This is a genomic window from Enterobacter sp. CPE_E1241 (assembly GCF_045618265.1).
GTDB classification, from domain to species: Bacteria; Pseudomonadota; Gammaproteobacteria; order Enterobacterales; family Enterobacteriaceae; genus Enterobacter; species Enterobacter adelaidei.
Map to the genome: position 1 here is coordinate 1 of NZ_JBIWYV010000001.1, position 55,562 is coordinate 55,562.

The 55,562-nt window shown below is 56.1% G+C and carries 55 protein-coding genes, 3 pseudogenes and 1 other annotated feature (1 of these 59 running past the window's edge); of the genes and pseudogenes, 38 read left to right on the plus strand and 20 right to left on the minus strand.

Annotation, left to right across the window (positions count from 1 at the left end; translation table 11 throughout):
- The 4 genes from dnaA to gyrB all read left to right on the plus strand — a co-directional run.
- The coding region (gene dnaA / locus ACJ9Y9_RS00005) for a chromosomal replication initiator protein DnaA (protein ID WP_230122613.1) at positions 1-1,395 on the plus strand (1,395 nt) is incomplete at its 5' end.
- Between the two features lie 4 nt (positions 1,396-1,399).
- The gene (gene dnaN, locus ACJ9Y9_RS00010) at positions 1,400-2,500 is read left to right on the plus strand and encodes a DNA polymerase III subunit beta (protein ID WP_008500170.1); all 1,101 of its coding nucleotides are present in this window, start codon (positions 1,400-1,402) and stop codon (positions 2,498-2,500) included.
- Positions 2,500-3,573, plus strand: coding sequence for a DNA replication/repair protein RecF (gene recF / locus ACJ9Y9_RS00015; RefSeq protein ID WP_013094779.1), 1,074 nt, complete (start codon positions 2,500-2,502; stop codon positions 3,571-3,573). Before dnaN ends, recF begins: the two co-directional genes overlap by 1 nt.
- A 28-nt stretch (positions 3,574-3,601) precedes the next feature.
- Positions 3,602-6,013 carry a DNA topoisomerase (ATP-hydrolyzing) subunit B gene (gene gyrB, locus ACJ9Y9_RS00020; protein WP_028017779.1) on the plus strand — a complete coding sequence of 804 codons (2,412 nt, stop codon included), beginning with the start codon at positions 3,602-3,604 and terminating at the stop codon, positions 6,011-6,013.
- A gap of 32 nt (positions 6,014-6,045) precedes the next feature.
- On the opposite strand, the gene ACJ9Y9_RS00025 is transcribed toward gyrB, so the two are convergent.
- Positions 6,046-6,981 carry a LysR family transcriptional regulator gene (locus ACJ9Y9_RS00025; RefSeq protein WP_028017780.1) on the minus strand — a complete coding sequence of 312 codons (936 nt, stop codon included), beginning with the start codon at positions 6,979-6,981 and terminating at the stop codon, positions 6,046-6,048.
- A 110-nt stretch (positions 6,982-7,091) separates the two neighbouring features.
- Between ACJ9Y9_RS00025 and ACJ9Y9_RS00030 the strand changes: the two genes are divergently transcribed.
- The 8 genes and pseudogenes from ACJ9Y9_RS00030 to ACJ9Y9_RS00065 form a co-directional block, all read left to right on the plus strand.
- On the plus strand, positions 7,092-8,117 hold the full coding sequence (locus ACJ9Y9_RS00030) for an NAD(P)-dependent alcohol dehydrogenase (protein WP_028017781.1): 1,026 nt from the start codon (positions 7,092-7,094) through the stop codon (positions 8,115-8,117).
- A 115-nt stretch (positions 8,118-8,232) separates the two neighbouring features.
- The gene (gene yidA, locus ACJ9Y9_RS00035; protein ID WP_028017782.1) at positions 8,233-9,045 is read left to right on the plus strand and encodes a sugar-phosphatase; all 813 of its coding nucleotides are present in this window, start codon (positions 8,233-8,235) and stop codon (positions 9,043-9,045) included.
- 225 nt (positions 9,046-9,270) lie between these two features.
- Positions 9,271-9,960, plus strand: coding sequence for a D-galactonate utilization transcriptional regulator DgoR (gene dgoR, locus ACJ9Y9_RS00040; RefSeq protein WP_003861109.1), 690 nt, complete (start codon positions 9,271-9,273; stop codon positions 9,958-9,960).
- Positions 9,957-10,835 carry a 2-dehydro-3-deoxygalactonokinase gene (locus ACJ9Y9_RS00045; protein WP_028017783.1) on the plus strand — a complete coding sequence of 293 codons (879 nt, stop codon included), beginning with the start codon at positions 9,957-9,959 and terminating at the stop codon, positions 10,833-10,835. The genes dgoR and ACJ9Y9_RS00045 overlap by 4 nt, the downstream gene beginning before the upstream one ends.
- Entirely contained in the window at positions 10,819-11,436 is a 618-nt protein-coding gene (locus ACJ9Y9_RS00050) for a 2-dehydro-3-deoxy-6-phosphogalactonate aldolase (protein ID WP_028017784.1), read from the plus strand. The genes ACJ9Y9_RS00045 and ACJ9Y9_RS00050 overlap by 17 nt, the downstream gene beginning before the upstream one ends.
- Complete coding sequence (gene dgoD / locus ACJ9Y9_RS00055; RefSeq protein ID WP_028017785.1) at positions 11,433-12,581, plus strand: galactonate dehydratase; 1,149 nt, start codon at positions 11,433-11,435, stop codon at positions 12,579-12,581. The genes ACJ9Y9_RS00050 and dgoD overlap by 4 nt, the downstream gene beginning before the upstream one ends.
- A gap of 74 nt (positions 12,582-12,655) precedes the next feature.
- Positions 12,656-13,993 (plus strand): MFS transporter, encoded by a 1,338-nt coding sequence (locus ACJ9Y9_RS00060; protein WP_080282780.1) that lies wholly within the window; start codon positions 12,656-12,658, stop codon positions 13,991-13,993.
- Between the two features lie 51 nt (positions 13,994-14,044).
- A pseudogene (locus ACJ9Y9_RS00065) lies at positions 14,045-14,524 on the plus strand (DUF3748 domain-containing protein); the annotation flags it as partial.
- Between the two features lie 340 nt (positions 14,525-14,864).
- Here the strand turns inward: ACJ9Y9_RS00065 and ACJ9Y9_RS00070 are convergent.
- Both ACJ9Y9_RS00070 and ACJ9Y9_RS00075 read right to left on the minus strand, forming a co-directional pair.
- Positions 14,865-15,869: an IS110-like element IS5075 family transposase gene (locus ACJ9Y9_RS00070; RefSeq protein ID WP_000427614.1), complete on the minus strand. Its 1,005-nt coding sequence runs from the start codon at positions 15,867-15,869 to the stop codon at positions 14,865-14,867.
- Between the two features lie 78 nt (positions 15,870-15,947).
- Complete coding sequence (locus ACJ9Y9_RS00075) at positions 15,948-16,382, minus strand: mercury resistance transcriptional regulator MerR (RefSeq protein WP_010981353.1); 435 nt, start codon at positions 16,380-16,382, stop codon at positions 15,948-15,950.
- Between the two features lie 70 nt (positions 16,383-16,452).
- On the opposite strand from ACJ9Y9_RS00075, the pseudogene ACJ9Y9_RS00080 reads away from it, so the two are divergent.
- The 5 genes and pseudogenes from ACJ9Y9_RS00080 to ACJ9Y9_RS00100 all read left to right on the plus strand — a co-directional run.
- A pseudogene (locus ACJ9Y9_RS00080) lies at positions 16,453-16,665 on the plus strand (mercuric reductase); the annotation flags it as partial.
- A gap of 14 nt (positions 16,666-16,679) precedes the next feature.
- Entirely contained in the window at positions 16,680-17,318 is a 639-nt protein-coding gene (gene merB / locus ACJ9Y9_RS00085; RefSeq protein WP_000761850.1) for an organomercurial lyase MerB, read from the plus strand.
- Between the two features lie 111 nt (positions 17,319-17,429).
- Positions 17,430-17,795, plus strand: a complete 366-nt coding sequence (gene merD, locus ACJ9Y9_RS00090; protein ID WP_031942307.1) for a mercury resistance co-regulator MerD — start codon at positions 17,430-17,432, stop codon at positions 17,793-17,795.
- Positions 17,792-18,028, plus strand: coding sequence for a broad-spectrum mercury transporter MerE (merE, locus tag ACJ9Y9_RS00095; protein WP_005413392.1), 237 nt, complete (start codon positions 17,792-17,794; stop codon positions 18,026-18,028). The genes merD and merE overlap by 4 nt, the downstream gene beginning before the upstream one ends.
- 15 nt (positions 18,029-18,043) lie before the next feature.
- A complete protein-coding gene (locus ACJ9Y9_RS00100) occupies positions 18,044-18,364 on the plus strand; it encodes a DUF3330 domain-containing protein (RefSeq protein ID WP_010981356.1) in 321 nt (106 codons plus the stop codon).
- 38 nt (positions 18,365-18,402) lie between these two features.
- Here ACJ9Y9_RS00100 and ACJ9Y9_RS00105 read toward each other — a convergent pair whose 3' ends face one another.
- The 4 genes from ACJ9Y9_RS00105 to ACJ9Y9_RS00120 are packed head-to-tail and all read right to left on the minus strand — an operon-like array spanning position 18,403 to position 22,885.
- Entirely contained in the window at positions 18,403-19,017 is a 615-nt protein-coding gene (locus ACJ9Y9_RS00105; protein ID WP_010981357.1) for a recombinase family protein, read from the minus strand.
- A 60-nt stretch (positions 19,018-19,077) separates the two neighbouring features.
- Positions 19,078-20,295 (minus strand): TniQ family protein, encoded by a 1,218-nt coding sequence (locus ACJ9Y9_RS00110; protein ID WP_011405615.1) that lies wholly within the window; start codon positions 20,293-20,295, stop codon positions 19,078-19,080.
- On the minus strand, positions 20,292-21,200 hold the full coding sequence (locus ACJ9Y9_RS00115) for a TniB family NTP-binding protein (RefSeq protein ID WP_000393453.1): 909 nt from the start codon (positions 21,198-21,200) through the stop codon (positions 20,292-20,294). Before ACJ9Y9_RS00115 ends, ACJ9Y9_RS00110 begins: the two co-directional genes overlap by 4 nt.
- A gap of 2 nt (positions 21,201-21,202) precedes the next feature.
- Positions 21,203-22,885 carry a Mu transposase C-terminal domain-containing protein gene (locus ACJ9Y9_RS00120; protein WP_010791757.1) on the minus strand — a complete coding sequence of 561 codons (1,683 nt, stop codon included), beginning with the start codon at positions 22,883-22,885 and terminating at the stop codon, positions 21,203-21,205.
- Between the two features lie 142 nt (positions 22,886-23,027).
- On the opposite strand from ACJ9Y9_RS00120, the pseudogene ACJ9Y9_RS00125 reads away from it, so the two are divergent.
- Positions 23,028-23,783, plus strand: a pseudogene (locus tag ACJ9Y9_RS00125) (TolB family protein); the annotation flags it as partial.
- On the opposite strand, the gene ACJ9Y9_RS00130 reads toward ACJ9Y9_RS00125, so the two are convergent.
- Positions 23,780-24,112, minus strand: coding sequence for a YceK/YidQ family lipoprotein (locus tag ACJ9Y9_RS00130; protein WP_028017788.1), 333 nt, complete (start codon positions 24,110-24,112; stop codon positions 23,780-23,782). The pseudogene ACJ9Y9_RS00125 and the gene ACJ9Y9_RS00130 sit on opposite strands and share 4 nt — an antisense overlap.
- A 247-nt stretch (positions 24,113-24,359) precedes the next feature.
- Positions 24,360-24,432 (plus strand) — a sequence feature (ROSE (Repression Of Heat Shock gene Expression) occurs in the 5'-region of heat shock genes and acts as an RNA thermometer to modulate expression.).
- Here ACJ9Y9_RS00130 and ibpA point away from each other — a divergent pair.
- The 3 genes from ibpA to ACJ9Y9_RS00145 all read left to right on the plus strand — a co-directional run bounded on the left by ibpA (position 24,426) and on the right by ACJ9Y9_RS00145 (position 27,235).
- The gene (gene ibpA, locus ACJ9Y9_RS00135) at positions 24,426-24,836 is read left to right on the plus strand and encodes a small heat shock chaperone IbpA (protein ID WP_028017789.1); all 411 of its coding nucleotides are present in this window, start codon (positions 24,426-24,428) and stop codon (positions 24,834-24,836) included. (Overlaps the previous feature by 7 nt.)
- A gap of 136 nt (positions 24,837-24,972) precedes the next feature.
- Positions 24,973-25,401: a small heat shock chaperone IbpB gene (gene ibpB, locus ACJ9Y9_RS00140; protein ID WP_028017790.1), complete on the plus strand. Its 429-nt coding sequence runs from the start codon at positions 24,973-24,975 to the stop codon at positions 25,399-25,401.
- Positions 25,402-25,573: 172 nt separating this feature from the next.
- Positions 25,574-27,235: a putative transporter gene (locus ACJ9Y9_RS00145; protein WP_028017791.1), complete on the plus strand. Its 1,662-nt coding sequence runs from the start codon at positions 25,574-25,576 to the stop codon at positions 27,233-27,235.
- On the opposite strand, the gene ACJ9Y9_RS00150 is transcribed toward ACJ9Y9_RS00145, so the two are convergent.
- Positions 27,203-27,949 carry a GntR family transcriptional regulator gene (locus tag ACJ9Y9_RS00150; protein ID WP_028017792.1) on the minus strand — a complete coding sequence of 249 codons (747 nt, stop codon included), beginning with the start codon at positions 27,947-27,949 and terminating at the stop codon, positions 27,203-27,205. The genes ACJ9Y9_RS00145 and ACJ9Y9_RS00150 overlap by 33 nt on opposite strands.
- Positions 27,950-28,171: 222 nt before the next feature.
- Here ACJ9Y9_RS00150 and ACJ9Y9_RS00155 point away from each other — a divergent pair, with 222 nt between their 5' ends.
- The 4 genes from ACJ9Y9_RS00155 (at position 28,172) to ACJ9Y9_RS00170 (ending at position 31,890) form a co-directional block, all read left to right on the plus strand.
- The gene (locus tag ACJ9Y9_RS00155; protein ID WP_028017793.1) at positions 28,172-29,794 is read left to right on the plus strand and encodes an alpha-glucoside-specific PTS transporter subunit IIBC; all 1,623 of its coding nucleotides are present in this window, start codon (positions 28,172-28,174) and stop codon (positions 29,792-29,794) included.
- Positions 29,791-31,113 (plus strand): 6-phospho-alpha-glucosidase, encoded by a 1,323-nt coding sequence (locus ACJ9Y9_RS00160; protein WP_028017794.1) that lies wholly within the window; start codon positions 29,791-29,793, stop codon positions 31,111-31,113. The genes ACJ9Y9_RS00155 and ACJ9Y9_RS00160 overlap by 4 nt, the downstream gene beginning before the upstream one ends.
- Before the next feature lie 92 nt (positions 31,114-31,205).
- Positions 31,206-31,553, plus strand: coding sequence for a YidH family protein (locus tag ACJ9Y9_RS00165; protein ID WP_028017795.1), 348 nt, complete (start codon positions 31,206-31,208; stop codon positions 31,551-31,553).
- A complete protein-coding gene (locus ACJ9Y9_RS00170) occupies positions 31,543-31,890 on the plus strand; it encodes a DUF202 domain-containing protein (RefSeq protein ID WP_028017796.1) in 348 nt (115 codons plus the stop codon). The genes ACJ9Y9_RS00165 and ACJ9Y9_RS00170 overlap by 11 nt, the downstream gene beginning before the upstream one ends.
- On the opposite strand, the gene dsdA is transcribed toward ACJ9Y9_RS00170, so the two are convergent.
- Positions 31,874-33,163, minus strand: a complete 1,290-nt coding sequence (gene dsdA, locus ACJ9Y9_RS00175; protein ID WP_028017797.1) for a D-serine ammonia-lyase — start codon at positions 33,161-33,163, stop codon at positions 31,874-31,876. The genes ACJ9Y9_RS00170 and dsdA overlap by 17 nt on opposite strands.
- A gap of 17 nt (positions 33,164-33,180) precedes the next feature.
- Complete coding sequence (gene dsdX, locus ACJ9Y9_RS00180) at positions 33,181-34,518, minus strand: D-serine transporter DsdX (protein ID WP_028017798.1); 1,338 nt, start codon at positions 34,516-34,518, stop codon at positions 33,181-33,183.
- Between the two features lie 204 nt (positions 34,519-34,722).
- Between dsdX and dsdC the strand changes: the two genes are divergently transcribed.
- The gene (gene dsdC / locus ACJ9Y9_RS00185) at positions 34,723-35,649 is read left to right on the plus strand and encodes a DNA-binding transcriptional regulator DsdC (protein ID WP_407226042.1); all 927 of its coding nucleotides are present in this window, start codon (positions 34,723-34,725) and stop codon (positions 35,647-35,649) included.
- Positions 35,650-35,733: 84 nt separating this feature from the next.
- Positions 35,734-36,822, plus strand: coding sequence for a cellulase family glycosylhydrolase (locus ACJ9Y9_RS00190; RefSeq protein ID WP_028017800.1), 1,089 nt, complete (start codon positions 35,734-35,736; stop codon positions 36,820-36,822).
- On the opposite strand, the gene emrD is transcribed toward ACJ9Y9_RS00190, so the two are convergent.
- The 4 genes from emrD to tisB form a co-directional block, all read right to left on the minus strand.
- Complete coding sequence (gene emrD / locus ACJ9Y9_RS00195; RefSeq protein ID WP_028017801.1) at positions 36,725-37,909, minus strand: multidrug efflux MFS transporter EmrD; 1,185 nt, start codon at positions 37,907-37,909, stop codon at positions 36,725-36,727. The two genes, ACJ9Y9_RS00190 and emrD, sit on opposite strands and share 98 nt — an antisense overlap.
- Before the next feature lie 175 nt (positions 37,910-38,084).
- Positions 38,085-38,918 carry an EamA family transporter gene (locus tag ACJ9Y9_RS00200; protein WP_028017802.1) on the minus strand — a complete coding sequence of 278 codons (834 nt, stop codon included), beginning with the start codon at positions 38,916-38,918 and terminating at the stop codon, positions 38,085-38,087.
- 62 nt (positions 38,919-38,980) lie between these two features.
- Positions 38,981-39,427, minus strand: coding sequence for a GNAT family N-acetyltransferase (locus ACJ9Y9_RS00205; RefSeq protein WP_407226043.1), 447 nt, complete (start codon positions 39,425-39,427; stop codon positions 38,981-38,983).
- Positions 39,428-39,491: 64 nt separating this feature from the next.
- A complete protein-coding gene (gene tisB / locus ACJ9Y9_RS00210) occupies positions 39,492-39,581 on the minus strand; it encodes a type I toxin-antitoxin system toxin TisB (RefSeq protein ID WP_020684667.1) in 90 nt (29 codons plus the stop codon).
- 520 nt (positions 39,582-40,101) lie between these two features.
- On the opposite strand from tisB, the gene ivbL reads away from it, so the two are divergent.
- From ivbL to uhpT, 7 genes are all read left to right on the plus strand, one after another.
- Complete coding sequence (ivbL, locus tag ACJ9Y9_RS00215; protein ID WP_057979964.1) at positions 40,102-40,200, plus strand: ilvB operon leader peptide IvbL; 99 nt, start codon at positions 40,102-40,104, stop codon at positions 40,198-40,200.
- Between the two features lie 106 nt (positions 40,201-40,306).
- Entirely contained in the window at positions 40,307-41,995 is a 1,689-nt protein-coding gene (ilvB, locus tag ACJ9Y9_RS00220) for an acetolactate synthase large subunit (RefSeq protein ID WP_028017803.1), read from the plus strand.
- A 3-nt stretch (positions 41,996-41,998) separates the two neighbouring features.
- The gene (gene ilvN, locus ACJ9Y9_RS00225; RefSeq protein ID WP_010426528.1) at positions 41,999-42,286 is read left to right on the plus strand and encodes an acetolactate synthase small subunit; all 288 of its coding nucleotides are present in this window, start codon (positions 41,999-42,001) and stop codon (positions 42,284-42,286) included.
- Positions 42,287-42,363: 77 nt separating this feature from the next.
- Entirely contained in the window at positions 42,364-42,957 is a 594-nt protein-coding gene (gene uhpA, locus ACJ9Y9_RS00230; RefSeq protein WP_028017804.1) for a transcriptional regulator UhpA, read from the plus strand.
- Complete coding sequence (gene uhpB, locus ACJ9Y9_RS00235; protein ID WP_028017805.1) at positions 42,954-44,459, plus strand: signal transduction histidine-protein kinase/phosphatase UhpB; 1,506 nt, start codon at positions 42,954-42,956, stop codon at positions 44,457-44,459. The genes uhpA and uhpB overlap by 4 nt, the downstream gene beginning before the upstream one ends.
- Positions 44,452-45,762, plus strand: a complete 1,311-nt coding sequence (locus ACJ9Y9_RS00240) for an MFS transporter (RefSeq protein ID WP_028017806.1) — start codon at positions 44,452-44,454, stop codon at positions 45,760-45,762. Before uhpB ends, ACJ9Y9_RS00240 begins: the two co-directional genes overlap by 8 nt.
- Positions 45,763-45,904: 142 nt before the next feature.
- Positions 45,905-47,302: a hexose-6-phosphate:phosphate antiporter gene (gene uhpT, locus ACJ9Y9_RS00245; RefSeq protein WP_028017807.1), complete on the plus strand. Its 1,398-nt coding sequence runs from the start codon at positions 45,905-45,907 to the stop codon at positions 47,300-47,302.
- Between the two features lie 61 nt (positions 47,303-47,363).
- Here the strand turns inward: uhpT and ACJ9Y9_RS00250 are convergent, their stop codons facing one another.
- On the minus strand, positions 47,364-48,164 hold the full coding sequence (locus ACJ9Y9_RS00250) for an MBL fold metallo-hydrolase (RefSeq protein WP_028017808.1): 801 nt from the start codon (positions 48,162-48,164) through the stop codon (positions 47,364-47,366).
- 197 nt (positions 48,165-48,361) lie between these two features.
- Between ACJ9Y9_RS00250 and ACJ9Y9_RS00255 the strand changes: the two genes are divergently transcribed.
- The gene (locus tag ACJ9Y9_RS00255; RefSeq protein ID WP_028017809.1) at positions 48,362-48,814 is read left to right on the plus strand and encodes a DUF1198 domain-containing protein; all 453 of its coding nucleotides are present in this window, start codon (positions 48,362-48,364) and stop codon (positions 48,812-48,814) included.
- Here ACJ9Y9_RS00255 and ACJ9Y9_RS00260 read toward each other — a convergent pair.
- Positions 48,811-49,731 carry a LysR family transcriptional regulator gene (locus ACJ9Y9_RS00260; RefSeq protein ID WP_028017810.1) on the minus strand — a complete coding sequence of 307 codons (921 nt, stop codon included), beginning with the start codon at positions 49,729-49,731 and terminating at the stop codon, positions 48,811-48,813. The genes ACJ9Y9_RS00255 and ACJ9Y9_RS00260 overlap by 4 nt on opposite strands.
- Positions 49,732-49,978: 247 nt before the next feature.
- Between ACJ9Y9_RS00260 and ACJ9Y9_RS00265 the strand changes: the two genes are divergently transcribed.
- Entirely contained in the window at positions 49,979-51,199 is a 1,221-nt protein-coding gene (locus tag ACJ9Y9_RS00265) for an MFS transporter (protein WP_028017811.1), read from the plus strand.
- 97 nt (positions 51,200-51,296) lie between these two features.
- Here the strand turns inward: ACJ9Y9_RS00265 and ACJ9Y9_RS00270 are convergent, their stop codons facing one another.
- Positions 51,297-52,295 carry an aldo/keto reductase gene (locus ACJ9Y9_RS00270; RefSeq protein WP_028017812.1) on the minus strand — a complete coding sequence of 333 codons (999 nt, stop codon included), beginning with the start codon at positions 52,293-52,295 and terminating at the stop codon, positions 51,297-51,299.
- Positions 52,296-52,502: 207 nt separating this feature from the next.
- On the opposite strand from ACJ9Y9_RS00270, the gene nepI reads away from it, so the two are divergent.
- Positions 52,503-53,693 (plus strand): purine ribonucleoside efflux pump NepI, encoded by a 1,191-nt coding sequence (nepI, locus tag ACJ9Y9_RS00275; protein ID WP_028017813.1) that lies wholly within the window; start codon positions 52,503-52,505, stop codon positions 53,691-53,693.
- A 36-nt stretch (positions 53,694-53,729) separates the two neighbouring features.
- Here the strand turns inward: nepI and ACJ9Y9_RS00280 are convergent, their stop codons facing one another.
- Both ACJ9Y9_RS00280 and ACJ9Y9_RS00285 read right to left on the minus strand, forming a co-directional pair.
- Positions 53,730-54,635, minus strand: coding sequence for a DMT family transporter (locus ACJ9Y9_RS00280; protein ID WP_028017814.1), 906 nt, complete (start codon positions 54,633-54,635; stop codon positions 53,730-53,732).
- Between the two features lie 109 nt (positions 54,636-54,744).
- The gene (locus ACJ9Y9_RS00285) at positions 54,745-55,041 is read right to left on the minus strand and encodes a YicS family protein (RefSeq protein WP_028017815.1); all 297 of its coding nucleotides are present in this window, start codon (positions 55,039-55,041) and stop codon (positions 54,745-54,747) included.
- 140 nt (positions 55,042-55,181) lie between these two features.
- Here ACJ9Y9_RS00285 and ACJ9Y9_RS00290 point away from each other — a divergent pair, with 140 nt between their 5' ends.
- Positions 55,182-55,562: the 5' portion of a GNAT family N-acetyltransferase gene (locus ACJ9Y9_RS00290; protein ID WP_028017816.1), read on the plus strand. The gene runs 39 nt beyond the window's last position; 381 of the gene's 420 nt are visible here — the first part of the coding sequence; the start codon lies at positions 55,182-55,184; its stop codon lies off the right edge, out of view.

A 55,562-nucleotide genomic window follows, 5' to 3' on the forward strand; every position in this document is an offset into this window, starting at 1 on the left:
GTGTCACTTTCGCTTTGGCAGCAGTGTCTTGCCCGATTGCAGGATGAGTTACCAGCCACAGAATTCAGTATGTGGATCCGCCCGTTGCAGGCGGAACTGAGCGATAACACGCTGGCTTTGTATGCGCCAAACCGTTTTGTGCTCGATTGGGTAAGGGACAAGTACCTCAATAACATCAATGGACTGCTGAACGATTTCTGCGGGTCAGATGCCCCACAGCTGCGCTTTGAAGTGGGCACAAAGCCGGTCACCCAAACCGTTCGTGAAACCGTGAACGTAGCAGCGCCTGCTCAGGCTGCTCCTGCTCCGGCCCCTCGCGTCGCACCCGCTCGTCAGGGCTGGGATAATGTTCCTGCCCCTGCTGAGCCAACCTACCGCTCTAACGTTAACGTTAAACACACGTTCGATAACTTCGTTGAAGGTAAGTCGAACCAGTTAGCGCGCGCGGCGGCTCGTCAGGTTGCGGATAACCCCGGAGGTGCCTACAACCCACTGTTCCTTTATGGCGGCACGGGTTTAGGTAAAACGCACCTTCTGCATGCAGTGGGTAACGGCATTATGGCGCGCAAGCCGAATGCGAAAGTGGTGTATATGCACTCCGAGCGCTTCGTTCAGGACATGGTAAAAGCCCTGCAAAACAACGCGATCGAAGAGTTTAAACGCTATTATCGTTCCGTTGACGCCCTGCTGATCGATGACATTCAATTCTTTGCTAATAAAGAACGATCGCAGGAAGAGTTTTTCCACACCTTCAATGCGCTGCTGGAAGGCAATCAACAGATCATTTTGACCTCGGATCGTTATCCAAAAGAGATCAACGGTGTTGAAGATCGTCTGAAATCCCGCTTCGGCTGGGGCCTGACTGTGGCGATCGAGCCACCAGAGCTGGAAACCCGCGTTGCGATCCTGATGAAGAAAGCCGATGAAAACGACATTCGCTTGCCGGGTGAAGTGGCGTTCTTCATTGCCAAGCGTCTGCGCTCCAACGTGCGTGAGCTGGAAGGGGCACTGAACCGCGTTATTGCTAATGCCAACTTTACCGGCCGTGCGATCACGATCGATTTTGTGCGTGAAGCGCTGCGCGATTTGCTGGCATTGCAGGAAAAATTAGTCACCATCGACAATATTCAAAAGACGGTGGCTGAGTACTACAAGATCAAAGTGGCAGATTTACTGTCTAAACGTCGTTCCCGCTCGGTGGCGCGTCCGCGTCAGATGGCGATGGCGCTGGCAAAGGAGTTAACCAACCACAGTCTGCCGGAAATCGGGGATGCGTTTGGTGGCCGTGACCATACGACCGTGCTGCACGCTTGTCGCAAGATTGAGCAGTTACGTGAAGAAAGCCACGACATAAAAGAAGATTTTTCCAATTTAATCAGAACATTATCATCGTGACGCTATGAAATTTACTGTTGAACGTGAACATTTATTAAAACCGCTGCAACAGGTGAGTGGCCCCTTAGGTGGCCGCCCAACGCTGCCTATTCTCGGAAACCTGCTGCTTCAGGTCGCGGACGGTACGCTGTCGCTGACCGGCACAGACCTGGAAATGGAAATGATCGCGCGCGTTACGCTGACTCAGCCACACGACGCGGGTGCGACCACGGTTCCGGCACGTAAATTCTTTGATATTTGCCGTGGGTTGCCGGAAGGCGCTGAAATCGCCGTGCAGCTGGAGGGCGACCGCATGCTGGTGCGCTCTGGTCGTAGCCGTTTCTCGCTTTCCACGCTGCCTGCTGCGGACTTCCCGAACCTGGACGACTGGCAAAGTGAAGTTGAATTCACCCTGCCACAGGCGACGATGAAGCGTCTGATTGAAGCCACGCAGTTTTCTATGGCGCATCAGGACGTTCGATACTACTTAAACGGCATGCTGTTCGAAACCGAAGGTGAAGAGCTGCGTACCGTGGCGACCGACGGCCACCGTCTGGCGGTCTGTTCCATGCCAATTGGCGACTCACTGCCGAACCATTCGGTGATCGTGCCGCGTAAAGGCGTGATTGAGCTGATGCGTATGCTCGACGGTGGTGATACCCCGCTGCGCGTGCAGATCGGCAGCAACAACATTCGCGCTCATGTAGGTGATTTTGTCTTCACCTCGAAGCTGGTTGACGGTCGTTTCCCGGATTATCGCCGCGTATTGCCGAAGAACCCGGACAAAACGCTGGAAGCGGGTTGCGATAGCCTCAAGCAGGCGTTTGCCCGTGCCGCCATTCTCTCTAACGAGAAATTCCGCGGTGTGCGCCTGTATGTGAGTGAAAACCAGATCAAAATCACCGCTAACAACCCGGAGCAGGAAGAAGCAGAAGAAATTCTGGACGTCACCTACGCCGGAGCTGAGATGGAAATCGGCTTTAACGTCAGCTACGTGCTGGATGTGCTGAATGCACTGAAATGCGAGAACGTGCGCATCCTGCTGACCGATTCCGTTTCAAGCGTACAGATTGAAGATGCCGCATCGCAGTCGGCTGCCTATGTTGTCATGCCAATGAGACTGTAATGTCGCTCACCCGTCTGTTGATCCGCGACTTTCGCAATATTGAAAGCGCGGATCTTGCTTTATCCCCGGGCTTTAACTTCCTGGTTGGCGCGAATGGCAGCGGTAAAACCAGCGTGCTGGAAGCCATCTACACGCTCGGCCATGGCCGGGCGTTTCGCAGTTTGCAGATTGGTCGCGTCATTCGCCATGAGCAGGAGTCCTTTGTTCTGCACGGGCGCTTACAGGGTGAAGAGCGGGAAACCGCCATCGGCCTGACCAAAGACAAGCAGGGCGACAGCAAGGTACGTATCGACGGTACCGACGGCCACAAGGTGGCGGAGCTGGCACTGCTGATGCCAATGCAGCTGATTACACCGGAGGGGTTTACTTTACTCAACGGCGGCCCCAAATACAGAAGAGCGTTCCTTGACTGGGGATGCTTTCACAACGAAGCCGGTTTCTTTAACGCCTGGAGCAACCTGAAGCGTCTGCTTAAACAGCGTAACGCTGCACTGCGCCAGGTCACCCGTTACGCCCAGCTGCGTCCGTGGGACATGGAGTTAATCCCTCTCGCGGAACAAATCAGCCGCTGGCGTGCCGAATACAGCGCAGGCATTGCCGAAGACATGGCGGATACCTGCAAACAGTTTTTACCTGAGTTCTCTCTCACCTTCTCCTTCCAGCGCGGCTGGGAGAAAGAGACGGATTATGCCGAGGTGTTAGAGAGAAACTTCGAGCGTGATCGCATGCTGACCTACACCGCGCATGGCCCGCACAAGGCGGATTTCCGCATTCGTGCCGACGGTGCGCCGGTGGAAGACACGCTGTCGCGCGGGCAGCTTAAGCTCCTGATGTGCGCGTTACGCCTGGCACAGGGGGAATTTCTCACCCGCGAAAGCGGGCGACGCTGCCTGTACCTGATAGATGATTTTGCCTCGGAACTTGACGACGCGCGGCGTGGGCTGCTTGCCAGCCGCTTAAAAGCCACGCAGTCGCAGGTTTTCGTCAGCGCGATTAGCGCTGAACACGTTATGGACATGTCGGACGAAAATTCGAAGATGTTTACCGTGGAAAAGGGTAAAATAACGGATTAACCCAAGTTGAAATGAGCGAGAAACGTTGATGTCGAATTCTTATGACTCCTCCAGTATCAAAGTCCTGAAAGGGCTGGATGCGGTGCGTAAGCGCCCGGGTATGTATATCGGCGACACGGATGACGGCACCGGTCTGCACCACATGGTATTCGAGGTGGTAGATAACGCTATCGACGAAGCGCTCGCGGGTCACTGTAAAGACATCGTGGTCACGATCCATGCGGATAACTCCGTCTCCGTCACCGATGATGGTCGTGGCATCCCAACCGGTATCCACCCGGAGGAAGGCGTGTCCGCTGCGGAAGTTATCATGACTGTGCTGCACGCAGGCGGTAAGTTCGATGATAACTCCTATAAAGTTTCCGGCGGTCTGCACGGCGTAGGTGTCTCCGTGGTTAACGCCCTTTCGCAGAAGCTGGAGCTGGTTATTCAGCGCGAAGGCAAAATTCACCGCCAGCTGTATACCCACGGCGTGCCGCAGGCACCGCTGGCCGTCACTGGCGATACCGACAAAACCGGTACCATGGTGCGCTTCTGGCCAAGCCTGGAAACCTTCACTAACGTCACCGAATTCGAGTACGACATCCTGGCGAAACGCCTGCGTGAACTGTCGTTCCTGAACTCTGGCGTCTCTATTCGTCTGCGTGATAAACGCGACAACAAAGAAGACCACTTCCATTACGAAGGTGGTATCAAGGCGTTCGTTGAGTACCTGAACAAGAACAAAACGCCAATTCATCCAAATATCTTCTACTTCTCCACCGAAAAAGACGGTATCGGCGTAGAAGTGGCGTTGCAGTGGAACGATGGTTTCCAGGAAAACATCTACTGCTTCACCAACAACATTCCACAGCGTGACGGTGGTACTCACCTTGCAGGCTTCCGTGCGGCGATGACCCGTACCCTGAACGCCTACATGGACAAAGAAGGCTACAGCAAAAAAGCGAAAGTCAGCGCCACCGGTGACGATGCCCGTGAAGGCCTGATTGCTGTGGTTTCCGTGAAGGTGCCGGATCCGAAGTTCTCCTCACAGACCAAAGACAAACTGGTTTCTTCTGAGGTGAAATCGGCGGTTGAACAGCAGATGAACGAACTGCTGAGCGACTACCTGCAGGAAAACCCGTCTGACGCGAAAATCGTTGTCGGCAAAATTATTGATGCGGCACGTGCCCGTGAAGCGGCGCGTAAAGCCCGTGAAATGACCCGTCGTAAAGGCGCACTGGACTTAGCAGGCCTGCCAGGCAAACTGGCTGACTGTCAGGAACGTGACCCGGCGCTGTCTGAACTGTACCTTGTGGAAGGGGACTCCGCGGGCGGTTCTGCGAAGCAGGGCCGTAACCGTAAGAACCAGGCTATCCTGCCGCTGAAGGGTAAAATCCTCAACGTTGAGAAAGCCCGTTTCGACAAGATGCTCTCTTCTCAGGAAGTGGCGACGCTCATCACCGCGCTGGGCTGCGGCATTGGCCGTGATGAGTACAACCCGGACAAACTGCGCTACCACAGCATCATCATCATGACCGATGCGGACGTCGACGGCTCGCACATCCGTACGCTGCTGTTGACCTTCTTCTATCGTCAGATGCCGGAAATCGTTGAGCGTGGCCACGTCTACATTGCACAGCCACCGCTGTACAAAGTGAAGAAAGGCAAACAGGAACAGTACATCAAAGATGATGACGCGATGGATCAGTACCAAATCGCCATCGCCCTTGATGGTGCGACTCTGCACGCCAACTCCAGCGCACCAGCGCTGGCAGGTGAGCCGCTGGAACGCCTGGTGTCTGAGTTCAACGCCACGCAGAAAATGATTGGTCGTATGGAGCGTCGTTATCCGAAAGCGCTGCTGAAGGAGCTGGTTTATCAGCCAACGCTGACCGAAGCTGACCTGAGCGATGAACAAACCGTGACCCGCTGGGTGAATACCCTGGTAAGCGAGCTGAACGAGAAAGAACAGCACGGTAGCCAGTGGAAATTCGATGTTCAGCAGAACGCCGCTCAACAGTTCGAGCCGATTGTTCGCGTGCGTACCCATGGTGTCGACACCGACTATCCGCTGGAGCACGAATTTGTGACCGGCCCGGAATACCGCCGTATCTGCACGCTCGGTGAGAAGCTGCGCGGTCTGATCGAGGACGATGCGTTTATCGAACGTGGCGACCGTCGTCAGCCGGTAGCCAGCTTCGAACAGGCGCTGGACTGGCTGGTGAAAGAGTCCCGTCGCGGTCTGTCTATCCAGCGTTATAAAGGTCTGGGTGAAATGAACCCGGATCAGCTGTGGGAAACCACTATGGATCCGGAAAGCCGCCGCATGCTGCGCGTGACCGTTAAAGACGCGATTGCTGCTGACCAGCTGTTCACTACCCTGATGGGCGATGCGGTTGAACCACGTCGTGCCTTCATCGAAGAGAACGCCCTGAAAGCGGCTAATATCGATATTTAATGCAGTAATACTGCAAAACACAGGCCGCGCTTTTAGCGCGGCTTTTTTGTGGGCACAGGCATATCCAGCGACATCACTGACGGTAAACGGCTCGCCAGCGTATCTATAGCAATTCTTACCCTTAGCGGCAGATGCGGTGTCTGCTGCCAGACCGCGTGAACGTCGAAACGCACATCCGGTGCCTGCTTTAAGAGCGGGATGAGTTTTCCCTGATGAATTTCTTTGCTGACCATCCAGCAGGGTAGCCATGCAATGCCGTGTCCGGCCAATGCTGCGTCGCAGATCGCCTGCAAATCATCCATATTGAGTGATGACCGGGGAATAAATGTGCGCGGCGTTCCGTCGTTGTCCATGAGTTGCCAGGGGAGCACTCTGCCTGCGCGCAGATAGTTAATGGCCGTATGCAGGGGTAAATCATCAACGCTTTGTGGCTGGCCTTTCTTCAGCAGATAATCCGGCGCGGCGCACAGCACCATGCGGTGCTCCCCCAGTCTTCTGGCAACCAGCACGCTGCTGTCCTGAAGCACGCCGTTACGCACCGCCATATCAAACCCTTCCTCGACAAGATCCACCACGCGGTCACTGAATGACATTTCCAGTTCAAGTCCGGGGTGTTCCTGCGCCAGTTCAATCAACAGCGGGGCGACGCACTGGCGACCAAACAGCACCGGCATGGCAACACGCAGGCGGCCACTGACCTGCTGTTTCCCTGTTTCAAGCAGTGATTCTGCACCGCGAATTTCCTCCAGCGCGCGCAGACAGCGCTCATAAAAAAGCGCGCCGTTATCGGTCAGGCTCTGGCTGCGGGTGGTGCGCTGGAAGAGACGAACGCCCAGTCGCTCTTCGAGGCGAGCGATACTTTTCCCTACCGCCGAGCGCGATAAATGCAGGCGAGTTGCGGCCTGAGCAAAGCTCCCCGCCTCAACGGCGGCCACAAAAACAGGAATATCCTTCAGTGTATCGGTCATGAATTGTATCCATTGTGGCGACAATAAAGAGAAAACTTATCGCCACTGGTGATGATGAGTCAACGGTAGACTGTGAGTCCTGAAACTCATTTGATGGCTGGAGAAATACAATGACAGAGACAATGCAACGCTGGTCGATGAATGCCCTCGGGCGTGAAAACCTCAGACTCATTCAGGAACCTGTTCCACAGCCTGGTCCGGGTGAAGTGCGCGTGCGGGTGAATGCCGTTGCGCTCAACTACCGCGATAAAATGGTGATTGAAGGCAACATGCCGATTTCACGTTCCTTCCCGTTTACGCCGGCGTCTGACATGGCGGGCGTGGTGGACAGCATTGGCGAAGGTGTGACACGTTTCAAACCCGGCGCTCGCGTCATCTCAACCTTCTTCCCTGAGTGGATCGACGGCAAGCCGCAGGCGGACGCGCGCAATTTGCCCTATAGAACGTCCGGTGGATACTTCCAGGGGATGCTGGCTGAATATGTGATTGTGAATGCAGACTGGCTGGTGGCCGCCCCGGAAACACTGGATGACGCAGAGGCCAGCACCCTACCCTGCGCAGGGCTTACCGCATGGTTTGCGCTGGTGGAACGCGGCCAGTTACGCGCCGGGCAATCGGTGCTGGTACAGGGGACGGGCGGCGTAGCGATATTCGCCCTGCAAATTGCAAAAGCACACGGAGCAGAGGTTTTTGTCACGTCCGGGAGTGATGAAAAACTGGCACTGGCCAAAAAACTCGGGGCTGACAAAGGGATCAACAGGCTGAAAGGTGACTGGGCTGAAGCCATTCTGGCGCTGACTCAGGATCGCGGTATCGACCATATTATCGAAACCGTAGGGGGTGAAAACCTGAAGCATTCCCTGCGCGCCGTTGCCGTTCATGGACGTATCTCGGTTATCGGCGTTCTGGCCGGGACCGAAATTTCACTCCCAGCTGGCGAGCTGTTGCTGAAATCTCCGGTTATTCAGGGGATTGGCGTTGGGCATCGTCGGGCGCTGGAGGATTTCGTTCAGGCTGTCGATGTAACCGGATTAAAACCTGTGATTGAGCATCGCTACCGTTTTGACGAGCTTGAACAGGCGCTTGAGCACCTTGATCGCGGTGCGTTTGGCAAAATAGTCCTCACCCGCGAGTGAATTGTCGTTCCCCGGGATAAGCCTGAAAAGGGGTGATCTGGTTGCGCAATCTAGCTCTATTTTTGTGTGCTTAATCGCGTTAGCATGGGTTGCATTCATTTATTCCGGGGACCTCATGGCTATCAAACTCATTGCAATCGATATGGACGGCACACTGCTGCTGCCAGACCACACCATCTCTCCAGCCGTTAAAAACGCAATTGCCGCGGCACGCGCAAAGGGCGTGAATGTGGTACTGACCACTGGCCGTCCGTATGCCGGTGTGCACAGCTACCTGAAAGAGCTGCACATGAATCAGCCGGGCGATTACTGCATTACTTATAACGGCGCGCTGGTGCAGAAAGCTGCGGATGGCAGTACGGTTGCGCAAACCGCGCTGAGCTATGATGACTACCTGTTCCTCGAAAAGCTGTCCCGCGAAGTGGGTTCTCACTTCCACGCACTCGATCGCAATACGCTCTATACCGCCAACCGCGATATCAGCTACTACACCGTACATGAGTCCTTCGTTGCGACCATTCCGCTGGTGTTCTGTGAAGCCGAGAAAATGGACCCGGCGACGCAGTTCCTGAAAGTGATGATGATCGACGAGCCTGAGATCCTGGATAAAGCGATTGCGCGCATCCCTGCCGAGGTGAAAGAGAAATACACCGTGCTGAAAAGCGCGCCGTACTTCCTCGAAATTCTCGATAAACGCGTGAATAAAGGTACCGGTGTTAAATCACTGGCCGATGCGCTGGGCATCAAACCTGAGGAGATCATGGCCCTGGGCGATCAGGAAAACGACATCGCGATGATTGAATACGCGGGTAAGGGCGTGGCAATGGACAACGCGATCCCGTCGGTAAAAGAAGTGGCCAATTTTGTCACCAAATCCAACCTGGAAGACGGCGTGGCGTACGCCATTGAGAAATTTGTCCTGCGGTAACAGCAACCAAAATCATCAGCCTCGGTTATCAACCGGGGCTTTTTTTTGCGCTGAATTTATTGAATTGTTCTTTTTGTGATCTTGATTGTAGTACAACATATATTGATTGTACTACATTGTCATCACGATAAAGATGAAAGGCCTCACGTTTGTACTGCAAAAGTGAGGCGAAATTCGGCGGGCACGGTAAAGTAGTGATGGACATACAGAGCACAAGGACTCTCCATGACGCTTAACAAAACCGATCGCATTGTCATCACGCTGGGCACTCAAATTGTGGGGGGCAAATACGTCCCGGGTTCGCCGCTCCCTGCTGAGGCCGAACTGTGTGAGGAGTTTGAAACCTCGCGCAACATCATCCGGGAAGTGTTCCGCTCGCTGATGGCGAAGCGGCTGATTGAAATGAAACGCTATCGCGGCGCGTTTGTCGCTCCTCGCAACCAGTGGAACTACCTCGATACCGACGTATTGCAGTGGGTTCTGGAAAACGACTACGACCCACGGCTGATTGGCGCGATGAGTGAAGTCCGAAACCTGGTGGAACCGGCCATCGCCCGCTGGGCGGCGGAGCGCGCAACCTCCGGCGATTTGGCCCAGATTGAGTCGGCTTTAAACGACATGATCGCTAATAACCAGAACCGGGAGGCGTTCAACGAGGCGGACATTCGCTATCACGAGGCGGTGCTGCAGTCGGTGCATAACCCGGTGTTACAGCAGCTTAGCGTGGCGATCAGCTCGCTACAGCGAGCGGTATTTGAACGAACCTGGATGGGCGATGAGGCCAACATGCCAAAAACGCTCCAGGAACATAAAGCGTTGTTCGATGCGATAAGGCATCAGGACGGCGATGCGGCAGAGCAGGCGGCCCTCACGATGATCGCCAGCTCGACACGAAGGTTGAAGGAAATCACATGACATCTCGCTACATCGCAATTGACTGGGGATCGACCAACCTGCGCGCCTGGCTTTATCAGGGCGAGCAGTGCCTGGAGAGCAGGCAATCAGAAGCAGGCGTGACGCGCCTGAACGGTAAATCCCCCGAGGCGGTGTTAGCAGAGGTGACGCAAAACTGGCGCGATGGCGCCACGCCGGTGGTAATGGCGGGCATGGTCGGCAGCAACGTGGGCTGGAAAATCGCCCCTTACCTGCCGGTTCCTGCGCATTTCTCTGCCATTGGCGAGCAGTTAACGTCCGTTGATGACAATGTCTGGATTATTCCCGGCCTGTGCGTCTCTCGCGACGATAACCACAACGTGATGCGCGGCGAAGAGACACAGTTGCTTGGCGCGCGCACGCTTTCTCCTTCTTCTGTTTACGTCATGCCCGGTACGCACTGCAAGTGGGTGCAGGCCGATGCTGAGCAAATCCATGATTTTCGCACCGTAATGACCGGCGAACTGCACCATTTGCTGCTGACGCTTTCGCTGGTGGGGGCGGGGTTGCCAGCGCAAGAGACGTCGCCCGCAGCGTTTACCGCCGGGCTTGAGCGTGGTCTCGCATCACCTGATGTTCTGCCGAAACTCTTCGAAGTTCGCGCCTCGCACGTGCTGGGAAATCTCCCGCGCGAGCAGGTTAGCGAATTTCTCTCAGGCCTGCTGATTGGCGCAGAAGTCGCGACCATGCGCGATTTTGTCCCGACCGGACAGGCAATCACGATTGTTGCCGGAAGCGCGTTAACGTCGCGCTATCAGCAGGCATTTCACGCTATTGGGCGTGATGTGGCGGCGATCTCCGGCGATACGGCATTTCAGGCAGGAATAAGGAGCATCGCTCATGCAGTGGCAAACTGATCTTCCCCTTATCGCGATTTTGCGCGGCATTACGCCCGATGAGGCGATCGCGCACGTAGGCGCAGTGATTGACGCCGGGTTCGATGCGGTGGAAATCCCGCTCAACTCTCCGGAGTGGAAAAAAAGTATTCCGGCCGTGGTGGATGCCTTTGGTGATAAGGCACTGATTGGCGCGGGAACAGTGTTACACCCGGAGCAGGTGGATGAGCTGGCGAAAATGGGCTGCAAGCTTATCGTCACGCCCAACATTAATCCTGAAGTGATCCGCCGCGCGGTGAGCTACGGCATGACCGTCTGTCCGGGATGTGCGACAGCTACGGAAGCCTTTACTGCCCTCGATGCGGGCGCGCAGGCGCTCAAAATTTTCCCGTCATCGGCCTTTGGCCCGGACTACATCAAAGCGCTGAAAGCGGTATTACCCGCCAGCGTGCCGGTCTTTGCCGTGGGCGGCGTAACGCCAGAAAACCTGGCGCAGTGGATGAAAGCCGGTTGTGTGGGGGCGGGGCTGGGCAGCGATCTCTATCGCGCCGGGCAGTCAGTTGAACAAACCGCGCAGCAGGCGACAGCATTTGTGAAAGCGTATCGAGAGGCAGTGAAATGAAAATTACCAAACTCACCACGTACCGTTTACCCCCGCGCTGGATGTTCCTGAAAATCGAAACCGACGAAGGCGTTGTCGGCTGGGGCGAGCCGGTGATTGAAGGGCGTGCGCGCACCGTTGAAGCGGCAGTGCATGAGCTGGGCGAATACCTGATTGGCCAGGATCCGGCGCGCATTAACGACCTGTGGCAGGTGATGTATCGCGCGGGCTTCTACCGTGGCGGTCCGATCCTGATGAGCGCTATCGCCGGGATCGACCAGGCGCTGTGGGATATCAAAGGTAAAGTCCTGAATGCGCCGGTCTGGCAATTAATGGGCGGCCTGGTGCGCGACAAAATCAAAGCCTACAGCTGGGTGGGCGGCGACCGCCCTGCGGAAGTGATCGACGGCATTAAGCAGTTGCGCAATATCGGTTTTGACACCTTCAAGCTCAACGGCTGTGAAGAGATGGGCGTTATTGATAACTCGCGTGCGGTAGACCGTGCGGTAAATACCGTCGCGCAAATCCGTGAAGCCTTCGGCAACGAGATTGAGTTTGGTCTGGATTTCCACGGCCGCGTCAGTGCGCCAATGGCTAAAGTGCTGATTAAAGAGCTTGAGCCGTATCGTCCGCTGTTTATCGAAGAGCCGGTGCTGGCCGAGCAGGCGGAGTACTATCCGAAACTGGCTGAGCAGACCCATATTCCTATCGCGGCGGGTGAACGTATGTTCTCGCGTTTCGAGTTCAAACGCGTGCTGGAAGCGGGCGGCATTGCCATACTGCAACCCGATCTCTCCCACGCAGGCGGCATCACCGAATGCTACAAAATTGCCGGAATGGCGGAAGCCTACGATGTGGCGCTAGCACCGCACTGTCCGCTTGGGCCGATCGCGCTGGCTGCCTGTCTGCACGTGGACTTTGTCTCCCGCAATGCTGTGTTCCAGGAACAGAGCATGGGCATTCACTATAACAAGGGCGCGGAACTGCTCGACTTTGTGAAAAACAAAGAAGACTTCAGCATGGAAGGTGGTTTCTTTAAACCGTTAACGAAGCCGGGCCTTGGCGTGGATATTGACGAAGCCAAAGTCATTGAGCTCAGCAAAAATGCGCCGGACTGGCGTAATCCACTCTGGCGTCATGAAGACGGTTCCGTAGCCGAGTGGTAGTTCGCCGGATGGCGCTTCGCCACCGGACAAAAACCTTACCTACAAAAAATATAACCCTCTGTAAATTACAGGGCATGGTGAGCGGCTTCGCTATGCCCAAAATCTGGAGACAGATTGCGATGGATATTCCAGTTACTGCTACAAAAACCGGGCGTCGCCGCTACCTGACGCTGATTATGATCTTTATCACCGTGGTCATTTGCTATGTCGACCGCGCCAACCTTGCCGTGGCATCGGCCCATATTCAGGAAGAGTTTGGCATCACCAAAGCGGAAATGGGCTACGTCTTTTCGGCGTTCGCCTGGCTTTATACGCTGTGTCAGATCCCCGGTGGCTGGTTCCTTGACCGCGTAGGTTCTCGTTTAACCTACTTCATCGCCATTTTCGGCTGGTCCGTGGCGACCCTGTTCCAGGGGTTCGCCACCGGGCTGATGTCGCTAATTGGTCTGCGCGCCATCACCGGGATTTTCGAAGCCCCGGCGTTTCCGACCAACAACCGCATGGTGACCAGCTGGTTCCCGGAACATGAGCGTGCTTCTGCCGTTGGTTTTTACACTTCCGGTCAGTTTGTCGGCCTGGCGTTCCTGACGCCGCTGCTGATCTGGATCCAGGAGCTGCTGAGCTGGCACTGGGTGTTCATCGTCACCGGCGGGATCGGCATTATCTGGTCGTTTATCTGGTTCAAGGTTTACCAGCCACCGCGTCTGACTAATAGCATCACCAAAGCCGAGCTGGACTACATCCGCGACGGCGGTGGTCTGGTAGACGGCGATGCGCCAGCGAAAAAAGAGGCGCGCCAGCCGCTGACCAAAGCGGACTGGAAGCTGGTTTTCCATCGTAAGCTGGTAGGCGTTTATCTGGGTCAGTTCGCGGTTACCTCGACGCTGTGGTTCTTCCTGACCTGGTTCCCTAACTATCTGACGCAGGAAAAGGGGATCACTGCGCTGAAAGCTGGCTTTATGACTACAGTACCGTTCCTTGCGGCATTCTTCGGTGTACTGCTCTCGGGCTGGCTGGCGGATAGACTGGTGAAGAAAGGTGTCTCACTGGGGGTCGCGCGTAAGACGCCGATTATCTGCGGCCTGCTGATTTCTACCTGCATCATGGGCGCCAACTACACCAACGATCCGGTATGGATTATGACCCTGATGGCGGTGGCGTTCTTCGGCAACGGTTTTGCCTCCATCACCTGGTCACTGGTCTCATCCCTGGCGCCAATGCGCCTGATTGGCCTGACCGGTGGCGTGTTCAACTTTGTCGGTGGGCTCGGCGGCATCACTGTACCGCTGGTCATCGGCTACCTGGCCCAGGATTACGGCTTTGGCCCGGCGCTGGTCTATATCTCCGCGGTAGCACTGATCGGTGCGCTCTCCTACATTCTGCTGGTGGGCGATGTGAAACGAGTAGGCTAAATCCCGCTGATGTTTTACCCTGATGCGACAACTGCGCATCAGGGTATCTCCATGAAACAAATCACCTTCGCTTCCCGCCATCACCAGCTGACCAATATCAATACCTGGACGCCGGACAGCCAGTGGCTCGTCTTTGATGTGCGCCCGTCGGGCGCATCGTTCACCGGTGAAACCATTGAGCGAGTCAATGTCAGTACGGGTGAGGTTGAGGTGATTTATCGTGCCACTGACGGCGCGCATGTCGGCGTGGTGACCGTTCATCCCGCTGAAGATAAGTATGTGTTTATCCACGGCCCGAAACACCCGGATGCAGACTGGCACTATGATTTTCACCATCGTCAGGGGGTGATTGCGCATCATGGCCAGGTGAGCAACCTGGATGCGATGGATATCACCGCGCCTTATACCGCAGGCGCGTTGCGCGGCGGCAGTCACGTACACGTCTTCAGCCCGAACGGGCAGCTCGTTAGCTTTACCTATAACGACCATGTCCTGCACGAGCGCGATCCGAAACTTGATTTACGTAACGTGTGTCATTTTCAGAAGGTGACTGCACGGAATATCAAGAGTCGGCTGCACAGTCTTTTCTGATCTGTGGTCGTCTCAGAAAACGGAATCTATGGTCACTCCCGTTTTTGCAACACCGATTTTGACGATAAGTTGGCTTGCTTGAATCTATCCGGCGTCTGAATGGGATTTTATTCCCGCGCCTCGATGAGTTCCGCGCCTGATGAACCTCCAGAAAATATACGGCTTCAGCGAGCCTTTCCGTTTTACAGGTTCCTCAACAGGCCGGTGGGCCGTTTGTATCATCAATATCAGTATTCGCAAAACCAGATGAATGATTGTTTAAACTGGTGTATTTCTGCCTTTATGCTTCGTAAGTTTGCTGTCGCGCCGTCAGTGCCCAGGCTATTCTGGCCAGCTTGTTTGCCAGAGCACAGGTGACGACAAAGTTGCTTTTCCGACACAACAACTCCCTGACCCAGTCGGCCAACTTGCCAGACTGGTGTTCCAGTTTTTGTATGAATACCCTGGCACACTGAACCAACAAAGTTCGGATCTTTTTGTTGCCCCGCTTGCTAATCCCTAACAATGTCGTCCGACCTCCCGTGCTGTACTGTCGGGGTACCAGCCCTGTTGCCGCCGCAAAGTCACGGCTGCTGGCGTACTGCTTCCCGTCGCCAATCTCAGTTGAAATAGTACTGGCAGTCAGCGTTCCAACGCAGGGAATACTCAGCAAGCGCTGTCCAACCTCATCTTCGTCCAACTTTCGTTTCAACTGAGATTCCAGATCTTTAATCTGCTCAACAAGATAGTGATAATGCTGTTGTAATTTCAGCAGTAACTGGCTGAGATAAAGAGGCAAACTACTGTCCTCAAGAAGGGTACTCAGTCGACTAATAACGGCAGCACCTCGCGGAACGCTGATACCAAATTCCAGCAGAAAAGCATGCATCTGATTAGTTGTTTTCACCTTATCCTGAACCAGGGATTCACGGACACGATGCAGAGCTCGCATTGCCTGCTGAGATTCGGTTCTGGGCTGCACGAAACGCATAGATGGACGTGATGCTGCTTCACAGATAGCTTCAGCATCAACGAAGTCATTTTTGTTGCTTTTAACGAATGGGCGGACAAATTGCGGTGATATCAGCTTTGGAAAATGCCCTAACTCTGCCAGCTTGCGTGCCATAAAGTGAGAACCGCCACAGGCTTCCATCGCGATGGTTGTTGCTGGGCATGTCGCCAGAAATTCGATTAGCTTTGGTCGGGTGAATTTTTTACGGTAAACGGCCTTCCCACGATGATCCTGACAATGAATATGGAAAGAGTTCTTACCCAGATCGATACCAATAAGCGCAATGTTTTCCATGATGGTTCTCCGAATGAAAGCCTGTCCTCAGCATAGTACTGGGAAGGAGGGAGTGACCATCTCATTAAATAAAGCACGCTAAGCTGTGGAAGCCCCTGCCAAGCTCGTTCCACCTTGCAACGACGCAATCAGCGGACACGAAACATTCCCCTGCCGCGAATGGCAGGCGCACACCAGGTCAGACAGCACAGCCTCCATGCGCGCCAAATCGGCCATCTTCTCGCGCACGTCTTGGAGCTTGTGCTCGGCCAGGCTGCTGGCCTCCTCGCAGTGGGTGCCATCGTCGAGCCGCAGCAACTCGGCGATTTCATCCAGGCTGAAGCCCAACCGCTGGGCCGATTTCACGAATCGCACCCGTGTCACGTCCGCCGCGCCATAGCGGCGAATGCTGCCATAGGGCTTGTCCGGCTCGGGCAACAAGCCCTTGCGCTGATAGAACCGGATGGTCTCCACGTTGACGCCGGCTGCCTTGGCAAAAACGCCAATGGTCAGGTTCTCCAAATTATTTTCCATACCGCTTGACTCCGTACATGAGTACGGAAGTAAGGTTACGCTATCCAATTCAAATTCGAAAGGACAAGCCGAGGAAGGTAGCGGACGACTCATTGGGGTACAGGCAGTGGCCCCGGAAGCGGGCGAGCTGATCCAGACGGCGGTGCTCGCGATCCGTAACCGCATGACCGTACAGGAGCTGGCTGACCAGTTGTTCCCCTACCTGACGATGGTCGAGGGGCTGAAGCTCGCGGCGCAGACCTTCACCAAGGATGTCAAACAATTGTCCTGCTGCGCAGGATGAAAGGAGATGGAACCATGAAGCTCGCCCCATATATTTTAGAACGTCTCACTTCGGTCAATCGTACCAATGGTACTGCGGATCTCTTGGTCCCGCTACTGCGGGAACTCGCCAAGGGGCGTCCGGTTTCACGAACGACACTTGCCGGGATTCTCGACTGGCCCGCTGAGCGAGTGGCCGCCGTACTCGAACAGGCCACCAGTACCGAATATGACAAAGATGGGAACATCATCGGCTACGGCCTCACCTTGCGCGAGACTTCGTATGTCTTTGAAATTGACGACCGCCGTCTGTATGCCTGGTGCGCGCTGGACACCTTGATATTTCCGGCGCTGATCGGCCGTACAGCTCGCGTCTCATCGCATTGCGCTGCAACCGGAGCACCCGTTTCACTCACGGTTTCACCCAGCGAGATACAGGCTGTCGAACCTGCCGGCATGGCGGTGTCCTTGGTATTGCCGCAGGAAGCAGCCGACGTTCGTCAGTCCTTCTGTTGCCATGTACATTTCTTTGCATCTGTCCCGACGGCGGAAGACTGGGCCTCCAAGCATCAAGGATTGGAAGGATTGGCGATCGTCAGTGTCCACGAGGCTTTCGGCTTGGGCCAGGAGTTTAATCGACATCTGTTGCAGACCATGTCATCTAGGACACCGTGATCGGATATCGACCCAATGTTCTACGGCACCGGCATCGGATTCGCAGCGCGCGGATTGAACTCGGCGAAACGGTATATGCATTGCCGTGAACCGACCAAAAGGAGGTGTTCGATGAACGCCTACACGGTGTCCCGGCTGGCCCTTGATGCCGGGGTGAGCGTGCATATCGTGCGCGACTACCTGCTGCGCGGATTGCTGCGGCCAGTCGCCTGCACCACGGGTGGCTACGGCCTGTTCGATGACGCCGCCTTGCAGCGACTGTGCTTCGTGTGGGCCGCCTTCGAGGCGGGCATCGGCCTCGGCGCATTGGCGCGGCTGTGCCGGGCGCTGGATGCGGCGAACTGCGATGAAACTGCCGCGCAGCTTGCTGTGCTGCGTCAGTTCGTCGAACGCCGGCGCGAAGCGTTGGCCAATCTGGAAGTGCAGTTGGCCGCCATGCCGACCGCGCCGGCACAGCATGCGGAGAGTTTGCCATGAACAGCCCCGAGCGCATGCCGGCCGAGACGCACAAACCGTTCACCGGCTACCTGTGGGGCACGCTGGCCGTGCTGACTTGCCCCTGCCACCTGTCCATCCTCGCTGCCGTGCTGGCCGGCACAACCGCCGGTGCATTCCTTGTCGAGTATTGGGTCATCACGGCGCTCGGTTTGACCGGCCTGTTTCTTCTGTCACTGGCGCGGGCGTTGCGGGCATTCAGGGAAAGATCATGAGCGCTTCCCGGCCGGATGGATGGACTACGGCGGAGGGCCCAAGCGTTCGAGCGCGGGCAAGGCTTTCTGTTCGCAAAGCCGATGCCGGCGGCGGCATTCGCCGTCTTCGTCAGTCAATGGAGGGGTGCCACCATGAATGCAAATGATCCGACCGCCACCAGTTGCTGCGTGTGCTGCAAGGAAATTCCGCTCGATGCCGCCTTCACACCGGAAGGCGCGGAGTACGTCGAGCACTTCTGCGGGCTGGAGTGTTATCAACGTTTCCAGGCGCGGGCCAGCACTGCGACCGAAACGAGCGGCGAACCGAACGCTTGCGGTTCGCCGCCGTCAAATTGAGACAAACCACGCTTTCGCTACGTCGCCTCATGTCGGCATCAAATTCGGCTGAGTAGCTTCTCGCCATCTGGACGTAGCTCGCCCTTGGGTGAAATATGCCGATACAGGGTCTGCCGCGTGATGCCAAGTTCCTGGCACAGGTCGCCGACCTTGGTCTCTGACTGCCCCATTGCCGCCATCGCCAGCCGCAGCTTGGCGGCGGTCATCTTGAACGGCCGGCCGCCTTTCCGGCCGCGTGCCCGTGCTGAGGCCAGGCCCGCCACGGTGCGCTCGGCGATCAACTCGCGCTCGAACTCGGCCAGCGCGGCGAAGATACCGAAGACCAGCTTGCCGGCGGCGGTCGTGGTGTCAATGGCCGCGCCGTGCCCGGTCAGCACCTTGAGGCCGATGCCGCGTCCGGTCAGGTCATGGACGGTATTGATCAGATGGCGCAGGTCGCGCCCGAGCCGATCCAGTTTCCAAACGACCAACGTGTCGCCTGGCCGTAGTGCCTTCAGACAGCTCGCCAGACCGGGACGATCCTCGCGTTTTCCGGACGCTTGGTCTTCATAGAGATGCGCCGGATCAACACCGGCCGCGACCAGCGCATCGCGCTGCAAGTCCGTCGCCTGGGAGCCATCCGCCTTCGATACTCGCATGTAGCCAATCAGCATCTTGTACCTGTCACATATACGTTCGATTATGTGACAGTTTGCATCGGGAAGCTCTGCACGTCAAAATTTGTCACTTAACCCGTCATTCTGTCTAAGGCATGCAAAGGGTAGGCTAGGCTCATAATGTGACAGAAATTCCGGGGGGATGCCTTCCTTCGCGAAGGTGGCGCGCAACTGTTCCAAGGAAGCGGGGTCGCGCCGACCATAGGAAGCCAACGCGAACAGCGAGCGTGCCGTCTCGGGGTTGTGTCGTGCTTCAATGATGGCCTCATCAATGGCCTGGATTGCACGCTGCCAGTGATCGACGGGTTCGGGCTTCGGCGCTTTCGCCGGCAGGCCACTGGTGAACCCGGTTTGGGGCTCGGACCAGAATAGCTTTGCGTGCTCGCCTGGCGGGCTTATATCCCTCACCTCAATCAAGCTGATTGCCGTTGCCGCCGCCTCCAGCATCTGCAACCGTACTGCCGGGTTCAGGGTTTCATACGGTCGCCACAGACTTTGCCCAGCACGCAGCGGATGCCCGCAGCATTCCCAGATTTGGCGGAGATACCCCGCGTAGGTGCCGCACGTCGAAAGCGGGGTGTTCAGCTCATCGAGCAGCGTGCGTAGCAGCCTAAACCACAATCCGGCGTGGATGCGTCGGCGCGGCAACTCCACGTGGCCGGTCGTCAGTGCCTGCCAGGTACGCTGGTCCATCGCCGCAATCGCGTCGCTGGCAGTGCGCGGTTCGGCGTCGGCGTTCTCCCAGCCGAGAAACCGCCCTGGCACGCCCCAATAGGATTCCAGCCAGCAGCCATGCAGTGGGCAGCTCAGCATCAGGGGCAGCTTCCACGCGAGCAGTACGGCTTGGTTCTCCGGATCGTTCAGACAGAGCGGGCAGGCGCGATGTATCGGCTGGCTGGGCAGCCAGGCACGCCAGCTCGTGATGGATCGCGTCCTACGGCGGAGTTTCGGCAGCAGCACCGAGAGCTGGAACGCATAGGTTTCCAATGCATCTGGAATCTGATCATCAAGGCTGTCCAGTAGCCAAGGCACCCAGCCGGCGAAACTCATGCAACGCAGCCGGTCCGGCTCGATGCCGCTCCGCTGGGAGAGCATCGCCAGCAGCGCCAGTGGTGGCGCGGTGTCCAGGTCATCAACCTGGCCGTGACCAAGATCGTGCTCCAGCAGCTCGGACACCTCCATGTGATAGCAAAGGGCCACGCGGTTGAGCCACGAAGACAAGGCTTCGCCTTCCCTGGGAGCCGGATGCAGTGGCCAGTGTGGCGCTGGCTTCACATCAGTTCCCGCTCGAATTGCCGCCGCCGCTCGCTGGGACCGGTGTAATCGGCCATGCTGAGCGTGCGATGGTTGATCGCTTCCTCACCGCTCTCCACGGCAGCGACGGCCGCCGCCATCAACAGGTGCGCCAGCTCGCCGATGGTGCCCTCGCTGCGCGTGAGCAGGTAGCGGGCCATATCCAGCGTGGCAATCGACGAGGGTCGCCGCAGCGGGAGCGAAGCCGCGAAGCTGGCCAGCAGTGAGCAGCAATCGTCGTTGGCCTCCCACACCGGCAGCATCATCGGCTCGAAGCGGTTTTCCAACTGGTCGTCCGAGCGGATCGCCAAGTAGGCATCGCGTGTGCCGACCCCGACCAGCGGGATGCGCAGCTCGTTGCCGAGGAAACGCAGCAGGTTGAGGAATTCCCGGCGGTTGACGCTGTTGCCGGCCAGGACGTTGTGCAATTCGTCGATCACCAGCATGCGCACGCCGACCTTGCGTAGCAGTGCCAGCGCCAATTGCTCCATTTCCGGCAGCCGTGGGCGCGGGCGCAATGGCGCGCCCATCGCGGCAAGTAGCGCGACGTAGAAGCGGATTACCGACGGTTCGGATGGCATCTGCACGACCAGTACCGGAATGTGCTCCTGGTCGGCGTCGGAGCTGGCCGGGTGGGTGCGGCGGAATTTCTCGACGATCATCGACTTGCCGTTGTTGGTTGGACCGACCAACAGCAGGTTGGGCATGCGTTGTTTGTTCGGCCACGCATACAGGGCTTCCAGCCGATTCAGCGCCTCGACTGCTCGCGGATAGCCGATCCAGCGGTCAGCGCGAAGGCGATGGATGCGTTCGTCCGCCGGAAGACGGGCCAAGCCCTGGGCCACCGGCATCAGGTGGGACAAGTCGATGATGGGATATTCTTCCACGGCTACCACTCCTCAATCTGGTCGAACGGTTTGGCAGGTGGCTGGTTGTCTGCCTGCGGGTCAGCCATGTCCGCGTCCGGTGGTGGCGTGGTTTTGAAAAGAACTGCCGTTGCCTTGAGATGCTGGCGTCGATCCGCGTCGCGCCGCGCCTTGCGCGTAGCTTTCTGCGCGGTGGACACGATTTCGCGCATCTGGCCGATCATGCGAAACAGCGCCGACTCATCCACCTGTTCGCGCCCTTGCTGCCGCAATTTCGCCAGCGCCTGTCGTTGTTCCCAGAGGGTGACAGCCGGGTGCGACAAGGTGCGGTATGGAATTTCCAGATAGTGCTGCCCCTCCGGCTCCAGCACCCAAATGCGGCTGATGTCGCGCGGGTCGCGCCGGATCAGGAACGCAGGCAAGCGGTCGCGCCGAGCTATCCACGGCTTGAGCGCATCGGCGTAGTAATGGATGTGGTCGATGACGAAGCCGGTGCGGGTCAGCGTGCGGCGGATGATGGGCAGAAAATCGACCAGAAAAGCCGTGGTGCGAGTGATGACGGTTGGCACGCCGGTCCGCGCGATAGCTTCGGCCCAGCGCGCTGCCGGCGGCTGGAGCAGGCCGTTGTGCACGGAGCCGTGGTAGGTGCCGACCGCCAATGTGAGCCAGCGCTCCAGCTCACGCAGCGTCAGGGCGGCCTTGTTTTCGGAATCGTAGTCGCCGCGCTGGTCAGGGTTGGAGAAGGTCGTCCCTGGCAATTCGTCGTGGATCATCTGCATCGCCGTGCCGATGATCCGTTCCACGATGCCGCCGTAGTGCGGCTGCCCGAGCGGGCGATAGTCAAGCCGGATGCCATGCTGCTCGCAGCCTCGGCGTAGCGCTTCGCTCTTGAACTCGGCCGCGTTGTCCAGGTAGAGCAGCCTGGGCTTGCCGCTCATCGGCCACTCCATTTCTATGTTCAGACCCTCCAGCCAGGGACGCTTGTCGCAGGCGACATGCACAAGGCACAGGCCGACCGAAACAGATGACGGCGCTTCCAGCGTGACGACCATGCCGAGCACGCAGCGGGTAAACACGTCGATGGCGATGGTCAGATACGGACGGCCAATCGGTTGCCGGTCGCGCTCGTCCACCACGATCAGGTCGATGACCGTGTGATCAATCTGCACTTGTTCCAGTGGCGCGGTCACGGCGGGAGGCTCACCACCGACACCTTGCAGGCTGCGGGACGCATCCTGACCTTCCCGGCGGCGAGTGGCCTTGAGCGGATCGAGGCCGGCGATCCGCAGAGCCACGGTGTTGCGCGCCGGCGCCCGCAGCTTTTGCGCTTTGCAAGCCTGCGCGACCTCGCGGTGGAACGCTGCCAGGCTACGCTTCTGCTTGGTCAGGAAGCGCTTTTGCAGCAACTCGCGGATGATGCGCTCAACTGATTCCGGCAAGCGTCCCTTGCCTTTTCCGCCGCCGGATCGGCTGCGAGCCAGGTCCGTCACAAGCCCAGCACCTTGCCGGGCACGGCGGATTAGGACATACACCTGCCGCCTGGACAGGCCAAGCGCGTGAGCAGCGGCATCGGCGGCTTCATGCCCGACCACATCAAGCGCTGCCAGCGGCCCGATGATTTCCGCCCGTTGCCGGGCCTGCGCCCAAGCCGCATCGGGCAGGGTGGCCACGCCTTGCTCGGCAATCAATGATGTGTCTGACGCCATGCTCACACCTCGCTTTGGTGCACACGAGTATTGAGCATAGTCGAGATTGGTGCAGATGACTTCTGATATTGCGTTGTCAGGAGTCGCCTGCACATCTGGCGTTACGCCCCGTCAATTGGTGCAGTCGTCTTCTGAAAATGACAACGTGGGTGTTGCCGCACCGTTTGGCCCTGTGAACCCACAGGGGAACCATCCGCGAGAATATGTCGGTGCATACTGGAGCGTGCTGGTGAGCCGCACGACGCCAACACCTCAGCCCGGCAGCGATGACATCAACCGCGCCTATGAAGAGGGCTGGGTGAGTAATGACCGGCTGGCGTTTATTGGCGATACCCTGTCAGTGCAGGGCGAGAAAGTGCCAGAACTGTTTATTGTTGAGTTGCCTGAGAACGAACAGGGCTGGAAGCAGGCTGGCGATGAGCCTTTGCAGGGTACGACAGAGACCCTGCCTGCCCCGCCAGCAGGGGTTAAGCAGCGTCGTCTGACCTTTACGCATCAAAGGGCGTATCCGGGGCTTGTGAACGTGCCGCGTCACTGGGTGCGCTGTAATCCGCAAGGGACGCAGATCGCGTTTCTGATGCGAGATGATAACGGTATTGTGCAGCTGTGGCTGATCTCTCCTGAGGGTGGCGAGACGCGCCAGTTAACCCATACGGAGAGCGGTATTCAGTCAGCGTTTAACTGGCACCCTTCCGGGAACATGCTGGGATTCGTGCTTGAAAATCGGATCGCCTGTTGCGATGCGCAGACTGGTGCGGTGACGTTTTTGACGTCCGATCACGGCAACCCACCTTCAGCAGATGCGGTAGTGTTTTCCCCAGACGGACGTTTTATTGCGTGGATGGAAGAGACAGGCGGTTTCCGTCAGCTTTGGTTAACAGAAACCGCGCAACACTAGCGTGGAGGCAATTCAGCGGGCGGAATAACGGCGTTTGTCGCCAGATTCTCCTGCTCGCTTTTTTCTACCCGTGAGCGCACAGAATTGTCCTTACGAAACATATCCCACGGCAGCAGAAGCGTATCCGCCACAGCCGTAAACGGCATATCCAGGATAACCAGGGATTTGGTGCCCCAGTTTGTATCGTCATCGGAGATCATCGCCGCGCTGGCACGTGTCCCAGGATATGTTCCTTCTTTACCGCCGGTGTGAGACATCACGCTCGAACACCCGCAAAGTAAAACTACCCCGCTGAACGTCGTCAGCTTTATCAGAACATTTTTCATCATCACTCAGTCATCATTAATGGCACTGCAAAGACCTGCAACTCAGGTTTATAGCGAGCCTTAACCAAAATGGATAGCCCGATAACCCCGCACTGTGGCAGCCATCGCAATTTAACCCTTTGTGCTGTTGTCCCAGTCTAAGCGAGATGCAAGAAAGTGCAAAAAAAAGTGCAGCTGTCGTGCTTGAAAAGCCCGGTTCCAGACCCATTTTAAGAATGTAACCACGAAAACGAACACGCCTGATGGGTGTTCGGGGTACTAAGGCCTGTCCATGGTGGAAGGCTACATTTTCTCGCTGATTTCAGGAGTTTTATTTATGCGTAACTTCGATCTTTCTCCGCTATACCGTTCTGCAATTGGTTTTGACCGCCTGTTTAACCATTTAGAAAATAACCAAAGCCAGAGCAACGGCTACCCTCCATACAATGTTGAGCTGGTTGACGAAAACCACTACCGCATCGCGATTGCTGTCGCCGGTTTTGCAGAAAACGAACTGGAGATCACCGCCCAGGACAACCTGCTGGTGGTGAAAGGTTCCCATACGGCCGAGCAGAAAGAACGTACCTACCTTTACCAGGGCATTGCCGAGCGCAACTTTGAACGTAAGTTCCAGTTAGCTGAGAACATTCACATTAAAGGCGCGAACCTGGTTAACGGCCTGCTGTTTATCGAACTGGAACGCGTGATCCCGGAAGAGAAAAAGCCGCGTCGTATCGAAATTAACTAATTATGCGGGTCGCCTAAGCGGCCCATCCAGAATTGCTTGCCGTAATGGGAGCATATGCGAATCCATCGGGATTTGCAGGAATAACTGCGCACAAAATTAAACTGTGCCGAACTCGCTTCTCAGAAGGAGATTTAGTATGCGTAACTACGATTTATCCCCCCTGCTGCGTCAGTGGATTGGTTTTGACAAACTGGCTAACGCCCTGCAAAGCACCACCGAGCAACAGACATTTCCGCCGTACAACATCGAAAAGAGCGATGATAACCACTATCGCATTACCCTGGCGCTGGCCGGTTTCCGTCAGGACGATTTGGATATCCAGCTTGAAGGTACGCGTCTGACCGTGAAGGGTACGCCGGAAAAACCAGAAACCGAGACCAAATGGTTACATCAGGGATTGGTCACTCAGCCGTTTAGCCTGAGCTTTACCCTGGCCGATCATATGGAAGTCTCCGGTGCGACTTTCACCAACGGGCTGTTGCATATCGACCTGACCCGTAATGTGCCGGAAGCTATCGCGCCACAGCGTATCGCCATTAGCGAGCGGCCTGCGTTAAACAGTTAACAAGCCCGCCGATCCTGTAGGTCGGGTAAGGCGTAGCCGCCACCCGACAATACTCACCGACTGCACAAAGCCCTGCTCCGGCAGGGCTTTTTTGTGCGCCATCGCCCATACAACTACGTCTGGCTCTGAGAGAATCCTCGTCATAACTAAGGTTATGCACAGGAAGTGGATCATGAGTGATATCGCGTTAACGGTTAGCGTGTTGGCCCTAGTCGCTGTAGTTGGACTGTGGATAGGTAATATCAAAATCCGTGGCGTCGGGTTTGGGATTGGCGGGGTCCTGTTTGGCGGAATTTTTGTCGGGCACTTTGCCGACAAACTCGGGCTGGTCCTCAGCGCCGAAATGCTCCACTTTATTCAGGAATTCGGTCTGATCCTCTTCGTTTATACCATCGGTATTCAGGTGGGGCCGGGCTTTTTTGCCTCACTTCGGGTTTCCGGATTACGGCTTAACCTGTTTGCTCTCGGCATTGTGGTGATGGGCGGGCTGGTTACCGCTATTCTGCATAAAGTCTTTGATATCCCGCTGCCTGTGGTGTTGGGTATCTTCTCCGGGGCGGTGACCAACACACCGGCGCTCGGTGCGGGGCAGCAAATTCTGCGCGATTTGGGTATCGAACCCGGTATTGTCGACCAGATGGGGATGAGCTACGCCATGGCCTATCCGTTTGGGATTTGCGGCATTCTGCTCTCCATGTGGCTGGTACGCGTCCTGTTCCGGATTAACGTCGACAAAGAGGCGAAGGACCACGAAACCACCCTCACTAACGGCCATATGCCGATCAAAACCATCAATATTCGGGTTGATAACCCCAATCTGAACAACATGGCGATTCAGGATGTGCCGATCCTGAACAGCGCCAATATCATCTGCTCCCGCCTTAAGCGTGACGATATGCTGATGGTGCCCGCGCCCGGCACCGTCATTCAGCAAGGCGATTTGCTGCATCTGGTCGGCCAGCCAGGGGATTTAAACAACGCGCGGCTGGTGATTGGTCAGGAAGTGGATACGTCGCTCTCAACCCGTGGCACCGATATGCGCGTGGAACGTGTGGTGGTGACTAACGAGCACGTTCTGGGCAAGAAAATACGCGATCTGCAGGTAAAAGAGCGCTACGACGTGGTGATCTCCCGTCTTAACCGTGCGGGTGTCGAGTTGGTCGCCAGCCCGGAGGCCAGCCTGCAGTTCGGTGATATCCTCAACCTGGTCGGGCGGCCTTCTTCGATTGATGCTGTGGCGGATATGGTGGGTAACGCCCAGCAAAAACTGCAGCAGGTACAGATGCTGCCCGTGTTTATCGGTATCGGGCTTGGCGTGCTGCTGGGCTCCATTCCGCTGTACGTGCCGGGTTTCCCGGTTGCGCTGAAGCTGGGCCTGGCGGGCGGGCCGCTGATTATGGCGCTCATCCTTGGGCGTATCGGCTGCATCGGTAAGCTCTACTGGTTTATGCCACCGAGCGCCAACCTGGCGCTGCGCGAGCTCGGCATCGTGCTGTTCCTGGCCGTTGTCGGCCTGAAATCCGGCGGAGATTTTGTCGATACCCTGGTCAAGGGCGAAGGGATGAGTTGGGTCGGCTACGGGATATTTATCACGGCGATCCCGCTGCTGACGGTGGGCATTCTGGCGCGGATGTTCGCCAAAATGAACTATCTGACGCTGTGCGGTATGCTGGCGGGCTCCATGACGGACCCTCCCGCGCTGGCCTTTGCCAATAACCTGCACGCCACCAGCGGTGCGGCGGCATTGTCCTATGCCACGGTATACCCGCTGGTCATGTTCCTGCGCATCATCACCCCGCAGCTACTGGCGGTGCTGTTCTGGGGGATGAGCTAGTAATTCGTCCGGGTGGATGCGCCGCAGATGGTAGTCCACCTGGTAATCGCTGGTATTTCGGAACATCACGGAATAATTGAGGAACTCGCCGCTGTCGCTGTATGAGAGAGACGTAATTCGCAGCAGCGGCGTTTGTTCCGGCAGGTTCAAATAACCAGCCAGCTGTTTATCTGCCAGCACTGGCGTCAGGCTCTCGTAATTACCGCTGATAGTGATCCCGCACTCCTTCTCGATGTAATCAAACTTCGACCCTTCAAGATGCGCCAGCGACAGATTGCGAAACAGCTTCACGGGCATAAAGCTGTCCTCCAGCATCAGGGGTTTCCCCTCCACGTAACGCACGCGACGCGAAAAGTAGATCCGTTCATCCACCTGTATCCGCAGCTGGCTGGCGATGGCGGGCGGTGCGGGCATGACTTCGAACTGCAACACCTTGCTCTGCACCTCTTTCCCCTGCTGACGCAGCACCTCCACCAGCCCGGTCAGGTTAGTGGTTTCATGGTGGACATCTTTACGCGATACAAACGTCCCGCTGCCGTGGCGCCGCTCCACCAGCCCCCAACTGACCAGAAGGTCCAGTGCCTTTCGAATGGTCATCCGCGCCACGCCGAATTCCTGTGCCAACGTCTTTTCACCAGGAAGCGGGCTGCCGATGTTGTAGTCCGACGAATTCAGCCGCAGCCGTAATCTGTCGGCAATAGATTTGTAGATCACCAGTAGACCTCTCTGCCCTTTTCTGGAGGTGGATTGCGTCCTGACATGTCCATATTTACAACGAAAAGTAGACCTGACTGGTCAAAATAAAACCATGAATGCGATCACGAATCGCAGCGGCACGCCATGTTCGCGCATCAGTAAGTTCTTATGCTCACCTCAGGCCAGCAAAAAACCATAAAGGCCTCTACCCCCTACAGGTTGTTACGTGAGGATTTAAAAATGCTCAGTCAAATACAACGTTTTGGCGGTGCCATGTTTACCCCGGTGTTGCTGTTTCCGTTCGCCGGGATCGTGGTGGGAATTGCCATCATGCTTCGCAACCCGCTGTTTGTGGGCGAGGCTTTAACCGCTCCGGATAATCTTTTCGCGCAGATCGTTCATATCATTGAAGAGGGCGGCTGGGCGGTGTTTCGCAATATGCCGCTGATTTTTGCCGTCGGCCTGCCGATTGGTCTGGCGAAGCAGGCGCAGGGCCGCGCCTGTCTGGCGGTGCTGATTAGCTTCCTGACCTGGAACTACTTTATCAATGCGATGGGGATGACCTGGGGTCATTTCTTTGGCGTCGATTTTTCCGCAGAGCCCACGGCAGGAAGCGGGCTGGCGATGATTGCGGGTATCAAAACGCTGGATACCAGCATTATTGGGGCGATTGTGATTTCGGGCATCGTCACCGCGATCCATAACCGCTATTTCGACAAGCCGCTGCCGGTTTTTCTGGGGATTTTTCAGGGCACGTCGTTCGTCGTTATCCTCGCATTCTTCGTTATGATCCCCTGCGCCTGGCTGACGCTGCTGGGCTGGCCGAAAGTGCAAATGGGCATTGAGTCTCTGCAGGCCTTCTTACGTTCTGCCGGTGCATTGGGTGTCTGGGTTTATACCTTCCTGGAACGTATTCTGATCCCAACCGGATTGCATCACTTTGTCTACGGTCCGTTTATTTTCGGCCCTGCGGCAGTGGAAGGCGGGATTCAGGTCTACTGGGCGCAGCATCTGCAGGAGTTCAGCCAGAGTACGCTGCCGCTGAAAACCCTGTTCCCGGAAGGCGGATTCGCGCTGCACGGCAACTCAAAGGTGTTTGGCTCTGTCGGGATTGCGCTGGCGCTGTGGTACACCGCGTCGCCGGAAAACCGCGTCAAGGTGGCGGGGTTGCTGATCCCGGCCACGCTCACCGCCGTACTGGTGGGGATTACCGAGCCACTCGAATTCACCTTCCTGTTTATTTCGCCGCTGCTGTTTGCCGTCCACGCCGTACTGGCCGCGACGATGGCAACGGTGATGTACATCTTTGGCGTGGTAGGGAATATGGGCGGCGGCATGCTGGACCAGTTCCTGCCGCAAAACTGGATCCCAATGTTCCATAACCACGCCTCAATGATGTTCACCCAAATCGGTATCGGCGTCTGCTTTACCGGGATCTACTTCGTGGTCTTCAAAACGCTGATTGAGCGTCTGAACCTCAAAACACCTGGCCGGGAAGAGAGTGAAATCAAACTCTACAGCAAGGCTGACTATAAGGCCGCGCGCGAGCAAACCACCGCCCCGGCGGCGGCCAGCCAGCAGGTTGGACAAGCTGCCGGATTCTTACAGGCACTCGGCGGTGCGGCCAATATCGAAAGCATCAACAACTGCGCCACCCGCTTGCGCATTGCGCTGGTGGATATGGCGAAAACCCAAAGCGATGACGTCTTCAAAGCCCTGGGCGCACACGGTGTCGTCCGGCGCGGCAACGGCATCCAGGTGATTGTCGGCCTGCACGTTCCTCAGGTGCGCGACCAGCTGGAATCGCTGATGAAAACCCCTTTAACGAATGAACAAACCACCCTGACAGAGGCTATATCATGAAAAAATTCTCAGTTGTCATTGCAGGCGGCGGCAGCACCTTTACGCCTGGTATCGTCCTGATGCTGTTAGCCAACCGCGACCGTTTCCCGCTGCGCGCGCTGAAGTTCTATGACAACGACGGCGCACGTCAGGAGACTATCGCCGAAGCGTGCAAAATCATCCTTAAAGAACAGGCTCCGGAAATTGAATTCAGCTACACCACCGATCCAAAAGCCGCCTTTACCGATGTCGATTTCGTGATGGCGCATATCCGCGTGGGCAAATACCCGATGCGTGAAAAAGACGAGAAAATCCCATTGCGTCACGGCGTGCTGGGTCAGGAAACCTGCGGTCCGGGTGGGATCTCTTACGGCATGCGCTCTATCGGCGGCGTGCTGGAACTGGTGGATTATATGGAGCAGTACTCCCCGAACGCCTGGATGCTGAACTACTCCAACCCGGCGGCGATTGTGGCGGAAGCTACCCGCCGTCTGCGTCCGAACGCCAAAATCCTCAATATCTGCGATATGCCGATCGGCATTGAAGGGCGCATGGCGCAGATTGTTGGCCTCAAGGACCGCAAAGAGATGCGGGTTCGCTACTACGGGTTGAACCACTTCGGCTGGTGGACGTCGATTGAAGATCTGAACGGCAACGATCTGATGCCGAAACTGCGCGAATACGTTGCGAAAAACGGCTATGTCCCGCCTTCGGAAGATGCGCATACCGAAGCGAGCTGGAACGATACCTTTGCCAAAGCAAAAGACGTGCAGGCGCTGGATCCGGACACCATGCCGAACACCTACCTAAAATATTATCTGTTCCCGGACTACGTGGTCGCGCACTCGAACCCGGAACGCACCCGCGCCAATGAAGTCATGGATCACCGCGAGAAGCACGTGTTCAGCTCTTGCCGGGCGATTATCGAAGCCGGTAACTCCGCCGCCGGTGAGCTGGAAATCGACGAACATGCGTCGTACATCGTCGATCTGGCGACGGCAATTGCCTTCAACACCCAGGAGCGCATGCTGTTGATTGTGCCGAATAATGGGGCCATCCATAACTTTGATGCCGACGCGATGGTGGAAATTCCGTGCCTGGTGGGCCACAACGGGCCGGAACCACTGACCGTGGGCGATATTCCGCACTTCCAGAAAGGATTGATGAGCCAGCAGGTGGCGGTGGAAAAACTGGTGGTGGATGCCTGGGAACAACGCTCATACCAGAAACTCTGGCAGGCGATTACCCTGTCGAAAACCGTGCCGAGCGCCTCCGTTGCGAAAGCCATTCTGGATGACCTGATCGAGGCCAATAAGGGTTACTGGCCAGAGCTGCATTAACCTTTCCGACCGGCATCGCCCGATGCCGGTCTCCTTGTCCTTGTCGATTTACGCTATGCTGAAGCCTGTCTCTGGCACGACAAGGAACCTTCATGAAAATTTCCCGCCTCGGCGAAGCGCCGGACTACCGCTTCTCTCTGGCCAATGAACGCACATTTCTGGCGTGGATCCGCACAGCGCTGGGCTTTCTTGCCGCAGGGGTGGGTCTCGATCAGCTCGCGCCTGATTTTGCCACACCGTTGATTCGCGAAGTGCTGGCGTTGCTGCTGTGCCTGTTCGCGGGTGTACTGGCGATTTACGGTTACCTGCGCTGGTTGCGTAATGAGAAGGCGATGCGTCTGAAGCAGGATCTGCCCTATACGCGCGGGTTACTCATCATCAGTACAATCCTGCTGACGGTGGCGGGGGTGATTATGGTGCTGGTGTTCTATGGCGGATAGCCGCAAAGCGCGACGCGAAGCGGACCCCGGCCTGCAGCCGGAGCGGACGTCACTCGCCTGGCTGCGCACGCTGCTGGGGTATGGCGCGCTGATTGCCCTGGCGATTAAGCACAACTGGCACCGTACAGGGGTGCCATTTTGGATCTCACTGGTTGTGCTGGCATTGGTGGCACTCATTTTATGGCGCTATACCCGCAGCCGTAACCTGATGGATGTGTCGCAGGACGATTTTGTACAGCCGAAGGCGGTGCGGGATAAATTCCTGATCGCCCTGGCTGTACTGTCCCTGTCACTGCTGTTTGCGGTAACCCACCTACAGGCTATTTTTTCCCTTTAGCCAGATATTTCGCCATCTCGTCTTCCGGTACCATTCCGCCGCCGGTCGCCCAGACCAGGTGGGTGACGTTCGCACCGGCATCCACGCGCACCGGCCCGGCCATGCCTGCCAGCGCCGACGGTTCCAGGCGGATCCCTTCCTCCTGCGCCAGCCAGCCGAGCATGTCGTACATGCTCTGATCGGAAAGCGTATAGAACCCGTCAAGCAGGCGTTCCATCGCGCGGCCCACGAAGCCGGACGCCCGTCCTACGGCCAGACCGTCCGCCGCCGTCACGTTATCAATGCCCAGATCCTGCACCGCGATTTCATCGTGCAGGCCGGTGTAGACGCCCAGCAGCATGCACGGCGAATGCGTTGGCTCCGCGAAGAAGCAATGAACGTTATCGCCAAAAGCCAGCTTCAGGCCAAACGCCACACCGCCAGGACCGCCGCCGACGCCGCATGGCAGGTAAACATACAGCGGATGTTCTGCATCCACTACGCGTCCCTGGGCAGCAAACTGTGCCTTCAGGCGCTCACCTGCCACCGCATAGCCCAGGAACAGGGTGCGGGAGTTTTCATCGTCAATGAAGAAGCAGTTCGGATCGCTTTCTGCCGCTTTGCGCCCCTGTTCCACCGCCACGCCGTAATCCTGCTCATACTCCACGACGATCACGCCGTGGCTGCGCAGTTTGGCTTTCTTCCACTCGCGGGCGTCGGCGGACATATGTACCGTCACCTTAAAGCCGATGCGTGCGCTCATAATGCCGATGGACATCCCCAGGTTGCCGGTTGAGCCTACCGCAATGCTGTACTGACTGAAGAAGTCCTTAAAGCGCGGCTCCAGCAGGATGCTGTAGTCGTCTTCAATGCTCAGCAATCCGGCTTCCAGCGCCAGTTTTTCGGCGTGGGTCAGTACTTCATAGATGCCGCCACGCGCTTTGATGGAGCCAGAGATCGGCAGATGGCTGTCTTTTTTCAGCAGCAGGGTGCCAGGAATGTTTGTAGCAAATTCCTTCTCCAGCCGTTTTTGCATTGCCGGAATGGCAACCAGTTCAGATTCGATGATGCCATTGGTCGCCGCCGTTTCCGGGAATGCTTTCGCCAGATACGGCGCGAAGCGGTTGAGGCGAGCATGCGCGTCGTCCACGTCGGCTTTGGTTAGCCCGACGTAAGGCAATCCTTCTGCCAGCGTGGTGGTACGCGGGTTAAGCCAGGTGGTTTCTTTCAGGGCAATCAGATCCTCAACCAGAGGAAACTGTGCGGTTAAAGTAGTGATAGTTGCGTTTTCCATAATACGTCTCTTCGCGCTCAGATAATGAAGGAAAGCAGGAATGTGCCGGCAAGTGCAAGCACCGAGGCGATAAACGTCGCCGTCGTATAGTATTTGAAGGTCTCATTCAGGGTCGCGCCGCAGTACTGCTTCACCAGCCAGAAGAGAGAATCGGTGACGATCGTGCAGCCAATGGCGCCGGAACCGATGGCAATAGTAATGATCTCCGGGCTCACGTTCGGATAGAGCGGCAGCATCGGTGCAACAATCGCGGTGGCGCCCATCATCGCCACCGTAGCCGAACCCACGGCGGCATGCAGAACCAGCGCCACCAGCCAGGCGAGCAGGATTGGGTGCATGTGCAGGTTCGAGAGAATATGCGCCAGCGTATCCGCCAGCCCGCTGGTTTTCAGGATGGCGTTAAACGCCCCGCCTGCGCCGATAATCAGCAAAATGTTGGCGATAGAGCCAAAGCCGTGCTCAGTATGGGTCAGCATTGCGCCCATGCTCATATGCTGGCGGCTCCCCAGCAGGTAGTAGGCGACAAACACGGCGATAAACATCGCGGTGATCGGGTTGCCGATAAACTCCAGCAGCGTATACAGCGTGCCGTCTTTCGCCATATTTAACTCAGCGATGGTTTTCACCAGCATCAGGGCAATCGGCAGCAGCACCGTGAACAGTGTTGCACCCAGCGATGGCAGCGTATGCTCCTCCCGAACTTTCAGGTCTGAAAATTCCGCCGGAACCGGTTTAAACGGCAGACGGTTGCCGAGCAGTTTCAGGAACAGCGGGCCGCCGACCAGTGAGGCCATCAGGCCCACCAGCAGACCGTAGACGATAACCGTTCCGACATCTGCGCCTAATTTATTGGTGACAAACAGCGCCGCAGGATGGGGAGGCACCACGCAGTGCACCGCCATCAATGCGGTACAGAGCGGAATGGCCAGCTTAAGCAGCGACGTGTGGGTCTTTTTGGCGATGGAAAACGCCAGCGGTATCAGCAGCACCACGCCCACTTCCACGAACAGCGTGATACCGCAGATCAGGCCCACCAGCACCATAATCACGTCTGCTGACAGCCAGCGGCAGCGCTGCAGTGCGATCCCGATGCGCTCTGCCGCGCCGGAGACTTCCATCATCTTGCCGAGAATGGTGCCCAGACCAATCACCGCCGCCAGGAAGCCCAGCGTGCCGCCAATCCCGCTCTCAATGGCGTTCACCATATCCAGCGGGCTCATCCCCATCATCGCGCCGACGAAAAAACTCGCCAGCAGCAGCGCGAGGAACGGGTGAAACTTCAGTTTTACGATGGTTAAAACAATCAACACGATGCTGACAAGCAGCGTTGCCACAACCCAGACCTGAGATCCCATATCTCACCTCACCCTTATGTCATCTACGGGTATTGGACGAAAAAACGGCTTGGGCTGACAAACGATATAAATTGGCTTTCAGATGAGCCAGATTGGATTAACTGAGTGACTAAACTCTAAAAAGCGCACTAAATTCGTATTAGGTTCACATAAATTCATCTTTGAACGATATGCTGAACATGAAAATAAGGCGTGGGAATTGTGATGAACGATGTGAATGAAGCCCGAAACCGGCTGTTAAACGGCTGGCAGCTGTCGAAAATGTACACCTTTGAGGTGGCTGCCCGGCACGAGTCCTTCGCGCTGGCTGCGGAAGAGTTGTCGCTCAGCCCCAGCGCGGTGAGTCACCGCATCAACCTGCTGGAAGAGGAGCTGGGCATTCAGCTGTTTGTCCGCTCGCACCGTAAAGTCGAGCTGACGCAGGAGGGAAAACGCGTTTACTGGACGCTAAAATCTTCACTCGACACCCTGAACCAGGAGATCCTGGATATCAAAAACCAGGCGCTGTCCGGTACGCTGACGGTCTACTCCCGACCGTCGATTGCCCAGTGCTGGCTGGTCCCCATGCTGGGGGATTTTACCCGTCTCTACCCGTCTATTTCTCTCACCATCCTGACCGGCAACGATTACGTCAATATGCAGCGAACGGGCGTCGATCTGGCGCTGTATTTTGACGATACGCCGCCAAACCACCTTTCTCATCACTTCCTGATGGACGAAGAGATTTTGCCCGTCTGCTCACCGCAGTATGCCCGCGAGCATGAACTGCTGAAAAACCCCGATAACCTCAGCCACTGCACGCTGCTGCACGACCGTCAGGCCTGGAGCAATGATTCCGGTACGGATGAGTGGCTTAGCTGGGCGCAGCACTTTGCGATGAATATGCCGCCATCGTCGGGCATTGGTTTCGATCGTTCCGATTTAGCGATTATCGCGGCCATTAACCACGTCGGCGTCGCGATGGGCAGAAAGCGGCTGGTGCAGAAACGGCTGGAACGAGGCGAGCTGATTGCCCCGTTTGGCGAAAAGACCCTGAAATGTCATCAGCACTACTATATTTCGACGCTTTCTGGCCGTCAGTGGCCGAAAATTGACGCCTTTATCGGCTGGCTGAGAGAACTGGCAGGTTGAAGAATTATTACGCTTTCGCTCTACACCAAATGTGAAAAAGCGTGCTAAATACAGGTAATGCTTTCGATTTATCCAGGGTAAACCGTGTTAAAGCTTTTTATTGCCTCTGCATTACTGATCTCTTCCGGCTGGGCGATTGCCGCTGAGCCGCCGCTGACGGCCGCCCTTTATGCGCAGCATCTGGGTGTCGGGATGGATGTGGACTGGGCGCGCACCGAGCGCGGCATACGTGAATTCGACCCGCTGGTGGTACGCGATTTTCGAGCAAAAGGCATTACCCACGTGCGCATCCGCGTCGCCGATGAGCCGACGGAAGCGCGGCTGATCCACCTGCGCAAGCTGGTGGAAGCCTGCGAGCAGTATGGCGTGATCCCGATAGTCGCGTATCAGGCAGATGAATATAAAAACGACCCGAAAGCCGATAACGAGAAAGAGACGGTCAACTGGTGGATTGCCGTGGCGCACTATTTCGGTCAGAGCTACCCTCTGCTGGGTTTTGACCTCATCTATGAGCCGGCCGACAAGCTCAACCACAACCTTGCATCGTTAAACCGCGTCTATGAAAAGACCATTAAAGCGATCCACGACATTGACCCGCAGCGCATGATCTTCATTGCGCCGCGCCTGCGTGCCGCGCCGGAGGATTTATCCAGCCTGAAGCTGCCCGCGCACAGCCAGAACTACCTGCTGGCGGAGTGGCATATTTTCCCGTGGGGGCCGCTGAAGAATGGCGGCAAATACCCGTGGACGTCCGGCACGGCGGCAGAGAAAGCGGCTATCCGTAACCGCATCAATGCCGCGCTGCACTGGCAGCAAAAAACCGGGCACGTTAGCTGGGTCGGGGGTTGGGGCGTTGGGGAATCAAGCCGTTTCACCCCAACCGCTTCGCAAATGGCCTTTGCCACCTTTATGGCCTGCGAGCTGCAAAAGGCGAAAATCCCGTATGCGCTTAACGCGGATTTCCAGTTTTACGACGGGGAGGAGGGCGCCTGGAGGCCTGCGCCAGAGCCGTTATTGCAGGCGATGATCGCCCCTGTCTGTGAAAAGCCCAGCGAAAAGCCGGGCCATCATGCGGTTAAACAGGCTGCTCGTGATGCGGGACACGCGACGCCAGCGGCAGCCAGCACAGTAAAATCAGCAGCCCCATCAGCGTCATCAGCAGGCCCAGACTAGCCTGCCCGGTCTGCGGCATCATGGCGGAGAGCCAGGCCAGCGCACCGGAACCGATATTCTGCAAACCGCCCACCAGCGCCCCCGCAGTGCCTGCCAGGAACGGGAACGGCTCCATCGCGCCGCTGGTGGCGAGAGGGAACAACATCCCCGCACCGAAGAAGAACAGTGCCGCCGGGATCAGCAACGTCCAGACGGTCATCACGCCGAACAGCCCCGGAACCCACATCATTACGCCTGCCAGCAGGCAGCTAATGACCGATTGCCACATCAACGTCGAGAAACGTTTGTTGGGACGTCCGGCAAACCAGGCGCCGAAGAACGCCGCAGGAATAGGCAGAATAAACAGAATACTGACCACCATGCTGCTCAGGCCAAGCCCTGCGCCCAGGAGTACACCGGAGCAGGCTTCGAACACCGCAATACCCGCCAGGCCACCGATCAGCATCAACAGGTAACAGGTGAACGCCCCGTTGCCGAATAGCGTTTTATAGCTGGCGATAAGCTTCGTACGCGGTGCGTCTTGCGGGCGCGTTTCCGGCATCCAGCGCGCCATGCTAAAAGTGACGATCATGCACAGCACCAGCAGGAAAGCGTAACAGGCCCGCCAGGACCACATGGTATCCAGCAGGCCACCAATCAGCGGGGCCAGCAGCGGGCTGACCAGAATCCCCATGTTCAACAAACTGTTGGCATGGCGCAGTTGAGTGCCCTGATACATATCCCGCGGTAAGGTACGCGCCATCACCCCGCCAACGCCGGTGCCGACACCCTGCAGGGCGCTGGCGGCAATCAACACGGTCAGGTTGTGGGTGGTCATCGCGATCGTCGTGGCGACCATGAAAATAGACATACCGACTAAAATCACCGGGCGGCGGCCGATACGGTCAGAGAGCGGCCCATAGAACAACTGCGAAACGCCATAGGTCAGCAGGTAGGCTGCCATCACGCTTTGTACTGCACCCTCACGGACGTTAAGTTCCTTTGCCATGTCGGCAATCGCCGGAATGTAGATGGTTTGTGCCATCTGACCGACGGCCACCAGTAACACCAGCATCAACAATAAGTTAACGTTCCTTTGTTTTTTCATGTCGCTGAATACTTTTGCCAAAAGAGAAAAATGAAGAATAAGTGACTGCGCATTCCCATAAATGCGCGAGGAATCTACCACAGAGAGATGACAATTTAAGCATTGTCGTGGTGAATGAAAAAACCGGTAAAGGCAGGATTTGTAAACAAGATCGGCAACTAATGTTGCCAGTGGATTACGCCAGGCGTAGCAAGATAGCCCCGCCGGCAATACCCAGCGCAGCAGCGATGCGCAGGCCGGCAACCTTCTCTTTCAAAAGCACAAAAGCAATTAACGCACCGAAGAGAATTGAGGTTTCACGTAGCGCGGCGACAACCGCAAGCGGAGCCTGAGTCATCGCCCATAATGCCAGGCCATACGATCCCATCGTCCCGATGCCGCCGAGCAGCCCTTTTTTCCAGTGCAGACCCAGGTAACGAGAGGCTTCGCGTCGTCGCGCGACCATCGCCCAGCACAGCAGACAGAAGCCGTTCATAAAGAAGGTCCAGAGCGTATAACCCAGTGCGGTGTCGGATAAACGTACGCCCGTGCCGTCCACCAGCGTATACCCGGCGATAAAACAGGCGTTGAGTAGCGCCAGCCATATCCCTTTGCGCGACCGCATACGGCCATTCATCGCCATGGCCAGAATCGACAGGCAGATCACGCCGGTACCGGACCATGCGAGCCATGAGAGGCTATCCCCGAGAACCAGCACGCTGATCAGCGCCACCAGCAACGGGGCTGTCCCGCGCATCAATGGATAGGTCTGGCTCATGTCTGAGACCTGATACGTCTTCGCCACCAGTACGGTATACACCACCTGTAAGGCACAGGAGACAATCAAAAACGGCCAGCTTTCTGCAGAAGGCTGTGGGGAAAACGGCAGTAAGACCAGAGCGATAACCGTGGCGGAGCCGCTGACGCTAATCGCGGAATAGAGCTTGTCCGTTCCGGCTTTGACGATGGCGTTCCAGCTGGCATGCAGCAGTGCGGCGAAGAGCAAAATGCAGAAAACGGTGATGGTCATGGCGTATTGGCTGATGAATTGTCACTCAACTGTAACATTCACACCCTGATGCTGCCAGCCGGTTACACCGCACAAAAAAGGCGGTGCGTCACCCGTGGTTCGTCCGAGACCAGCGTAAAACCCGCCCGGCGATAGAACCCGTAAGCGGTGTCAGGCGTGTGGGTATTGAGAAAATCAAACCAGATGCTGGCATCGGCCATCACCACGGTCAAAAGCTGTTTGCCAATGCCCAGCCCACGGCATTTCTCGCTGACATAGAGGTGGCGAATGCGCCCGGCACGCGGCTGCTGGCTGAAGGGATCGCGGTTGAGGCCGCACACGCCTACCAGTTTGCCGTTGAGAAACGCCCCCAGCAGCTTTTCACCCGGCGCGTTAAAGCGGTTCTCACCCCGCAGCCAGTTCTCTTCCAGCCTGCGCAGCATGTTGAAATTCAGTGCGATACTTTCCGCCTTCAGGGCGATGTAGCCCGGCTCATCCGGGGTGACGGGCTCAATTAACAGACGCGACATAGCATTCCCTCGTTATTAAAGAGGGGCGGTTGCCCGCCCCTCTCAGGTGCGACTTGAACCTGAATCACCGAAGGTATTTCAGGACAGCATCAAGCAGTTGCAGTACAGCAACAATGAGTTTGAGGATAAGTATCACCATATCCACTACGCTCATACGCGTCTCCTTTTGGTAAAAAGGAGCACGATGCTGGCGTACCTTTCCGCCGCCTGTTGCCAGCACCTGGATTGACGTAACACAGTGTGCTCACTTCGGGGGTTAAGGCACTGACGGCACCACCCGTTTCAGCCAGGACTTTGTTGCGCCGGTAGAACAGCAGCCCCCTCGCTCACTGCGAACACCCTCAGTATAGATAAATACTGTATGTATGAACAGTATTTTATGGACAAAATTAGGAAGACGATCCATACTCAAAAACGTCAAAATCCGTGCCGGAATTGCGCGTTCTCCTGCGATCGCGTATAGTTTTTGCGTTGACGTAACACAGTGTGTTCTGCGGCGACCAACCGCAAACCCTGATAAAAACCTCGCTTAGGCGGGGTTTTTTGTTTTCATCACCCAACAAACGAAACGTGATCCCTGACGCATTTTTGCGCAGATGAAAATATTTCCATTGTCATGCCAGAAAACCTGTGTTTGTATAAATTCCATCAATGATTCCAAACACAGGTCCCCAATGACTTCATCCATCTTCACTTCGACCCTACTAAAAACTGCGCAACCAGCCGCAGTGGTCGTCGTGCGTGTGGTGGTGGTCGTCGGCAATGCGCCGTAGGGACTGGATCAACACACGAATCCAAAACCCCGCCGGCGCAAACCGGGCGGGGTTTTTCGTTTAAGAGCCTCCCCGGAAAGTCGGCCCAGAAGAAAAGGACTGGAGCATGGCAAGTTCGGGCACAACATCCACCAAGACGCGTTTTACTGGCGCGCAGTTAATCGTTCATTTACTGGAACGACAGGGCATCACCACGGTTGCGGGTATCCCTGGCGGGACGGTACTGCCGTTGTATGATGCGTTAAGCCAAAGCACGCAGATCCGCCACGTACTGGCGCGTCACGAGCAGGGGGCGGGATTTATCGCCCAGGGCATGGCGCGTACGCAGGGCAAACCGGCGGTCTGTATGGCCTGTAGCGGCCCCGGGGCGACCAACCTGGTGACCGCCATTGCCGATGCGCGTCTCGACTCCATCCCGCTGATCTGCATTACCGGTCAGGTACCATCCTCAATGATTGGTACTGATGCGTTCCAGGAAGTGGATACCTACGGCATCTCTATCCCCATCACCAAACATAACTATTTAGTTCGCGATATCGCCGAGCTTCCTCAGGTTATCAGCGATGCGTTCCGCATTGCGCAGTCCGGCCGTCCAGGCCCGGTGTGGATAGACATTCCTAAGGATGTCCAGACCGCAGAGATCGAGATCGACGTACTGCCTGAGCCGGGCGGCCGTGCCCCTGCCCCGGAATTCAGCGCTGAAAGCGTACGTGACGCCGCAGCCATGATTAACGCCGCCAAACGCCCGGTGCTCTATCTGGGCGGCGGGGCGATTAATGCCTCTGACGCGGTGCGTGAGCTGGCAGAGAAAGCCAACCTGCCCACCACTATGACGCTGATGGCGCTTGGTATGCTCCCGAAAGCGCACCCGCTGTCACTGGGGATGCTGGGGATGCACGGTGCGCGCAGCACCAACTACATTCTGCAAGAGGCTGATTTGCTGATTGTTCTCGGCGCACGTTTTGATGACCGGGCGATTGGTAAAACCGAGCAGTTCTGTCCGAATGCCAAAATCATTCACGTGGATATCGATCGCGCCGAGCTGGGTAAAATTAAACAGCCGCACGTCGCGATTCAGGGTGACGTTGCCGAGGTACTGGCACAGCTGATCCCGCAAACTGAGGCGACCGGGCGTGAAGAGTGGCGTCAGCTGGTAGCCGACCTGCAACAGGAATTCCCTGGTGCAATCCCAACGGAAGGTGACCCACTCAGCCACTACGGGCTGATTAACGCCGTGGCTGCCTGCGTGGACGACAGCGCGATCATCACCACCGACGTAGGACAGCATCAGATGTGGACCGCGCAGGCCTACCCGCTGAACCGTCCGCGCCAGTGGCTGACCTCTGGCGGCCTCGGGACCATGGGCTTTGGCCTGCCTGCGGCAGTAGGCGCGGCGCTGGCGAATCCGGACCGCAAGGTTATCTGTTTCTCCGGCGACGGCAGCCTGATGATGAACATTCAGGAAATGGCGACCGCGGCCGAAAACCAGTTAGACGTCAAAATCATCCTGATGAACAACGAAGCGCTGGGGCTGGTGCATCAGCAGCAGAGCCTGTTCTATAAGCAGGGCGTGTTTGCCGCGACCTATCCCGGTATGATCAACTTTATGCAGATTGCCGCCGGCTTTGGCCTGCATACCTGCGATTTGAACGCTGAAGAGGATGCCCACGCGGCATTGCAGGAAGCGATTTCACGCCCGGGCCCGGCGCTGATCCACGTGCGTATCGACCCTGAACAAAAAGTGTATCCGATGGTGCCGCCGGGTGCGGCAAATACTGAGATGGTGGGGGAATAAGCCATGCAGAAACAACATGATAACGTCATTCTGGAACTCACCGTCCGCAACCACCCTGGCGTCATGACGCACGTCTGTGGGCTATTCGCCCGTCGCGCGTTTAACGTTGAAGGCATTCTCTGTCTGCCGATTCAGGGCAGCGAGCACAGCCGCATCTGGCTGCTGGTCAACGACGATCAGCGCCTGGAACAGATGATGGCGCAGATCGATAAGCTGGAAGATGTCACCAAAGTGGCGCGCAACCAGTCCGATCCTACCATGTTTAATAAAATTGCGGTGTTCTTCGAATAAATCGCTCATTGCTTGAACACCCACGCGCTTATCGTTAAGGTAAGCGCGTTTTTTTATCTGCTCGCCAGGAACGCGCCATGACGACCATCGCTCTTATCGACGACCACCTTATCGTCCGCTCCGGATTTGCTCAGCTTTTGAACCTTGAACCTGATTTTCAGGTCGTCGCAGAGTTCGGCTCCGGGCGCGAGGCGCTGGCGGGTTTACCCGGACGTGGCGTGCAGGTCTGTATTTGTGACATCTCAATGCCGGATCTCTCCGGGCTGGAACTGCTGAGTCAGTTACCGAAGGGAATGGCGATCATTATGCTTTCGGTCCATGACAGCCCGGCGCTGGTGGAGCAGGCGCTCAATGCGGGGGCGCGCGGGTTCCTTTCAAAACGCTGTAGCCCGGACGAACTGATCGCCGCCGTGCGCACCGTCTCCACCGGCGGCTGCTACCTGACGCCGGATATCGCCATCAAGCTGGCCGCCGGGCGACAAGATCCGCTGACCAAACGCGAGCGGCAGGTGGCGGAGAAGCTCGCTCAGGGGATGTCGGTGAAAGAGATTGCCGCTGAGCTGGATCTGTCGCCGAAAACGGTTCACGTTCACCGCGCCAACCTGATGGAAAAACTCAACGTCAGCAACGACGTCGAGCTGGCGCGCCGCATGTTTGATAGCTGGCAATGAGCCCCGTGCTTTCGCGGCTGATCGCCGTCGTCGCCAGCTTTTTTATCTTCTCTGCCGCCTGGTTTTGCCTGTGGAGCATCAGCCTGCATCTGGTGGAGCGCCCGGAACTGGCAGTACTGCTGTTCCCATTCGGCCTGCGTCTGGGGTTAATGCTGCAGTGCCCGCGTGGCTACTGGCCCGTTTTGCTGGGCGCAGAATGGCTGATGCTGGTCTGGCTGGCACAAGAAGTGGCGCTGGCGCATCTGCCCTTATTGATGACCGGAAGCCTGCTCACGCTTCTCCCTGTTGCCCTTATTTCCCGCTACCGCCACCAGCGCGACTGGCGCACGCTGTTGCGTCAGGGGGCGGCGCTGATTGCCGCCGCGCTGCTGCAATCTCTCCCGTGGGTCGGCGAGAAAGAGATGCTCAACGCTCTGCTACTGACCCTTACCGGCGGCCTGACGCTCGCGCCAACCTGTCTGGTGATCTGGCATTACCTCACCAGTACCGTCTGGCAGCCGCTGGGCCCCGCGCTGGTTTCTCAGCCGGTGAACTGGCGCGCACGGCACCTCATCTGGTATCTGCTGTTGTTCGTGGTGAGCCTGTGGTTGCAGCTTGGTCTGCCCGCTGAGCTCTCGCGCTTTACGCCGTTTTGCCTGGCCCTGCCGATTATTGCGCTTGCCTGGCATTACGGCTGGCAAGGGGCGCTTATCGCCACCCTGATGAACGCTATTGCGCTGATTGCCAGCCAGACCTGGCACGATCATCCGGTAGATTTATTGCTCTCGTTGCTGGCGCAAAGTCTGACCGGGCTGCTGCTCGGGGCGGGCATTCAACGGCTGCGTGAACTGAATCAGTCGTTGCAAACCGAGCTGGCGCGCAACCGTCGTCTGGCGGAACGCCTGCTGGAAACCGAAGAGAGCGTACGGCAGGAGGTCGCGCGCGAACTGCACGACGACATCGGCCAGACCATTACCGCCATTCGCACGCAGGCGGGTATTGTTCAGCGTCTGGCGGCGGAAAACGCCGGTGTGAAGCAGGGCGGAGCGCATATCGAACAGCTCTCGCTGGGTGTGTATGACTCGGTAAGGCGTTTGCTCGGAAGGTTACGTCCACGCCAGCTGGATGATTTGTCTCTGGAGCAGGCGGTGCGATCGCTCATGCGCGAGATGGAGTTGGAAAGTCGCGGGATTGTCAGCCATCTCGACTGGCGGATTGAAGAGTCGCTGCTGAGTGAAGGCCAGCGTGTGACGCTGTTTCGGGTGTGTCAGGAAGGGCTGAATAATATTGTGAAGCACGCCAATGCCAGCGCGGTAACGTTGCAGGCCTGGCAGCAGGACGAGCGTCTGATGCTGGTAATTGAAGATGACGGCTGCGGCCTGCCGCCGGGCTCCGGCCAGCAGGGATTTGGTCTGGCGGGGATGCGCGAGCGCGTGAAGGCGCTGGGCGGCACGCTGAATATCTCCTGCACCCACGGAACGCGCGTCAGCGTCAGTTTGCCGCTGAGGAGTTACCATGTTTAAAGCCCCGGCTAATGCCACCCCGATCGGCGATAAAAATGAAATTGACGCCCGCTATCGTTACTGGCGTCGCCATATCCTGATCACCATCTGGCTCGGCTATGCTCTGTTCTACTTCACCCGCAAAAGCTTCAACGCCGCCGCACCGGAGATCCTCGCCAGCGGCGTGATGGCCCGCACCGATATCGGCCTGCTGGCGACGCTGTTTTACATCACCTATGGCCTGTCGAAGTTCTTCTCGGGTATCGTCAGCGACCGCTCCAACGCCCGCTATTTTATGGGCTTCGGGCTGATTGCCACGGGAGTGGTGAATATCCTGTTTGGTTTTTCCACCTCGCTGTGGGCTTTTGCGCTGCTGTGGGCGCTGAACGCCTTTTTCCAGGGCTGGGGCGCGCCGGTTTGTGCCCGATTACTTACCACCTGGTACTCGCGCAACGAGCGTGGCGGCTGGTGGGCAGTCTGGAACACCGCGCATAACGTGGGTGGTGCGCTGATCCCCATCGTCGTCGGCGCAGCGGCGCTGCATTACGGCTGGCGTGCAGGCATGATGATTGCGGGCGGGTTAGCGATTATCGCCGGGTTGTTCCTCTGCTGGCGTTTGCGCGACAGGCCGCAGACCGTAGGACTTCCCGCGGTGGGTGACTGGCGTCATGATGAGATGGAAATTGCCCAGCAGCAGGAAGGGGCGGGGTTAACCCGTAAAGAAATCCTCACCAAATACGTGCTGAAGAACCCCTATATCTGGCTGCTGTCGCTCTGTTACGTGCTGGTCTACGTGGTGCGCGCGGCGATCAACGACTGGGGTAATTTGTACATGTCCGAGACGCTTGGCGTGGATCTGGTGACGGCCAACTCGGCGGTGACCATGTTTGAACTGGGTGGGTTTATCGGCGCGCTGGTGGCGGGCTGGGGATCGGACAAGCTGTTCAACGGCAACCGTGGCCCGATGAATCTCATTTTTGCTGCCGGGATTTTGCTCTCGGTAGGCTCGCTGTGGCTGATGCCGTTTGCCAGCTACGTGATGCAGGCGGCGTGCTTCTTCACCACCGGTTTCTTTGTGTTTGGTCCGCAGATGCTGATCGGCATGGCGGCGGCGGAGTGCTCGCACAAAGAGGCGGCCGGTGCGGCGACGGGCTTTGTCGGGCTGTTTGCCTACCTTGGCGCATCGCTCTCCGGCTGGCCGCTGGCGCGGGTCATCGACATCTGGCACTGGAGCGGTTTCTTCGCGGTGATCGCCATCGCGGCGGGGGTTTCTGCTCTGCTGCTGTTGCCGTTTTTGCACGCCCAGGTGCCGCGCGAAGCGTGATACGTCTCACCTTTTCGCCCCGAATGGGGCAAAACTAGGAAATATTCCCGGTTTCACCTGGACGCTGTCTCAGGCGTCTCTCCCGGCTGATTTTTACAATGCCTGCCATTCGCAGGTATAAAAATCAGCTCAGGAGCAAACCATGCTGGCCTTCTTAAACCAGGTGCGCAAGCCGACCCTGGATCTGCCGCTCGACGTGCGGCGTAAAATGTGGTTCAAACCGTTCATGCAGTCCTACCTGGTGGTCTTTATTGGCTACCTGACCATGTACCTGATCCGCAAAAACTTTAACATCGCGCAGAACGACATGATCTCCACCTACGGGCTGAGCATGACGCAGCTGGGGATGATTGGCCTGGGCTTCTCCATCACCTACGGCGTGGGTAAAACGCTGGTTTCCTATTACGCTGACGGCAAAAACACCAAGCAGTTCCTGCCGTTTATGCTGATCCTCTCCGCCATCTGTATGCTCGGCTTTAGCGCCAGCATGGGCGCAGGTTCGGTTAGCCTGTTCCTGATGATCGCCTTCTACGCCCTGAGCGGTTTCTTCCAGAGTACCGGCGGGTCGTGCAGCTATTCCACCATCACCAAATGGACGCCGCGCCGCAAGCGTGGTTCGTATCTTGGCATGTGGAACATCTCCCACAACCTCGGTGGTGCGGGGGCGGCAGGCGTGGCGCTGTTCGGTGCCAACTATCTGTTCGACGGCCATGTGATCGGCATGTTTATCTTCCCGTCTATTATCGCCCTGATCGTCGGTTTTATCGGTCTGCGCTTCGGTAGCGATTCCCCGGAATCTTATGGCCTCGGCAAAGCTGAAGAGCTGTTTGGCGAGGAGATCAGCGAGGAGGATAAAGAGACCGAAGAAAACGAGATGACCAAGTGGCAGATCTTTGTTGAGTACGTGCTGAAAAACAAAGTGATCTGGCTGCTCTGCTTCTCGAACATCTTCCTGTACGTGGTGCGTATCGGTATCGACCAGTGGTCAACCGTGTATGCCTTCCAGGAGCTGAAGCTCTCTAAAGAGGTCGCGATTCAGGGCTTTACCCTGTTCGAAGTGGGCGCGCTGGTCGGCACGCTGCTGTGGGGCTGGCTCTCGGATCTCGCCAATGGCCGTCGCGCGCTGGTGGCCTGCATCGCGCTGGCGCTGATTATCGCCACCTTGGGCGTTTACCAGCATGCCAGCAACCAGTATGTGTACCTGGCGTCACTGTTTGCGCTCGGCTTCCTGGTGTTTGGTCCACAGCTGCTGATCGGCGTGGCCGCCGTTGGTTTCGTACCTAAAAAAGCGATCGGCGCTGCCGATGGGATTAAGGGCACCTTCGCCTATCTGATTGGTGATAGCTTCGCCAAGCTCGGTCTGGGGATGATCGCCGACGGCACGCCAATTTTCGGCCTCACCGGCTGGGCTGGCACCTTCGCCGCGCTGGATGCGGCAGCGATCGGCTGTATCGTCCTGATGGCGATGGTCGCGGTGCTGGAAGAACGTAAAATTCGCCGCGAAAACCGCGCGCAGAAGCAGAAATTGAAAGCAGCCTGAGTGTGCAGGTGACTTCTTTGCCCGGCTGACCGCCGGGCTTTTTTATTCACTGAGTTAAGACCTACCCCAAAACAAAAATATCCCCTGTTGACGGGGTGACTGTGCCGGGCAACCACAAATTGCCCCATTTACCCGTACAGTGGCAGCCCATTATTTTGTCCGGTTTTAGGCCGTGTAGAAACTGCCTGACTGCCCAGAGCTTACGAGGTGATGCACTGCGAAGATGGAAACCACCGAAAATTGCATGGATGTGATTGATGCCAGTTATGCTCTGGCAGTGACGTACAATATCCATCAGACCTCGGTGACCGCAGCCGATAAAAATGATCAGTCCAAGGTCAGATTTATAAATCAGAACCCCTTCATCTTTTACATAGTCCGCATTCGCGTTTTTTCTGCCGATAACACCGTATGCGTGCGGTTTGGCGACAGGAATCTCCCCTGACCACATAAAACGCTTTCCAATCTGAAGCGGGGTACTGCTGTATTCCATGCGATAGCGTGAATAATCATTATTCAGCGACAATTTTTTTAGTCTGGCGGTATACCCTAAAAAAGGTATTGCCGAGTAGCGCTCGCAGGCCACGTGGGGATGGCATACGATCCGGCAATTATCCGGTAACCACGGAACGCCGCCGCAATGGTCATAGTGCCCGTGAGAAAGCACCGCTGCGGTCAGGCGGGTCAAATCGATGCCCATTAGACCAGCGTTATACAGGAAGCTATCATCAGGACCGGTATCAAACAGGATGGAATCATTTTCATCCTGTATAAACAGGCTAAGTCCTGCTTTAGCCCGCAGTAAGTTTTTACCGCCGGGGTTAGCCCGATTCTCCAGCAAGACACTGATTGTTATGGACATGTTCGCTCTTTCCCTGAAGTGATTATTTGTTACCGCCAGGCATTGACCATACACCGTGGATATACAATCGTCCCAATAAAAACCAAAGTGGCTTTCCTGCCCTTTTTCCAGTGCTTTTCAGTTCACTATTATGGTTCTGCCCGCTTTTGACGCCGTGTGTTTCCCGCTATGATGAGCGGCTATTCTAAGGAGAACGCATGGTCTGGATAATGCTGGCAACGCTTGCTGTGGTGTTTGTGGTCGGATTTCGGATCCTGACCTCGGATTCCCGACGCGCCATCAAACGCTTAAGCGAACGTCTGGGGATCACCCCGATGCCCGTTGAGTCGATGATCGACCAGTTTGGCAAAACGCCGGGGAATGAGTTTATTCGTTATCTTGAGCGCCCGGACGAGGCGCACCTGCAAAACGCGGCACAAGTGTTGCTGATCTGGCAGGTCTGCATCGTCGATGGTAGCGAAGAGAACCTGCACACCTGGCACCGCATGCTGCGTAAAGCCCGCCTGGCTGCGCCAATCACCGATGCGCAAGTCCGACTCGCGCTCGGCTTTATGCGCGAGATCGAGCCCGATCTGCAGGAACTTAATGCCTTCCAGCTACGCTACAACCAACTTTTCTTGCCGGAAGAGGGCGTGTTTTACCTGCATTAAGCCATTTTGCCGCACAAGATATTCTGCGCGTTCAGAATTTCTTCTCTGTTTTCATTGAGGCGGGTTGCCGCGTAGATATCAATATTTAATCTCTTTGCTTCATCGTCCGTTAGCTCCCGGTAGCATAGCCCCTCCTGATTGAAGGTGCATTTTGACTGCGGTAGCAGCGCAAATCCTTTCCCTCTCGCTATTCGACTCAGCATCACGAGTGAATCGTCCGGCTCTTTTATTCGTTTCAGCGGTGTTTTCAGCGTGTCGAAGTAGTTTTCACATTTGTCGTAAAATGAAGGGTTTGCACTTCTGGAAAACCAGAAAATGGGTAAGTCACTGATATCTTCGAGGGAGACTTTTTCTTTCAGGCTGGCAGGGTGTAAAGAGGGCATGGCGATGAGTAACGGCTCCTGACAGACCCAACGGTACTGAACAATATCTTCATGGCCTGTCCCTTTTTCCCCGGTTAACACCAGATCCAGCATATTTTTTGACAAGCTTTGCAGCAGCTGGGCTGACGTCAGGTCCGGTGTTTCGACATCATCCCCGGCGTTCAGTTTTTGCAGCTGGCTATTCACCGGTTCAATATATTCAAAATTAAGCGTTCGCGTGAGTCCGATACGCAGGTTGGTTTCAGAAGAGAGTGAATTCGATTTTAGTTCACTGATTTCGCGTAGGATTTTCTCAGCTTGTACCACCAGTGCACGTCCCGCTTCAGTGAGGCTGACGTCGTGCGTACTCCGACTGAAAAGCTGGCGCTGCAAAACGGCTTCAAGACATTTTATCTGGCGAGTCAGGGGGGGTTGCGTCATCCGCAGACGTTCAGCAGCCTTGCGGAAGTTCAACTCATGTGCAACAGCGAGAAAGCATTGCAATTGTTTGATACTGGGAAGGTTATTGCTGATTAAATGTTCTGCTGTAGCCATAACGGTGATCCTGAAAAGCGAAAAGGTATTTTCGTCTATTTTCTCGTCTCAGATCTTACACGGTAATGCTTAAAATAAAAACCTAATTCAATAGTAATATAAAAACTATATTACAGATTTAATAATTCCATTTGGACGCTGAGTTGATAAATTCTCCCTGTAATTATTACTCTTTATTACAAGATAAATGTGCCCTTTAAAATTTTTTAGTATTCGCATTATTTAAATAATTATTGAGGTAAGTAATATGGATTCAGAAAAACCTACGCAAAAGATGACCATAAAGTCGTGGCTTGCTTTATTTATTCTGGCAATATCAACGTTCACCATTGTCACCACTGAATTGGCACCTGTAGGGTTATTAACGCCTATCGCCGAAGGTCTTCATTCTTCAGAATCCGCGATTGGCATGACCGTTTCTCTTTATGCATGGGTCGGGGCATTAAGTGCACTGTTTGCCTCTGTGTTTTTGGGGAATGTGGCAAAGAAGCGTCTTTTACTGGTGCTCACCGTCGTTCTTATGATGTCCAATGTCCTGGCCGCTACGGTAGACACTTACAATGTACTGCTCAGTGCACGCGTATTGGGTGCACTTGCGCATGGGGCATTCTGGGCGATGATCGGCGTGACAGCGGTAGCCATCGTTCCTGCAAGATATATCGGGACGGCCACATCAATCGTGTTTGGCGGCGTATCTGCCGCAAGCGTGTTTGGTGTACCGATATCTAACTATATTGGCATTCATTTCGGCTGGAGACAGGCATTCTGGCTGATGGCGACGCTCAGCGTCGTGGCTTTTGTGGGGATTACTGTTCTTGTTCCACAGATCACCAGTAAGAGTGCAATTGGTCTTGATGCGCTGAAAAGCGTGCTGAAATCATCCACGCTATGGAAAATTTACTCTGCCACATTGCTTGCCGTTACCGCCCACTTTGCCGCATTTACCTACATTGAGCCCTGGTTACATACGCAGAGTTTACTCACCGCTGCTTTTATTCCGGCTGTGCTTTTTGTTTACGGTATCGCGGGTCTGGCCGGGAATTTCCTGACCGGGGTATTGATTGATAAATATCTTAAGATGACGGTGGCTTTATCCGTTCTCCTTATCTGTGCAGTGTTGATCACCCTGGGATTGTCAGGTTCTTCGCTCTCTGCCGCATACATTTTGACTGCCATGGTTATCTGGGGTGTAGCGGTGTCAGGCATCTTTGTCGGCTTCCAGACATGGGTATTACGGATGGCGGAAGATAAAACGTTTCCTGCCTCGGCACTCTATGTTTCGATTTTTAATATCGCCATTGGTATCGGCGCGTCAGTGGGTGCCTGGATGGTGTCATCATTCTCGGTCCCTCTTCTGTATATCGTAGCAGGTACAGCCATCGGCCTTTCCGTTCTGCTTGTTGCGATCGTTCCTGCAAGTCTTACTGCTAAACACTCTCACGTTGAGAAATCGTATGAGCCAAATTAATGGCAGCAGGCGGTACAGCGGAGAAATAAAAATATCATGAGTTCTTCAGACATAAAAAAACCGGGTAACCCGGTTTTTTTATTTTTATGATAACGTATCAGGCATTCACCCCTTTCATACCCTCTGCAGAATAGCGATCGCCTTTTATGTCTAGTTGTCGATGAAGAGTGTTCAACGAATCAATATCTGTATTCTCTAGCACAATGTCGGCAGCGCGCGCATTCTCGGTCAGATAATTGAGGTGCTTTGTGCCCGGAATGGGGACCAGCTTATCGTATTGCGCTAACAGCCATGCAAGCGCAATCTGACCTGCGGTACAGCCATATTTTGTCGCCAGCGGAGTAATGATATCGAGCAGCTGGCGATTATGATCGAGACTGGACTGAATAAAACGCTCGTTATTCTTGCGGAAATCACCCTCTGCAAAATCACTGTTGTTCAGGTATTTCCCGGTAAGGAAGCCTCTACCGAGAGGCGAGTAAGGAACCAGGCCGATATCCAACTCTTTCACGACCGGCAGAACGGTATCTTCAATATCACGCGTCCACAGGGAATATTCTGTTTGCAGCGCGGTGACAGGATGTACTTCATGGGCTCGTCGCAGCGTGGAAGCTGAAACTTCACAAAGACCAATATGGTTAATTTTACCTTCTTTAACGAGCGCACTCAGGCAATCCATGCTTTCTTCGATCGGTGTTTCGTTGCTCACTCTGTGAAGGTAAAAGAGATCGATGCGCTCAACGCCAAGGCGCTTAAGGGATTCGTTACAGCAACGGATGATATAGTCGGGTGTGTTATTAATGGAGCGGGCATAGGACTCGTCGGGAGAGCGATCGATACCGCACTTCGTGGCAATTTTAAACTGCTCGCGTGTGCTTTTATCCAGCCCGGCAAGAAAGTGACCGATCAGCCTTTCATTGTGACCGCGGCCATACAGATTTGCGGTATCAATGAAAGTCACGTTCAGTTCAATGAGCTTATGCAACACCTCAAGTGATGCATAGTCATTCGTCTGCCCGTAAAATTCACTCAGCCCCATCGCACCAAAGCCAATAGAACTAACAGTAAGATTTTGAGATAAGTTACGAGTTTTCATAGTTTCTCCTTTTCAGACGCTATGATTGTTTCACCTCAAATGTGGATACTGAATTTTCATTTTCGTTATGCTGAAAAGGTATCAGTTCCCGCCGATCTGCCTCCCGGAAAATTAAAAACGACAAAAGTTGTCAAATCGTTAAATTCGTCACACTTTTGATGATAAACTGCGCGACTTTTCCGCACGTTTTTATCTTCAGGTGACGCCATGACAGAACATATCCAGCCCACGACCAGACCGCAGACCAAAGAGGTTTCACGCCCGAACTGGTCGGCGGTTTTCTCCGTGGCATTCTGCGTCGCCTGCCTGATTACCGTTGAGTTTTTACCGGTCAGCCTGCTGACGCCCATGGCGCAGGATCTGGGCATTTCCGAAGGTGTGGCGGGACAGTCTGTTACCGTAACTGCCTTTGTGGCGATGTTCGCCAGCCTGTTTATCACCCAGGTGATTGGTACCATTGACCGCCGCAAAGTGGTTATTCTGTTTAGCGTGCTGCTAACGCTCTCCTGCCTGCTGGTTTCTTTTGCCAATAACTTTACCCTGCTGTTGCTTGGACGCGCCTGCCTGGGATTAGGGCTGGGCGGTTTCTGGGCGATGTCAGCATCCCTCACTATGCGCCTGGTGCCCGCGCGCACGGTGCCAAAAGCGTTGTCCGTTATCTTTGGTGCCGTTTCTATTGCTCTGGTGATCGCCGCGCCGCTGGGCAGTTTCCTTGGTGGGATTATCGGCTGGCGAAACGTGTTTAATGCGGCGGCGGTAATGGGTTTTCTGTGCATTATCTGGGTGTGGAAAGCACTGCCGTCTCTGCCCGGTGAAGCCGCGCATCACAAACAGAACATGTTCAGCCTGCTGAAGCGCCCGGGTGTGCTGGCGGGGATGACAGCTATCTTTATGTCTTTCGCCGGGCAGTTTGCCTTCTTCACCTACATCCGCCCGGTGTTTATGACCATGGCGGGATTTGACGTGGATGGCCTGACGCTGGTGCTGTTGAGTTTCGGTATCGCCAGTTTTGTGGGCACCTCACTCTCGTCCCAGTTCCTGAAACGCTCCCTGAAAGTGGCGCTGGCGGGCGCACCGCTGGTGCTGGCTATCAGTGCCACTGTTCTGGTGCTGTGGGGTAGCGATAAATGGGTGGCGTCGGCGATTGCCATTATCTGGGGCTTTGCCTTTGCGCTGGTGCCGGTGGGTTGGTCAACGTGGATCACCCGCTCGCTGGCCGATCAGGCGGAAAAAGCCGGTTCGATTCAGGTGGCGGTGATCCAGCTGGCGAACACCTGCGGTGCTGCCATCGGCGGTGTTGCGCTCGACCATCTGGGGTTGACGTCACCGCTGGTTATTTCCGGTACGCTGATGCTGCTGACGGCGCTGCTGGTGGCGGGTAAGGTTAAAGCGAAGTAGTGGTTTTCTCCCTCTCCCGTGGGAGAGGGAATCTGGCTACGCCGATGTCTGAACCCGTCTTCTCGAATCCATCGAAATCAGCACTACCGACGACACAATCAGCAGCGTGCCCAGCCAGTCCGGCAGGGTGAACGCCACGCCCAGCAGGATAACCGACAATAGCGCGCTGCTTAGCGGCTCGGCGCAGCTCAGAATGCTCGCCTTCGGTCCGCCAATCATTTGCGCACCTTTCAGATACAGGCTGAACGTCAGCGCCGTACCGATCACCACCAGGTAGAAGAACGCCAGCAGCAGGCTGCCATCAATGACAAACGTTGTCCCGCGCCCGGCGTAGAACGGGGTCAGCATTACCCCGGCAATCAACATACTCCAGCCAACAATCGGCAACGTGCCGTAGCGGGCGATCAGCGTTGACGGGTAAGTGGTATAAAACGCGGCGGCAAAGGCGGAAGCGATCCCGAAGAACAGCGCCGCAGGCGAAATAGAAAGTGAGGTTGGATCGCCATGCGTCACCAGCAGGAACGTGCCGACAAGCGACGTCATTATCGCGGATAAGACAAACACACCAGGGCGCTTTTTCCGCGCCAGCGCAAACCACGCCACGATGATGGTCGGCGACAGGAATTGCAGCACGGTGGCGGTTGCTGCGTTGGATTTTTCAATCGTCAGCAGGAAAGTGAGCTGCACGGTGAGCGCGCCAACCAGCGAGAAAATCAGCAGGCTGAGGGCATCTTTTCGATTTTTGATGACCGAGAAAATCTTGTCGCCGTGAACAAAGGAAAGCGTAAGCAGGATCACGCCGGTAAACAGCAGGCGAACCATGGTCAGATAAGGCGAAGAAATATGGCTTTTCTCCATGATGTACTGCGCGCAAACTCCTGAGCTTCCCCATAAAACGGCGGCGATCAGGACGTTCAGCATCCCTTTACGTGTGGAACCCATGTTCTCCCCTGTTATGTTGGTTTTTTCCCAGCATAACATGGGTCGATTGCCTGTGGCGTGCAGCCAGGAGCCCTAAACCAGACTCGTCATGGGAAACGTAGCGGCGTACTTAATAATCTTCCATACAATCCACCTGACCAATCGCAGCCCAGTAGGCGTCCAGATTGTCGCGCTTCACGGCGGTAATGGCGTTTTTGATCAGGAGTTGATTGGCCTCGGACGACAAAATCATCTCCTGCCAGGCTTTATCGCTCTGCTTTTTCTGTGGCGTACAGGTTTTCTTAATATCTTTAAGGACCTGCTGCTTTATTTGTGCCTCTTTCGCCGGGTCGTCCTTTTCCTGTGCATGGACAAACGCGGCGAAGAGCAGACAAACCAGCAGGCAGACCAGGTGCGCAGCTTTCATCAAAACCCCCTTTAGAAGTCACATGCTTCCTATGAAATATATCGTTACATTCAGTGTAGCGACTCCAGTCGAAAGTATGAATTTTCTCCAGGATGAGTGTGTGAGATAGTGAAACGGCACAGAAAAATAAGGAGAAAAATATGCACCTGAGCATTACTGATACAGTCACCACGCAAGAGAAAGAGGAGTTACTGACGGGGCTGAGAGCCTATAACGGGCAGTTTCTCGATCTATCGAATTTTAGCGGTGACATTGGCGTTTACATGCGAGATGAAAATGGCGTGATGCTGGGCGGATTAATTGGCGTACGTAAAGGCGACTGGCTGAATATCGACTTTCTCTGGGTCAGCGATACCGTGCGGGGTTCCGGTGTGGGTAGCCAGATCATTAAATCGGCCGAAGAGGAAGCCAGACGCAACGGCTGTAAACATGCGCTCGTCGACACCGCCAGCTTCCAGGCGCGTCCGTTTTATGAAAAACAGGGGTACCAGCTGCAGATGTCTTTGCAGGATTATCCTTAT

Coding starts and splice junctions, on each gene's coding strand:
- ACJ9Y9_RS00130 (WP_028017788.1), bottom strand. CDS start 24,112: ATGATGAAAAATGTTCTGATAAAGCTGACGACGTTCAGCGGGGTAGTT.
- ACJ9Y9_RS00165 (WP_028017795.1), top strand. CDS start 31,206: ATGAAAATTTCCCGCCTCGGCGAAGCGCCGGACTACCGCTTCTCTCTG.
- ACJ9Y9_RS00250 (WP_028017808.1), bottom strand. CDS start 48,164: ATGTCCATAACAATCAGTGTCTTGCTGGAGAATCGGGCTAACCCCGGC.
- recF (WP_013094779.1), top strand. CDS start 2,500: ATGTCGCTCACCCGTCTGTTGATCCGCGACTTTCGCAATATTGAAAGC.
- ACJ9Y9_RS00205 (WP_407226043.1), bottom strand. CDS start 39,427: ATGTCGCGTCTGTTAATTGAGCCCGTCACCCCGGATGAGCCGGGCTAC.
- ibpA (WP_028017789.1), top strand. CDS start 24,426: ATGCGTAACTTCGATCTTTCTCCGCTATACCGTTCTGCAATTGGTTTT.
- merD (WP_031942307.1), top strand. CDS start 17,430: ATGAACGCCTACACGGTGTCCCGGCTGGCCCTTGATGCCGGGGTGAGC.
- tisB (WP_020684667.1), bottom strand. CDS start 39,581: ATGAGCGTAGTGGATATGGTGATACTTATCCTCAAACTCATTGTTGCT.
- ACJ9Y9_RS00025 (WP_028017780.1), bottom strand. CDS start 6,981: ATGACCGATACACTGAAGGATATTCCTGTTTTTGTGGCCGCCGTTGAG.
- ACJ9Y9_RS00255 (WP_028017809.1), top strand. CDS start 48,362: ATGGTCTGGATAATGCTGGCAACGCTTGCTGTGGTGTTTGTGGTCGGA.
- ACJ9Y9_RS00170 (WP_028017796.1), top strand. CDS start 31,543: ATGGCGGATAGCCGCAAAGCGCGACGCGAAGCGGACCCCGGCCTGCAG.
- dgoD (WP_028017785.1), top strand. CDS start 11,433: ATGAAAATTACCAAACTCACCACGTACCGTTTACCCCCGCGCTGGATG.
- dnaN (WP_008500170.1), top strand. CDS start 1,400: ATGAAATTTACTGTTGAACGTGAACATTTATTAAAACCGCTGCAACAG.
- ACJ9Y9_RS00075 (WP_010981353.1), bottom strand. CDS start 16,382: ATGGAAAATAATTTGGAGAACCTGACCATTGGCGTTTTTGCCAAGGCA.
- nepI (WP_028017813.1), top strand. CDS start 52,503: ATGACAGAACATATCCAGCCCACGACCAGACCGCAGACCAAAGAGGTT.
- ACJ9Y9_RS00100 (WP_010981356.1), top strand. CDS start 18,044: ATGGATGGACTACGGCGGAGGGCCCAAGCGTTCGAGCGCGGGCAAGGC.
- ACJ9Y9_RS00155 (WP_028017793.1), top strand. CDS start 28,172: ATGCTCAGTCAAATACAACGTTTTGGCGGTGCCATGTTTACCCCGGTG.
- ACJ9Y9_RS00260 (WP_028017810.1), bottom strand. CDS start 49,731: ATGGCTACAGCAGAACATTTAATCAGCAATAACCTTCCCAGTATCAAA.
- merE (WP_005413392.1), top strand. CDS start 17,792: ATGAACAGCCCCGAGCGCATGCCGGCCGAGACGCACAAACCGTTCACC.
- ACJ9Y9_RS00145 (WP_028017791.1), top strand. CDS start 25,574: ATGAGTGATATCGCGTTAACGGTTAGCGTGTTGGCCCTAGTCGCTGTA.
- uhpB (WP_028017805.1), top strand. CDS start 42,954: ATGAGCCCCGTGCTTTCGCGGCTGATCGCCGTCGTCGCCAGCTTTTTT.
- ACJ9Y9_RS00060 (WP_080282780.1), top strand. CDS start 12,656: ATGGTGAGCGGCTTCGCTATGCCCAAAATCTGGAGACAGATTGCGATG.
- ACJ9Y9_RS00070 (WP_000427614.1), bottom strand. CDS start 15,869: ATGGAAAACATTGCGCTTATTGGTATCGATCTGGGTAAGAACTCTTTC.
- ACJ9Y9_RS00105 (WP_010981357.1), bottom strand. CDS start 19,017: ATGCTGATTGGCTACATGCGAGTATCGAAGGCGGATGGCTCCCAGGCG.
- ACJ9Y9_RS00240 (WP_028017806.1), top strand. CDS start 44,452: ATGTTTAAAGCCCCGGCTAATGCCACCCCGATCGGCGATAAAAATGAA.
- ilvN (WP_010426528.1), top strand. CDS start 41,999: ATGCAGAAACAACATGATAACGTCATTCTGGAACTCACCGTCCGCAAC.
- ACJ9Y9_RS00200 (WP_028017802.1), bottom strand. CDS start 38,918: ATGACCATCACCGTTTTCTGCATTTTGCTCTTCGCCGCACTGCTGCAT.
- ACJ9Y9_RS00120 (WP_010791757.1), bottom strand. CDS start 22,885: ATGGCGTCAGACACATCATTGATTGCCGAGCAAGGCGTGGCCACCCTG.
- yidA (WP_028017782.1), top strand. CDS start 8,233: ATGGCTATCAAACTCATTGCAATCGATATGGACGGCACACTGCTGCTG.
- ACJ9Y9_RS00045 (WP_028017783.1), top strand. CDS start 9,957: ATGACATCTCGCTACATCGCAATTGACTGGGGATCGACCAACCTGCGC.
- ACJ9Y9_RS00160 (WP_028017794.1), top strand. CDS start 29,791: ATGAAAAAATTCTCAGTTGTCATTGCAGGCGGCGGCAGCACCTTTACG.
- ibpB (WP_028017790.1), top strand. CDS start 24,973: ATGCGTAACTACGATTTATCCCCCCTGCTGCGTCAGTGGATTGGTTTT.
- ACJ9Y9_RS00270 (WP_028017812.1), bottom strand. CDS start 52,295: ATGAAAACTCGTAACTTATCTCAAAATCTTACTGTTAGTTCTATTGGC.
- dsdX (WP_028017798.1), bottom strand. CDS start 34,518: ATGGGATCTCAGGTCTGGGTTGTGGCAACGCTGCTTGTCAGCATCGTG.
- ACJ9Y9_RS00030 (WP_028017781.1), top strand. CDS start 7,092: ATGACAGAGACAATGCAACGCTGGTCGATGAATGCCCTCGGGCGTGAA.
- dsdC (WP_407226042.1), top strand. CDS start 34,723: ATGAACGATGTGAATGAAGCCCGAAACCGGCTGTTAAACGGCTGGCAG.
- dgoR (WP_003861109.1), top strand. CDS start 9,271: ATGACGCTTAACAAAACCGATCGCATTGTCATCACGCTGGGCACTCAA.
- ACJ9Y9_RS00265 (WP_028017811.1), top strand. CDS start 49,979: ATGGATTCAGAAAAACCTACGCAAAAGATGACCATAAAGTCGTGGCTT.
- uhpA (WP_028017804.1), top strand. CDS start 42,364: ATGACGACCATCGCTCTTATCGACGACCACCTTATCGTCCGCTCCGGA.
- merB (WP_000761850.1), top strand. CDS start 16,680: ATGAAGCTCGCCCCATATATTTTAGAACGTCTCACTTCGGTCAATCGT.
- dsdA (WP_028017797.1), bottom strand. CDS start 33,163: ATGGAAAACGCAACTATCACTACTTTAACCGCACAGTTTCCTCTGGTT.
- ivbL (WP_057979964.1), top strand. CDS start 40,102: ATGACTTCATCCATCTTCACTTCGACCCTACTAAAAACTGCGCAACCA.
- ACJ9Y9_RS00050 (WP_028017784.1), top strand. CDS start 10,819: ATGCAGTGGCAAACTGATCTTCCCCTTATCGCGATTTTGCGCGGCATT.
- ACJ9Y9_RS00280 (WP_028017814.1), bottom strand. CDS start 54,635: ATGGGTTCCACACGTAAAGGGATGCTGAACGTCCTGATCGCCGCCGTT.
- gyrB (WP_028017779.1), top strand. CDS start 3,602: ATGTCGAATTCTTATGACTCCTCCAGTATCAAAGTCCTGAAAGGGCTG.
- emrD (WP_028017801.1), bottom strand. CDS start 37,909: ATGAAAAAACAAAGGAACGTTAACTTATTGTTGATGCTGGTGTTACTG.
- ilvB (WP_028017803.1), top strand. CDS start 40,307: ATGGCAAGTTCGGGCACAACATCCACCAAGACGCGTTTTACTGGCGCG.
- ACJ9Y9_RS00285 (WP_028017815.1), bottom strand. CDS start 55,041: ATGAAAGCTGCGCACCTGGTCTGCCTGCTGGTTTGTCTGCTCTTCGCC.
- uhpT (WP_028017807.1), top strand. CDS start 45,905: ATGCTGGCCTTCTTAAACCAGGTGCGCAAGCCGACCCTGGATCTGCCG.